Consider the following 57,105-nt stretch of genomic DNA (forward strand, 5'->3'; position numbering starts at 1 on the left):
GGCTTCACTATCATGTGTGGCCTTTTTGTTTATAATGTTCTGAGAAGCGAGAAGCGAGAAGCGAGAAGCGAGAAGCGAGAAGCGAGAAGCGAGAAGCGAGAAGCAAGGAGAGTTTTTTGAGTTTTAAGCGGGCGTGTATTGGGTTACTAGGTATCGTGCTAAGCATGGTGCTGTTGGCGTATCTGTTCAGGTTACCACTGACATCGTGGTATTTAACACCTATGCTCAGTAAAAATGGCGCTGAGCTTCACTGCATTGATTGGTCATTAACTCGCAAGCTTGATTTGAATATCGAGAAATTATGCTTAACCTACCAAGGGCAGCAAATTGAGTTAGCTGGCATTATTGCGAATAAGCAACAGGTTAGTATTTCTCGAGCCAATCTTATAATTAGCAATCAGAGTAATAATCAACAACCTGACACTTCACAAACTGAATTTAAAAAGCTTGCTTTGGTATTACCCGAGCAAAGACCGCTAATTCGCATTGAGCAGCTTGATGTAGTCTCACCGTTTACCCAAAATCCTGTTAGGTTGGCGATACAAGAAAAACGCCTAAATCATTTTACGATTTCACGGGATCTCAATGCTGACGTTGTAATATCTAATTATGAAGTCAAAGCCAACATCACCTTTGATGAGCAAGTGGCTGAGCGGTTCGTAACATTGCCAACAAGCAGCCATTTTACCACTCAATCACAGATTAAGTTTGATGGAATTACAGTTGCAATTGAAAGCTCAATCAATGCAAGTTATCAGCATGCTGTAGGGGAGTGTGACCTAGGTTTTGCTAGTGAAGGGCAATTGAGTGCTAAGTATCAATTAAATCAACAGCATTTATACGCGGATTTATCAGCTTTACAAAATCAACTTAGTGCAAACCGAGACTGCTTAAACACCATCGCAGACCAGCAGCATCAATCATTTGTTGAAGCGCAGTTACCGCTTACTTGGCAGTTACACATTGAAAAACCAGTTAGTGTAGAAAGTAAGTTGCTATCAATCCCAACTGTAAAGCTGCAAGCTATAGAAGGGCAAAGTGAGGTGACAGTCAGTAATACATCCCTTTCTTTACAGGATTCGCAGGCATCACTTAATAGCCAAGTTAACATTGATTTTAATAGTAAAGATATTGATGAGCTTAAGCTAAACGCGCATTTGCATGAAGAGAACGTCAGCGCTGATTTTCAACTGTCGGTGGATTCACTACCTGCATTTTTAGATTTTCAGTCTGATGGCGCTTTGACTGAGGGTTTTGGGGTTGAAGGTATTGGGGCTAAAGGAAAGCTAAATATTGAAGGGTTATTTACTAGCCCTACAGCTAAACTGAATACTAATATCAGTGTTAAAAATGCCCTAATTTCGGGTGCACAGATAGCTGATTTTAGCAGCGCAATTAACGCTGAGTATAATGCCCAGCAGCACCTAGTTGTTAACGCTAATAGCAAGGTTAAATCATTAACTTATGATGATATGAACGCAGCAAAAATTAGCAATGAGCTTACTCTTAGTACAGATCTCAGTGTGGGGGAGTTATTTGCTGATATTGATGCCAAAACCACGGCCGCTAAATTATCAACAGCAGAGCTTAGCTTAAATAAGTTGTCTGTTGTGTCAAAAGCTCTTCAAAGCCGCGCCTTGCAGGCAACACATCATGTATTTGCAGATGGCTTTGAAGCGCTTGTTAGCCATAATATGTCTGAGGTTGCCCATCCATTTGAATTAGTGATACCAGAGCAGGCCGTATCCAAGCTAAACCCGATAATTGCTCAGTTTGAGCCGCTTGCTACCGTCACTGATGGAGTCGTTTCGGGCAATATAAAAGGGGATGTAAATCTTCAACAAGCACAAGGGCGCGTGCAAATAAGTAAATTCACTGCGCTTTATAATGATTATCTAGCGAATGATTTCGCAGTGAATTTGAACGGCACGTTTAATTCAGGGCAGCTTAATATTGCAGCGACTAAATTTACACTCAATGAACTGCGCGCAGGTGCCGTGGTCAAAAATATACAAGGTCAGTTGCAGGTAACAGCTAATCAGCCTTGCGTAGCTAATCTAACTGGTCAGGTTATGGGCGGGGCATTTGTGGTGAATAAGTTCTGCCCACTCAGTGATAGCCAAACCGCGACTGTTAAATTTGAAAATATTGATGCCAGTAAATTGGTCACCCTTGATGCTGAATCAGGAATTAGCTTAAGTGGGCGCTTAGCAGGCACCTTACCCGTTGTAATAAATAAACAGGGCATCGAGGTAAAGCAAGGGCAGTTAGTTAATCAGGGTGATGGTAAATTACTGATCACTAATAATGCGGGCTTTGAAGCGGTAAAGGCGCAGCAACAAGAGCTGAGTACCACGCTGAGTTTACTTGAGAATTTAGATATTAAAAAACTACGCAGCAGTGTTAATCTCAAACCGGATGGTTGGTTACATTTAGGTGTAAATTTAGAGGGTTATAATGAAGCGCAGCAGCAAGCAGTGAACTTTAATTATAATCATGAAGAGAATGTATTTACTTTACTTAGAGCGCTGCGTTTAAGTGATGAAATTACTCAAAGAGTTGAGAAAGAGTATGCAAAAAAAGGAAGCAATGATGGCTAAGTGGTTAGTAATGCTGACGGCAGTAGGCATGCTGAGTGCCTGTACCCACCGTGTTGAAGTGGCAGCAAAAGAGCCGATTACAATCAACTTAAATGTAAAAGTTGACCATGAGATCCGCGTAAAAGTGGATAAAGAACTAGATACCTTATTCAGTGATGACAGCGAATTATTCTAAGGAGCACACATGCGTAAATTACAACTTAAAAAACTAAATGTGATCACCTTGATCAGTGCTGTTTGTTTATCTTTCTCTGCTTGGGCTATCAGCCTTGATGATGCAAAAAGCCAAGGCTTAGTAGGTGAAGACAGCTCAGGCTATTTAGGTTTAGTGGTTAATAACAGCGAAGCAAAAGCGGTCGTTGATGAAATTAATGCAAAGCGTAAAGAGCAATATTTAAAACTTGCGAAAAAGAACAATCTTTCGTTAGCGCAAGTTGAAGCCCTTGCAGCTGCTAAAACTATCGAAAAAACGAAGCCGGGTCACTACATTGAAGTGAACGGTGAGTGGGTAAAAAAATAACTCACTAAATTTAATATCTATAAAAAATAAAAAGCCAGCATTGCTGGCTTTTTATCTATAGAACGCCGGTAAGTGTTAGCGCTTATCGATGCAGTTTTGCAGTAGCTGCTGCCAAAAGTCGATGCCTTTGCGTCTTGCAAGTTTAATGTTGTGCTCTGGAATAGACTCAGGTTCATTGTAGTTGTCTAACGCTTCGCTCATGCTGGCTTCGCGGATCAGATGCAGTGTTGGGTAAGGTGCGCGATTCGTATAGTTTGCAGCATCGCTGTCATCGCTATCAGCAAATACATAGTCAGGATGAAAGTTGGCTATTTGATACTTACCTTCATAGCCTTGCGCAGCTAAAAGCGCATTGGCTAAATCGACTAAATCTAAGAACTCTTCAAAATCCTTAAAGCCTTGCTCAAACATCAACAAAGTAGTTTCGCGCTCAGCTTGTTGGTCTAACGCGCTACACTGCTCAAGCATATCCATTACTGCATCATCAAGCGTAATAGACTGACTGATTTGATAATGAATGCAATTGCTTTCAACTTCTTTACGGGCAAACGGGCAGAAATTGTATTTTACGATTACGCTTGATACCCATTCGCGCATTTGTATTTCTGGGCGATTCATCGCTTGCTTTGAAGTCACATTATTTCTCTATTCTATTTTACTTTTCTATCTTACTTTTCTAAGTAATGCTCAATTAAATTAACCGTTTTACTGATGGCGCCTTGATTGTTAGTAACGCATTTCTGAGCTTGCTGACCGAGCTTAATCGTCTTTTGTACATCACTACTCAAAGCGATAAGTGTGTCAGCAAGGTGATTTTCATCGGTAACGGTTTTAGCTCCCTGAGCACTAATCAGCTCAGGATAAATATGGTCAAAGTTATAGGTATGAGGGCCTGCTAATACGCCAACAGAAAACGCTGCTGACTCTAACGGATTATGGCCGCCTCGCTCGATTAAACTACCGCCAACATAGCTGATGTTTGCCACACCATATAAGCATTGTAATTCACCTAACGTGTCAGCTAACACAACTTGTTGCTTGTTATAGTCATCTTCACTGCGACGACTAAAGCTCAAATTTGAACTTTTTAATATCTCTACGACTTTATCAAATTGCTCTGGGTGACGTGGAGCAATAATCAAAAGAGCGTTGGGTAACGCTTTTAACAGCTTCTTATGAGCAGTTAAAATAAGCTCGTGTTCAATAGGGTGAGTAGAGCCTGCAACCCAGATAAATCGCTCGTTGTTATATTGGTTTTTAAGTGCTGCGACTTTATTTAATTGCTCATCTGTAGGCATGATATCAAATTTAATTGAGCCAAATACGCGTGCCTTTTCAGGCTTTAAACCAAGTTCAATAAAGCGTTTTGCATCATCTTGATTATGACTGGCCAGATCGCTAATAGAGTGCATGATCACCTTAGTTAAAGGCATTACCTTTTGGTAGCCTTGCTGTGATTTAGCTGAAAGCCGGGCATTTAAAACAAGTACCTTTGTGCCGTTATTGTTGCTTTGCGCCATAAGGTTTGGCCAAAGCTCAGTTTCTAAAATACACAGTACCTTTGGCTGGATACGTTTTAAAAATCGCTTCGTAGCGAAGAAAAAATCAATCGGTAAATAACAGCAGCTAACCGCATCTTTAAAGTTATTTTTTATTTGTTCGCGACCCGTTGGGGTATTGCAGGTTACTAAAATAGTAAGTGTTGGGTTTTCTGATTGAACAGCCTTTATAAGCGGCGTTGCTGCTAACACTTCCCCTACAGAGGCACAATGAAAAACAACATCGTGATGAGATAAGTTCGAAAAGCCAAAGCGCTCAGCAAAATGCTCACGGTAACCCTTATTCTTTTTGCCGCGTAAAACATACAGGTAAAAAACAACCAGTGGGCTTAGTAGGTATAAAAGTAAAGAGTATAAAATGCGCGCCATTGCTTAGCCTAAACGGGTAAAACGTTATGATAGCGTGGAACCTTTGGGATCTAAATATAAAATGTTAAAAAGGGTTATTAAAGAAAGTTTTAAAGTGTTTACTGTTAGCTAATTTGGTAATATTTCGGTTACTTAATAAATCAACGAAGCAGTTATGAAATTTAAAATGATAAAAGCCTCGGTAATTGGTGCTTTTCTAAGTTGTTCAATGCCTTTATTTGCAGCACCTACCGCCTACTTACCGATTGGCATGGATGCACAGCTTGATCATCAATTAGATACTTTGTTTGCCTTAACCACAGGCGCGCCTATGGTTAAACCTTATCGTTTATCGGAAGTAGAAAGTGCGCTTCTTGAGCTTGAAAAAAAAGAGCCAGGACTAGTCGCAGCTATCCGTTATAAAATAAAGCCTTATCAAAGTGATGATGCAGTAACACGTGCAGGTGTTAAATTACAAGTTGATACAGACAACAGTAAAAAAATAGCAAATCAACGCGGACTTAGCTCTGATGAATGGGGACAAGGCTTTTTTGAAGGTATTTGGCGTGCCAATGATTACACGCTAGTACAGGTTGGAGTTGATTACCGAGCCAAGGCAAATAAGTTTGTAAATTACAATTCGTTTATTAGTTTTGCTGGTGAAGATTTACAGTTAAACCTTGGGTATAAAGAACATTGGTTCTCGCCGTTTAAGCATTCTGCACAAATCATTTCAACCAACGCAAAAACAGCCCCGTCAATTTCGATTGGTATGGTAAAGCCTGCTCATAATTGGTGGAATTTTGATTTTGAATTGTATTATTCAGAGTTAGAACATGTTGAGAATGGTATTTTATATCAAGGTGAACTTCATAGTGGTACGCCTAAACTTGCGGGTACTCACTTCAGTATTGAACCTATTAGTGGTTGGAAAATTGGCCTTAACCGAATGATGCAGTTTGGCGGTGGGCCTCGTAAAGTAGATGCTGGAGATGTATTTGACGCTTTTTTTGATCCTGCCGGAAATGATAATGTTGCATTAGTAGGTAGCTCTGATGCGGAGCTGGGCGATCAGTTCGCTTCAATTACAAATGTAATTAACTTTAATTGGGGATTGCCAACAGAGCTTTATTTTGAATACGGTGGTGAAGATACTAAAGAGCACAAAAACTATCAGTTTGGTAATGTCGCTTATAGTTTAGGGGCTTTTTTCCCAAAATTAACAGACTCAATAAGTTTTAGATTTGAACATACCAATATGCACAGCTTTTGGTATAAAAACTATATTTATCCTACTAAGGGTAATACGGTAGATGGATTTGTTGTTGGACATTTTGCTGCAGATCAGCGTTACTTTGGTGACGGCGTACCGTCTGAAGTAAATGTTTTAGAAGTGACTTATTCTGAATCTTTTCAGTCTCTATGGCGTGCTAAAGTTTCAACCATTTCGAATAAAAGTAACTACGAGTATGATATAGGTGGATTTAGTCGAGAATACGATGATGCAATTGAACTTCAACTAAGTAACACGCGTCAATTAAACGAGCATACATTAGAGACAACTCTTACCTATGGTGAAGATGTTTTTGGCGATAACTATACTTGGTTATCTGTAGCCTATTTTTGGTAAGCAAAGCCGTTAATACTTTTTAAGGAATATTTATGTCAAATCTTGATTCTGTAGCGGCAAGCTACCTAGAAAGTTTAAATCGTCATCAAATGTTGTTTGAGACGATGGAAACCTACCACCCTGAAGTAATGCAACTACTAGAAGCTTGTCACAGTGCTTTACAAGCAGGTGGTAAGGTTATTTGGTTTGGTAATGGTGGTAGCGCGGCTGATGCACAGCATTTAGCTGCTGAGTTTGTTGTGCGTTATAAATTGGAGCGCGGTCCGCTGGCTTCTATCGCATTGACAACAGATACCTCAATTTTAACCGCTCACAGTAACGACTATCATTTTGATACTGTATTTGAGCGCCAAGTGCAGGCGTTATGTAAGCCTGAAGATTTGGTGATTGGCTTAACCACATCTGGCACTAGCCCTAACATCAATCTTGCACTGGCAGCGGCAAATGAAATCGGCGCCTTTACTGTGGCATTAACAGGTCGAGATGGTGGTAAGGTAAAAGATATCGCTAAGCTACCTATTATTATTAAAAATGATGAAACCGCGCGTATCCAAGAGGCGCACATGTTTATCGGGCATTGGTTATGCGAAGCCATCGATATGGTTGTAGCGGAGCAAAAGTAATGGATTTAGCGTTACTAAAAAACCTTTCAAAGGCGCGTATTTTAGTCGTTGGTGATGTCATGCTAGATAGATACTGGCATGGCGACTCAGGGCGTATTTCGCCTGAAGCCCCTGTACCTGTTGTAAAAGTCAGTAAGTTTGAAGACAAAGCCGGTGGTGCAGCAAACGTCGCAAAAAATATTGCCCGTTTAGATGGTAAAGTCGGCTTATTAGGCTTGGTTGGTGAAGATGAAAGCGGGCAAATCCTCGAAACAATTTTAAGTTCAGAGAAAATTGATTCGCAATTAGTGAGTGTTTGCGATTTACCGACTATTTCTAAAATGCGAGTAATCAGCCGCCATCAACAAGTTGTGCGTCTTGATCTTGAAGAGACCTTTACTGAGCAACACAGTCAACTGTTATTAAACCGTTTAGAGCTGGTTTTAAATGACTACGATTTTGTGTTGTTTTCTGATTACAACAAAGGCTCACTGAGCTTAATTCAACAAATGGTTCAGGTTGCAAAGAAAGCGGGTAAAACGGTTCTTATTGATCCTAAATCATCTGATTTAAGCTTATACCGAGGTGCTGATTATATAACACCTAACTTAAACGAATTTAAACTTGCTGGTGGTAAAACTGATTCTGAGCAAAGCTTAACCCAAAGCGCTCGTGATCTAATCAATGAGGCTGGTATTGCAGCGATGCTATTAACGCGCTCAGAGCAGGGCATGTCGTTAATTAGCCAAGCAGAAAAACATGATTTTGCAGCCCAACAACTTGAAGTCAGCGATGTTACTGGCGCAGGCGATACCGTAATCGCGACATTAGCTGTGATGCTTGGTGCGGGAATGGCTGCAAAAGATGCAGTTGAAATTGCCAACCTTGCAGCAGGTATTGCGGTGAGTAAACTGGGTGCCGCAACCGTGTCGCCAGAAGAGTTGAGCCGTAAACTTGGTCAATATTTACAGCAAACCGGCGAGCATTACCAAACGCCGTTTGAAGATGTGCTTCAGCATATTGAGTTTGCTAAGCAAAATGGTGAAAAAATAGTTTTCACTAATGGTTGTTTTGACATTCTTCACGCAGGTCATGTGCGCTACCTTGCTCAGGCTAAAGCACGAGGTGATAGGCTGGTTGTTGGCTTAAATAATGATGAGTCAATCACTCGCTTAAAAGGCCCAGAAAGACCAATTAATCCATTGGATGAGCGTGCTATGGTATTAAGTGCGCTTGCGTCAGTTGATTGGGTTATTCCATTTGGCAGCATTGAAGAAAATGACACGCCAGCTAAGCTGATTGAGCAAATTAGCCCTGATGTGCTAGTAAAAGGCGGCGATTACACCGTTGACCAAATTGCTGGTGCCGATCATGTTTTACGCCATGGCGGAAAAGTCGAAGTACTTGAGTTTCTTAATGGCTGCTCAACATCAAACGTAATTAGCAAAATTAAGTCTTAAGCAATGCTTGGTAGTCACACACCAGTGACTGCCAATCACTTTGCTGCCAATGCATCACTTCATTACGGCCTTGCTCTTTTGCAAACGAACGGGCAAGGCGTTTGATATTCTCTGTTTGCCAGCTAGCGTGCGGTTGTTTGATTTCACCGCGGTCAAAGTCAATGATAAACACCTTACCTGTATCATCGAACAGTATGTTATTGATGTTTAAATCTGCGTGATAGATGCCGTGATTGTGAAACTCGCTGAGAGTCACTGCTATCGCTTTTAGCTCAGACTGGCTAAGTGGGCGCGTGATTAAAATATCTAACACGCTTTTTGCGCCAGTTACTGCTTCGGTGATGATATCGCCGCGATAGATTAAGCCACGGGTGGTCACTTTTGCCGCAATGGGTGTCGGCACATTTAGGCCAAGCTCAAGCAAACGCATCATCAGTGTAAATTCTTTATAGACACGAGTTTGCTTCAAACCAACATATAGGTACTGATCGCTCAGTAACTTACCAATTAAACCACCACGCCAATAGTGACGAAGAACGCCTGTAAGCTGTTGATGTTTAAAAAACCACGCTGTTGCGCGACCTTTTTTTGCACCAACGATTTTATCTTGTTGTTGCCAATAATTGGCATCGAACCACTGTTGCGTGAGCTCATCTTTATAAGCTGGGTGACACAAAAGGGTGGTGTTCTGCAGATGCTGAGTTTCAAACATAACAACTTCAAGATTAAATAAAATTAGCGCTATCTTACCGTATTTTTAGCTTTTCGCATAAGTGCTTGCATTAGCATCAAGTTAATTTAAGATCGCATATTATTTGCTGTAGCTAAGGGCGCACGTGACTCAATCAACCTCCTATTCAGATATTTGTATTTTAAGGCTTTCGGCTATTGGTGATGTATGTCATGCCGTATCAGCAGTGCAAGCAATTCAAAAGGCACATCCGAAGGCAAAAATTACCTGGGTGATTGGTAAAATTGAGGCCATGTTACTGGCCGATTTACCAGGTGTTGAGTTTGTTGTGTTCGATAAAAAGCAGGGCAAACAGGCTTATCAGCAACTTAAAGACACGTTCAAGGGGCGTAAATTTGATGTGCTATTACATATGCAAGTCGCACTCAGAGCGAATTTAGCAGCCCGTTGTATTCCTGCAAAGATCAAAGTGGGGTTTGATTGGGCACGCTCAAAAGAGTTGCATAGTTTGTTTATTAATAAGCGTATTGCCCCGCAATCAGAGGCGCATGTATTAGAAGGCTTTAAAGGCTTCGCTCAAGCAATTGGGTCGCCTGATTACAAACCTCAATGGCAAATGCCAATTACTGAGCAGCACCAACAAGCAGCCGATGCGCTATTAGGCGAGGAGCGTTTAGCCGGGCGTATTTTTGTTATCTCGCCTGCGGCAAGTAAAAAAGAGCGAAATTGGTTACCTGAGAGTTATGCTGCACTTGCTGAACATGCTCATCAACAAGGCTTTTCGGTGGTTATTACTGGCGGCCCAACCCCTTTAGAGATTGAACTTGCCGAGCAAATTATCGCGCAGAGTTCGGCACCTGTGCTTAACTTAGTAGGGAAAACTCAACTAAAAGAACTGTTATGTGTTTTGAAACGTGCTGCGTTAGTGTTAGCGCCTGATACTGGGCCTGCGCATATGGCTGTAACGGTAGGAACACCTGTTATTGGTTTGTATGCCCACTCAAACCCAAAACGCACAGGACCTTATTTGTATCAAGAGTATGTTGTTGAGGTTTATCACCAAAATTTACGTGAACAAACAGGCAAAACAGCGCAACAGCTACCTTGGGGAACACGCGTGAAAGGGGCTGATTTAATGGCGCAAATAAGTGTAGAAAAGGTGATTTCGATGTTTGACCACGTGGTAGAAAAAGAGCAATTGTAATGAGCAAAGTTTTATTTTTAGACCGTGATGGTGTGGTCAATATTGATCATGGCTATGTGTACAAACCAGAAGAGTTTGAATTTGTACCCGGTGTATTCGAGGCGTGCAAAGCTTTTGCTGATGCTGGTTATAAAATTGTGGTGGTAACTAACCAGTCGGGTATTGGCCGTGGTTATTATTCAGAACAAGATTTTTCCAACCTCACAGAGTGGATGAAGGGCGAGTTTTTAAGTAACGGCGTTACTATTCTTGATGTCTATTTTTGTCCGCATCATCCAAGCAAAGCAGAGCCTTCCTATTTGCAAGAATGTAATTGTCGCAAGCCTGCCCCAGGTATGCTTTTACAAGCCATTGATGAGCATCAAATCGACCCATCACAAAGTATTATGGTCGGTGATAAGCTTGGCGACCTTATTGCTGCTGAAAGAGCTAACATCGCTACCCGTGTTTTAGTTCGCTCAGGGCAAAGTTATGCTGAGTCAACAGAACAACATGCCGATATTGTTTGTGAATCTTTAGCTGATTTACCCAATTTATATTTATAATTTATGAGGTAAGACCAGTTTAAGTTCACAAACCCACACCAGTTGAGGGTTTGCGACGAACTGCAAACAGTGCAATTGTTCGTCTAAGCTTTTACAATAGGTGCAAAATTTAAATTCATGCTAATCATTTCTGATTAGGTACAAGAATATGTGGAGATTACAGATGAGAGCATCTGCGTTTTTTAATCAGTTGCAGCAGCAAATTGATGAAGTGAAAGCTGAGGGATTATACAAAAGCGAACGTGTTATCACGTCGCAGCAACAGGCTCAAATTGAAGTTGCCTCTGGCGATAAGGTTATTAACTTTTGTGCTAATAACTACCTTGGCTTAGCAAATAGCCCAGCGTTAATTAAAGCAGCTCAACAAGGCCTTGATGAGCACGGTTTTGGTGTTGCATCTGTACGCTTTATTTGTGGTACTCAAGATATTCATAAAACTTTAGAACAAAAGATCTCTGAGTTCTTAGAAACAGAAGACACCATTCTTTACTCATCATGCTTTGATGCAAACGCAGGTTTATTCGAAACAATTCTAGGTCCAGATGATGCGATTATCTCTGATGCACTAAACCATGCTTCGATCATTGATGGTGTACGTCTTTGTAAAGCAAAGCGTTTCCGCTATGCAAATAACGACATGAGTGACCTTGAAAAGCAACTTATTGCTGCTGATGAAGCGGGCGCTAAAACTAAGTTAATCGCTACTGACGGCGTTTTCTCAATGGACGGCGTTATTTGTAACCTTGAAGCGGTTTGTGATCTTGCCGATAAATATGATGCATTAGTGATGGTTGATGACTCTCACGCTGTTGGTTTTGTTGGTGAAAATGGTAAAGGTACGCCGGAGTACTGCGGTGTACTAGACCGTGTTGATATCATCACGGGTACCCTTGGTAAAGCACTTGGTGGCGCATCAGGCGGTTACACATCAGGCAAAAAAGAAATTGTTGAGTGGTTACGCCAGCGTTCTCGTCCTTATCTTTTCTCAAACTCACTTGCACCATCAATTGTTACTGCATCAATTAAAGTACTTGAGATGCTAAGCAATGGCGGCGAGTTACGCGCTAAACTTTGGGATAACGCAAAGTATTTCCGTGAACAAATGGAAGCTGCAGGGTTTACCTGTGCAGGTAAAGACCACGCGATTATCCCTGTCATGTTAGGCGATGCTAAAGTTGCCTCAGCCATGGCTGACAAATTACTTGCTGAAGGTATTTACGTAACAGGTTTCTCATTCCCAGTAGTACCTAAAGGCCAAGCACGTATCCGTACGCAAATTTCTGCGGCGCATACAAAAGAGCAATTAGATACCGCTATTGCTGCCTTTACCCGTATTGGTAAAGAAATGGGTGTTATCTAATTTTATTTCCTAAACCGAAGCTTTTGCTTCGGTTTTGTTTAATTGAGTATAAATCATGAAAGCATTATCTAAATTAAAAGCAGAACCAGGGATCTGGATGACTGATGCGCCAAAACCTGAAGTTGGCCATAACGATCTGCTTATTAAAATCCGCAAAACAGCAATTTGTGGAACAGATGTCCATATTTATAAATGGGATGAGTGGGCACAAAATACAATTCCTACGCCAATGGTTGTTGGTCACGAATATGTAGGTGAAGTGGTTGATATGGGTCAGGAAGTACGTGGTTTCCAAGTTGGCGACCGTGTTTCTGGCGAAGGCCATATTACCTGTGGTCACTGTCGTAACTGTCGCGCCGGTCGAGTGCACTTATGCCGTAATACAACAGGTGTTGGTGTAAACCGTGAAGGTGCATTTGCTGAATACCTTGTGATCCCAGCTTTCAACGCATTTAAAATTCCAGATAACATTCCTGATGAACTAGCATCAATCTTTGACCCATTCGGTAATGCAGTACACACAGCGTTGTCGTTTGACTTAGTCGGTGAAGACGTATTAATCACAGGTGCTGGCCCAATTGGTATCATGGCAGCTGCTGTTGCCAAACACGTGGGTGCACGTCATGTGGTTATCACCGATGTGAACGAATACCGTCTAGATTTAGCGCGTAAAATGGGCGCGACTCGTGCTGTAAACGTAGCAACTGAAAAGCTTGAAGATGTAATGAAAGAGCTTGGCATGACTGAAGGCTTTGATATTGGTCTTGAAATGTCAGGTGTGCCAGTAGCATTTAACAGCATGCTAAACAACATGAATCACGGTGGTAAAATTGCCATGTTAGGTATTCCACCTTCAGATATGGCGGTTGATTGGAACCAGGTTATTTTCAAAGGTCTAATCATTAAAGGGATTTATGGCCGTGAAATGTTTGAAACTTGGTACAAGATGGCAAGTCTAATTCAGTCAGGCCTTGATCTGAAACCAATTATCACTCACCAGTTCTCTGTGGATGACTTCCAAGCAGGCTTTGATACAATGATTTCAGGCCAATCAGGTAAAGTAATCCTCAACTGGGATTAACACCGAATAATTTTATAAGGCGGCTTTGGCCGCCTTTTTAGTTTAGAGAGTACTATGTCGTATAAACATATTTCAGTGAGCGAAACATTTGCGCTGTTAGATAAAGAAGAGGTTGTGATTGCTGATATTCGCGATCCTAACTCATTTCAAACGGGTCATATCCCAGGTGCTGAGCATTTATCAAATGCTAACATCAGCGATTTTATGATGCATAAAGAGTTTGATCAACCAATCATCATCGTTTGTTATCATGGTGTGAGTTCTCAAGGTGCTGCGAGCTATTTAGTAGAGCAGGGGTTTGAAGACGTATACAGCATGGATGGTGGCTTTACAGCTTGGCAAGCACAACTTCCGGAGCACATTGAACGATGATTGAGTTGGGTAGCATAAATAATCCTCGCGCCGCACAAGGCTTTATAGATTACATAAAAAGTAAGGGCTTACATGGAGAGTTGCGCTCGCAAGATGGACAAACAGTGATTATTTGTGTTGCTCCAGAGCACTTTCATCAAGCCCAATCTCTTTGGCAGGAGTTTGCGGCTAACCCTCATGACGAAAAATACCAACAAGCTTCATGGCAGGTGGGCAGTACACAATCGCCTCTGTCATATCAAGGCCAATCACTTAATTTAAAAGCCCGTTTTAAGGCATTAAGCTGGCTAAACCGTACAGTTACTCTAGTCTCGATAGCTATATTTGTGGCCTTCTTATTGGGTGGTTTTGAAACTATTTACAGTATGCTGCAGTTTAATCCTGCACAGCCTCTAACTTGGTTTACACCTGCCATTGTGCACTTTAGCGCTGTCCATCTTATTTTTAATCTGATCTGGTGGATGACGCTGGGTAACGATATAGAAAAACGCAGCGGTAAATTAACCTTAGTGGGTTTATTTTTAGTGACGGCATTCATTAGTAACTGGGCACAGTTTTTAGTTGTTGGGCCTAACTTTGGTGGTTTAAGCGGCGTTGTGTATGGCTTACTTGGTTTTTGTTGGATCTACAGCGTAATGAGGCCAACAGAGCCGCCACTAGTAAGTAATAGCATCGTTGGTTTTATGTTGGTTTGGCTTATTCTAGGCTTTGTAGATATGTTGCCTGTGAGTATGGCGAACTGGGCACATTTAGCGGGGTTATTGGCTGGTATGGCTTATGCTGTGTCAGACAAGCTGCTTTCACGCAAATAATCGCGTAAATAAAAATGGCGGCTAATGCCGCCATCTTACAATTAATGATATAAATACTTAGTAAATAACACTTCTCGGACAATCTCTTGTCCTGTTTCTTGTTTTAGTAGTGCTTTTAGCTTTTCGGTACAGCGCTTTCTGATTTCTTCGCGGCCGGTCAGCGATTTAATGTTTTCTTCTGGCTCTTTCGAGAGTATTTCAACAATCGCATCACGCAATAGTGGAGTGTGGTGTTCTACGATTGCGATATCAGATAGATCATTGAGCATGAGATCCACTGTAATACGAACATAGCCAAGTTTTTTATTACCTTGACCTATGTAGTTAGTGATGATGTCAGGCTCAAAACCAAAGTAGCCAACATTTGATTCAGCGCGAACAGACCAACTTGTTGCAGTAACAAGTAGCATGCTTATCAAGTAAATTGATAACAATGATTTTTTCATAGTTAAGAATATTCCACCCTTTCAATGATTTTTAGTCTATACCCAAATTCACTTAAGATACAGGCTGTTCTGCGTTTTTTAACCCAGCTTGAGATTAAATCATGACTTTTGCCAAACGTGCAGCAGTGATATCATTTGCACGGTTTTTAAAAATAATGAGTCGTTGTGATCACATTCCCAGTTTCATTAGCTGCAAATTGGCAGCCTGCTTCAGCATTTCCAGATTTGACGCAACAACAGCAAAGTTGGTTGCTTGAAGCTGGGTCATTAACAGCTAAGCTTAAAAGTCACTGTCAGGTCTTTTCAGTTAAAGTTTTAAACGAAGCACCTTTTGACTTAACCCGCGAGCAACAAGCATTACTCAATACCTCTTTAAGTCAGGCATTAAATCGCGAAGTGTTACTACTATGCGATGGTAAACCAATGGTTTATGCACAAAGCTGGTTGCCGGCAGATGATACATTAAAAAAGCAGCAGTTACTAAGTATGGGGACAAGGCCGCTGGGCGATGTTATTTTTCAAGACCCAAACTTATCGCGCACTGAAATAGAAGTTGCTGAGTTTTCACAGCAGCACGCTATTCAAGCTTTAACAGCTGAAATAGGCTACTCTTCACAACCATTGTGGGGAAGGCGCAGTGTATTTAGCTTATCTAATGCTCATTTTCTCGTGGCTGAAGTATTCTTACCTGGAGCGTATATTTACCTATGAAGCTAGCTGCACTTAAGGTCGCACATATAGCTTACTATAAGCAATTAATGCGTACCGATAAGCCAATAGGCACTTTATTATTATTGTGGCCTACTTACTGGGCGCTATGGCTTGCCGAGCTTGGCACGCCGAGCTTATTAAATTTTGTGGTATTTAGTTTGGGTGTCTTTGTGATGCGCAGTGCCGGCTGTGTAATTAATGACTTTGCCGATCGTAAAATTGATGGCTCAGTTAAGCGCACAGCCCAGCGACCGCTAGCAGCAGGTTTGGTATCAAGTGGTGAGGCTCTGAGCTTATTTGTACTGCTCATTGTGGTGGCGTTTGGCTTAGTGTTAACACTTGGATGGTCAACGATTTTACTATCGTTTGGTGCTTTAGCACTGGCGTTCTGTTATCCATTTATGAAGCGCTACACCCAGCTGCCGCAAGTTGTACTTGGCGCGGCATTCAGTTGGGCTATTCCAATGGCCTATATGGCATCAATTGGCTCAGTACCATTAGAAGCCTGGCTCCTATTTATCGCGAATCTTGTTTGGACTGTGGCTTATGACACCATGTATGCCATGGTTGATAGAGATGATGACTTAAAGATTGGCGTTAAATCGACAGCAATCTTGTTTGCCAGCTATGACAGACATATCATCTTTTTACTCAATGCCTTATTTATTGCGATTCTTGCTTACATAGGTATGAGTCATCAGCTTGGCTTGCCATATTGGCTGGGCTTAGCTGCAGCGGTTGGTTTTTTACTTTATCAACAAACGCTTATTCATAAACGAGAGCGAGATCCTTGTTTCAAAGCATTTTTGAATAATCACTATGTGGGGTTAGTGATTTTTATCGGTTTAGCAGCATCCTTGCCACTGCCATTTTAATTATCTTGGTGGGTCGATAATACCGCTGATTGAGGCATTTTTTCTGAACCAACCCGCAATAGAGTAGCGTACATCGTTTGCGGGTAATACTTCATGCATAAAGCGTTCGCTTTCAAACATCACCAATAAGCCCGCTTGAGGTTTAATGACTATTTCAATCTCTTTACTCTTTGGTTTGTAGATCACCAATTCACCGCCAGATTCTGGCGTATTTAAGTAACAAACCGTTGTAAAAATGCGATTAGAACGGCCTTTGAAGGCATCATAGTGCTTTTTATAAAAGTCACCTTGTTGATACTTTGCATAATGGCATTCATAGTCAAATAAGCCTAAATAAAAGCCACGGTTTAACTGTGTCTTTATTGCTTCCATGGTCGCCAGATAAGTAATTTGTGCTTGGCTTGAGCTATCAAACCAAAAGGTTTTATCTTTACGCACAGTTTTATCTATTTGTTGGTCGTTTAATCGGCCAATACCTGCGGTATGAAAATGCGGATTAATGCGATAGCAATCGGCAATTAAATCAGCAATTAAGCTTTCATTAATCGCGTTTTCAACAACAGCATAACCAGTACGTTCAATAGCATCTAAGTATGTGTCGGTAATAAGCGGTGCGGTCATTCATGTGAACAATCAAAAAAAGGTGCGTAAGTGTATATGAAAAATTGTGTGATGCACGCTTTTTATGCAGTAAAAATGAAGAAATAAAAAAGATTGGCTAGCCTGATTAATTACAGGCTAGCAGTAGATTAAATAGCTTCTAACCTTGGCTTGAAAGGGCCGTTTTTTCAATGAGATCGAGTAAGTGGCTAACGTGAGAATTCTCATTGATTTGTTGGTTTGTTTGGATTATTAGCTGGTCGTGTGCGATACCTTTATTAGTTTTTAATAATAGTAACTCCGGATCAGATGACACACTATTAGCATGCTCAATGCTGGCAATCGCGATATGGTTTGATTTTTTCAGACCATCCATAACTTGTTCGATACTGCCTACTTTGATGCTTGATGTTTTATCAAAAGAATCAATTGCATCGTTTAGCATAGATTGCACTTGTTTTGACTGTGAAAAACAGCTGTACATAGGGTAGTCAGCTAAGTCGCGTTTACTAATGTCACTTTTATTTGCAAGCGGGTGATTTTTAGCCACGAAAATGATTAGTTGATCAGGTAAATGTATATCGCTGCCAATGCTGTTCATCGCTTGCGAACATACACTGATATCAATTTCACCTAATTGCAGTTTACGTACTAGTTCACTTTGCTCTTGTAACTGCATCTCGATTTTCACATGAGGGTACTGCGCTAAAAACTGACCGCAAGAAACAGGCACAACCGTGCTCGCTTTGTTGGTGTAGCCAATAATCAGTTTTTCACTTGCGCAGCCGTTTAATGATTCAAATAAATGCTTCTTGGTTTCTTCAAGATTGTCGAGAGTTTGTTTTGCATACTCTAGGAAAAGCTCACCTTCTTTGGTTAACTTTACTGAGCGAGTAGAGCGAGTAACTAGCTCATAACCAATTTCATCTTCAAGTGTTTGAATACTTCTAGTTAATGCAGAAGTGCTTATTTGAGTTTTCTCTGCAGCTTGGCGGAAATGCCTTAGCACGCCTAATGCTACGAATTGTTCAAGTTGTTCAAATCTCACTTTAATAGTCCCTTGTTATAAGTAAGCCCTACATCCAGGCGGTACAATTTTACATCACGAGAGGCATAGTAAAGTATTGTACCCGTATTGGGAAGTACTTGTTTTACAGAAAAGTTACATCAATCAGGATAACGTTCCTTAATTTCTAAGAAAAGCGCTAAATTTTCAAGTAGCTGATCGACTAAAATTGGATCAAAATGTTTCCCACGTTGCTCTTTTATCAATGAGAGAGCATCATCGAGTGGCCATGCTTTTTTGTAGCATCGGTCACTGCAAAGTGCGTCAAATACATCTGCAATTGCAGTAATTCGACCAACAATATCGATATTATCACCAATTAGTCCTTGCGGATAACCAGTTCCATCCCATTTTTCATGGTGTTGGTAGGAAATTAAGGCCCCACAGTTTAATATTTCGTTTGTTGAGTTTTTTAGTATTTCATAGCCAGTTTCGGCATGAGTTTTCATTATTTCCCATTCTTCATCAGTGAGTTTACCAGGCTTATTTAGAATCTTGTCTGGAATACTAATTTTACCAATATCATGTAATGGTGAAGCCAGTTTAATGATTTCACAGCGGAACGAATCCAAGCCATATAATTTTGCGAGTAACTCACTGTACAAAGCGACACGTTTAACATGTGAGCCAGTTTCCTTTGAGCGCTTTTCGACTGCTTCGCCAAGAATATACGACAACTCTTTTTGTGACTCTTTGACCATTTCTCTAAGCTTTAAGTTGTCATAAGCAAGTGCGATATTATTGGCGTAAAATTCTAGCAGTTGATAGTCTGTATTTTGCAGTTTTGAACCTTTATTGACATACAACATAGTTTCAAGGCCTGCTTTTGTTGGAAAGTAGCCAATGTAATCTGTGCTGTTTTTTAAAGACGATTTTCTTTCATGTGCATCAATAAATAAGTTTTTTACATCCTCAGGAATTTTATTTTTACATGGAGTTGGCTCAACACCTGAAGCGGCAAGTAATTGAAAGTCATTAGCTGGCGATGATTGCAGGTTAACCGCAGCGGCACAATATATTTCTCTGTCACTTATCCCCATTACGTTAGTAACATGGTTTAAAATTGTGGAGGCAAACTCTTGCACACTATCACATTTTAGGAAATTGGCTGAGGCATTGATAATTTGTTCGAGGCCATGTTTATGATGATCAATAATCTGAATATCACGATGTGAACGTAGCGCTGAATAGAGCAAAGTTTTCATTTTTATCGCGGTGAGCTCAGTTTTATTTTTGTAATCATTGATATCGTAATCACGAATGATGGCTTCTTCAGGGGCTTCCCCAGGCTGACCTGTACGCAGTATTAAACGTATATCATGGTTTTCTATTTCATCGCGGATGTATTGAATGAGATCGAGGCCTGCGTGGTTTGTTTCCATTACCACATCAACAAGTGCCACTGAAAATGGAGTTCCTTTACCTAAAAGCTCTCTCGCTTCAGCAGCAGAATAGGCATGATAAAAGCGAAGCGCTTTATTTTCAAAAGTGAACCCAGCTAATACTAGTTTCGTAACTTGATGAATATCTTCTTCATCATCAACAACAAGAATATGCCAGTATTCAGCCTCTTCCGTACCTACATTATTTTCTTCTAAGGATTCTTCAGAAAATAAAAAATCATCCACAAAAGCACCACTTATTGTTGTATCTCATACAATAAGTATAGAGGGTGAATTTTACTCTGCCTTATCTGAAAGAGGTTTTTTTTCGATATTTTTCAATTCAATCTCGATTGCATCGCAAGAAATGTGGATCTCATACAAAGAGGTGAGAAGCGACAAGGCTAAGCACGCGAGGCTGATGCCAAATAAAATGATTCCAGTAGTATTAAATTCTATAAATAATGCAAACATTGATAAGGTACACATTAAAAAAGAGGCAACACCATAAACTTGCATTACGCGAATTAATTTAATGCGTTTTCTTAAATTGGTAATCTGTGCAACAACTAATGGGCGGATACTTTCTCCTTCACGTGCATTGAGCTCTCGAATAAGCTGAGCAAGCACCAAAAAACGGTTGGTGTAAGCAAGTAACAGTAAAGAAATTGCTGGGAATAACAATCCCGGTGTTGTTAAAGTCATGTGGCTACCTTGAAATAAGCATTGCAGCGAAGTTAGTTGCTAGCGTAGTTTAGGATTTAAAGATAGAAAAGTAAAAGGGAAGTGATTTGCAAAACAGTAATTTAAATCAACCTGCGAAGCAGGACCCATTCACTTGGGTAAAAGTGTTTCAGGCTGAAAATGGCTTAGAGGCAAACATTATTAAAGGGCTTTTAAAAAGTAAAGGGATCGAATCGCAACTGCAAGGTGAGCTTTTACAAGGGGCGCTTGGGGAGATCCCATTTGAACAAACAGGGGTCGATATACTTGTTTACGCATTAAAAGAGCGCCAGGCGCAAGAAATATTGCTAAACTACCGGCAATTAAAACAATCGGCTCCTGACTGGGTATGCCCAAAATGTCATGAGCTTAACGGAGCAACATTTGAAATATGTTGGTCTTGTGGGACTGTAAAGAATGACGAAAGCGAATAATTTTCAACGTATTAGAGAATTAAACTATTTGCAAAAAGCGGTATTAGGTGGTGCATTACTTGAGCGTATGCTGCCTAATTACAGCTTATTTAGTGAAGCAACAGGGTTCGGTGATGCCGCGGTTTTTCGTAGCGCATTGAGTGTTTGCTGGGAAAAAATCTTACTGCCAAAAAGTAAAATCAGCCTTGAAAAGCAAATTGAAAAAATAGAACCAAACGTGCCAGAGCTTACTGACTTTGACATGTTTGGCACCTATCCCGCAATCGATACAGCGACAGCTTTGCTTGGCATGCTGCACGGTTTGATAGCCAAAGATGAACAAGAGTTTTTAAATATTAGTAAAATTTCACAGGCCTCGGTGGCTCGTTTCATTGAATATCAACTAACAGTGGATGGTGAAATTGCTGATAACAAAGCTGTTCGTGAACACCCTTTAATGCAGTATGAAATTGATGTGCTTGCAGAGCTTATTGATTTTGTAGAGCAAATGGGCCGAATTACCTCAGAGAACGTAAAAGAGCTTAAGCAACTTGCGGTATCTGACGGTCAAACCAATATTGGTATTGCAATTTAATATTCAGTAATGCGTATTTTCACTGTAAAATACGCATTTGTTTTTCTTGGCGGAGTAATTGATGCGAATTTTAGGTATTGAATCATCATGTGATGAAACGGGTATTGCCATTTATGATGATGAACAAGGCTTATTAGCACATCAACTGTATAGCCAAGTAAAAGTACATGCTGATTATGGCGGTGTGGTTCCTGAGCTTGCTTCACGCGATCACGTACGTAAAACCTTACCTTTGATTGATGCTGCCTTTGCACAAGCGGGTTGTGGTCCTGAAGACTTAGATGGCATTGCATACACCGCAGGCCCTGGACTTGTTGGTGCGCTTCTGGTGGGAACCTCAATTGGTCGCTCACTGGCTTATGGTTGGAATATTCCAGCGGTTGCTGTACATCATATGGAAGGTCACCTACTTGCGCCAATGCTTGAAGAGGACAAACCGGAATTTCCGTTTATCGCACTACTGGTGTCTGGCGGCCATACTATGATGGTAAAAGTATCTGGCATTGGTGAATACGAAGTGCTGGGAGAGTCAGTTGATGACGCGGCCGGTGAAGCATTCGATAAAACCGCGAAGTTATTAGGTCTTGATTACCCTGGTGGCCCGCGTTTAGCAAAACTTGCGGAGCAGGGTACGCCTAAGCGTTTTGTATTTCCACGTCCGATGACTGATAAACCAGGCTTAGATTTTAGTTTTAGTGGTTTAAAAACGGCGGCATCGCTTGCTATTCGTGATAGCGATGATGACGAGCAAACCAAAGCTGATATAGCTCATGCATTCCAAACAGCGGTAATAGATACCCTAATCATTAAATGTAAGCGTGCATTAAAGCAAACCGGTATCAAACGTTTAGTGATTGCCGGTGGTGTGAGTGCAAACGTGCAATTGCGTGCGCAACTTGAACGAGTAATGCAAGGCATGAAAGGGCGTGTGTATTACCCGCGCACAGAGTTTTGTACAGATAACGGTGCAATGATTGCTTACGCTGGTATGCAGCGCTTAAAAGCAGGGCAGTTTGCTAGCCTTGATATGAAAACTAAGCCGCGCTGGCCTATTGATTCACTCGAAGCGCTTTAATTTACATCACTATTCCTGCTCTGGGGCTTTCTTCTTAGCCCCTACTTTAGGTTCTTCCCCAGCCATCAAGCGAGTAATGTTCGCTCTGTGGCGGAAAATTATCAGTACGGTTAAAAAGGTAACTGGCAGAGTATACAAAGGTTTTATCCACCAAGTATAAATAGGCGCTAATGAAACCGTAACCAGTGCCGCGAGAGATGAGTAACGCGTGATAGCAACAATTAAAAGCCAAGTTGCAATCAACATCCCCCCTAGCGATAAACCAATGGGTAATAACGTGCCAAAAGCGGTCGCGACGGCTTTACCACCTTTAAAGCTAAAAAACAGTGGATACATATGACCCAAACAAGCAGCTACACCAATTAAACCTAACATTAGTGGCTCTATCTTTAAAAAGTAAGCACCCCAAACAGGAATGGTTCCTTTTAAAATATCAAAGACAAGAACTAAAACAGCGGGGACTTTACCACCAAGGCGATAAACATTTGTAGCACCCGGGTTATTCGATCCATGACTGCGTGGGTCTGGTAGTTTAAACAGCCGAGATACAAGGATAGCGGAAGAGACCGAACCTAGTATGTAAGCCAAAACTAACATTAAAACTTCTAACACGCGCTTCCTTATTTTTTAATCTGCACTTTTGGGCTATCATTGGCGGCAAAACCATTTGCCACTCTCGTCGAGTCGGATGTAAGCACCCTATGCAATGCATCTATTCGTTATTGTAGGGGTAATTTTTACATATTAAAACAGTATGACAGCTTATATAGCGCATTATTAAAATTAATAAGCGTTAAGGCTGAGTATTGTTTTTAATATTTATGTCGCTTGGAGTATCAATGGACAAGGTATATATATCACAACTGCACGTAGACACCATCATTGGCGTGTATGATTTTGAAAAAGAAAGTAAACAAAGCCTGTATTTTGATATCGAAATGTTATGTGATATTTCTGCCGCAGCGGCGACAGATGATATAAATTTGGCTCTTGATTATGCCAAAGTGAGTGAGCGAGTGATTGAGCACACAACGGCAAAACCTGTTGAGTTACTAGAAACTTTAGTTGAGCAATTAGCTGCCATTATTTTAGCTGAGTTTGCGACCAGCCAAGTCACTATTCGCGTGAGTAAACCAGCCGCAGTGCCACAAGCGCAAACTGTTGGAGTTGAGATCACCCGATGTAAGGCAAATTAGAGATGGCGCAAATTTTTATAAGCCTAGGTTCTAATGTCAATAAAGAGCACTATCTTCGACAGGCGCTTATCGCGCTGAAAGCTTACTTTCCTGATTTTATTCATTCATCAGTATACGAAAGTGAAGCGGTGGGGTTTGCAGGTAGTAATTTTTATAATTCAGTTGTTGCAGCAAAAACAGATATGCCATTAGCTGAACTATGTAAATTACTGAAAAAAATTGAACTTGATAATGGCCGCACCCGTGAAGATAAAAAGTTTAGCCCGCGGACATTAGATCTCGATTTATTGTTTTATGATGACATTATCTGTGAAACACCTGCGCAATTACCGCGGGATGAAATAACCAAAAATGCGTTTGTATTACAGCCTCTTGCTGAAATAGCGCCTGATTTTTATCACCCCGTAGCTAAGCTAACTTTGGCTGAGTTATGGAAGAATTATAACAACCCCCAACAAAAACTATGGAAGGTGGAGTTTTCTAACCCATGAGTATTATTGAGATAATTGTTTTAGCCCTGATCCAAGGATTGACTGAGTTTTTACCTATTTCGAGCTCAGCGCATTTAATTTTACCCTCACAAGTTTTAGGTTGGCACGATCAAGGCTTAGCATTTGATGTGGCTGTTCACGTTGGAACCTTAGGTGCAGTTGTATTGTACTTTAGAAAAGAAGTGGTCGATATTCTTGGTGCTTGGTTTAAGTCGTTTGGTGCACAAGGTGCAACCGATGATAGTCGTTTAGGCTGGTGGATTATAGTTGCGACTATTCCTGCATTATTAATTGGTTACTTATTCAAAGATTTTGTAGAGAGCTACTCGCGTAATGCATGGGTTATTGCCACCTCAACCATCGTATTTGGTTTGCTACTTTGGTATGCCGATGCTAAAGCAAAGCAAGTTAAAAATATTTACCAAGTAAACTTTTTTAGTGCGCTATTGCTGGGCTTTTCACAAGTGCTTGCTATGGTATTCCCTGGTACATCCCGTTCAGGTATTACTATTACAGTGGGTTTAATGCTGGGCCTAAACAAACAAAGTGCTGCGCGTTTTTCATTTTTAATGTCAATTCCAGTTATTGCTGCAGCAGGTTCATATTATGTGTATCAGTTGGCTACTGCAGGTGAGGCGATTGATTGGCATGCAATTTTACTAGGCGCTGGCTTATCTTTTATATCTGCGTATGCGTGTATTTTCTTTTTCTTAAAAGTGATTGAGCGCATGGGCATGATGCCATTTGTTATCTATCGCTTACTATTAGGTGTTGGTTTGTTTGCATTCTTAATGTTGTAAAATAGGCTTTAAACTTAATCCAAAAACACCTCACGTTGAGGTGTTTTTTTATGTTGGCTATTTGGCAAAAGTCTAATGCCGTGTAGTAATGGTAAGTAAAGCTTATATTTGGCATTATAGCGCCTTACTTATCTCTTATTCATTTTGCTCAGGACAGTAGATGCATATTCATATTCTTGGAATTTGTGGCACCTTTATGGGTGGTATTGCCGCAATCGCTAAATCGTTAGGTCACACAGTGACAGGCTCTGATCAAAATGTGTACCCGCCGATGAGCACACAATTAGAAGAGCTAGGTATAAAGCTCACTCAAGGATATGACGTTGCCCAACTAGAACCTGCGCCAGATATGGTGGTAATTGGTAATGCTATGAGTCGGGGCAATCCTTGCGTTGAGTACGTACTTGATAAAGGCTTACCTTATACATCTGGCCCAGAATGGTTAAAGCATAATTTACTGCAAAATTCGTGGGTGTTGGCTGTAGCAGGCACACACGGCAAAACAACCACAGCTAGTATGCTAGCATGGTTACTTGAATACGCTGGAATGACACCGGGCTTTTTGATTGGTGGTATCGTGCAAAACTTTGGTGTGTCTGCTCGTGTTGGCGAAACACCATTTTTTGTTATTGAAGCCGACGAATACGACACGGCGTTTTTCGATAAACGCAGTAAATTTGTACACTACTTACCGCGTACCTTAATTCTGAATAATCTTGAATTTGATCATGCTGATATTTTTGAAGATTTAAACGCGATAAAGAAACAATTTCATCATTTGATGCGTACATTACCCTGTAGTGGCAAAGTAATTTGGCCAAGCCAAGACGAAGCACTACAAGATGTGATTGAACGTGGCCTTTGGAGCGAAAGCGAAACACTGTTAGGTGATTGGGATTACCGCTTACTTAAAGCTGATGGTAGTGAATTTGAAGTGCTACTAGATTCACAAGTAAAAGGTGTTGTCAGCTGGCAAGCCATGGGCGAGCACAATGTCAAAAATGCCATAATGGCCATTGCAGCAGCCAGACACGTAGGCATCGCGGTATCAGTCAGTATTGCAGGCTTAGCTGAGTTTATCTCTCCTAAGCGTCGTATGGAGCTGAAAGCCGACATTAACTCAATAAAAGTGTATGACGACTTTGCCCATCATCCAACGGCAATTAAAACGACCTTAGCAGGGCTACGTGCAAAAGTAGGCACTGATAAGATAGTTGCTATTTTAGAGCCTCGTTCAAACACTATGAAAATGGGCGTGCATCAACAAACCTTAATTGATTCACTCGATGCAGCAGATGATGTGTATTTATTTGAGCCAGAAAATTTAAGCTGGTCGCTGAAAGAATATGCAGACAAAGCAGGTATGCATTGCATGAAAAGCACTGAGGAAATCATTACTCAGGTTGTTGGCAACAGTGCGCCGTCACAACATATTTTAATTATGAGTAATGGTGGTTTTGAAGGTATTCATCAGCGTTTAATCACTGCTCTTGAACAAAACTAACCAGTATACGGAGCTTAACTGTATGCAATTTAAAGATAAAATAACGTTAGCTTTTAGTGGTGCCTCTGGGGCTCCTTATGGCTTAAGGTTATTAGAAGTATTACTTGAACAGCAGTTTCAGGTGTATGTATTGATTTCAAGTGCGGCAAGAGTGGTCTTTGATACAGAATCGAATATCAAACTTTCGGGTAATGAAGACAAAGCGACAGAGCAACTGAGTACACTTTTTAATGCCGCTCCTGAGCAACTTAAAGTATTTGGTAAAGACAACTGGTTTAGCCCTGTTGCATCTGGCTCTGCTGCGCCGAAAAAAATGGTGGTATGCCCGTGTAGTGCAGGTTCAGTATCTGCAATTGCGGTCGGGGCATCAGATAACTTACTCGAGCGCGCCGCTGACGTGGTCATTAAAGAGCGTGGGCAGCTGATTTTAGTCCCGCGTGAAACGCCATTTAGCGAAATCCACCTTGAAAACATGCTGAAGCTAGCACGACTAGGCGTAACTATTATGCCTGCGGCACCGGGCTTTTATCATCAACCAGAGCAGATTTCCGATTTGGTTGATTTTATGGTGGCGCGAATTTTAGATCATTTAAACATTGAACATACTTTGACGAAACGTTGGGGTTATGGAGAGGGCAAACAGTGAGCGAAAAAACGATCGCATTAAATATTGAAGGCCTAAAAAAGGTTTATAAAAATGGTGTTGAAGCCGTAAAAGGCATTGATTTACAAGTTCAGCAAGGCGACTTCTTTGCCTTACTTGGACCAAACGGGGCAGGTAAATCAACCACTATTGGTGTTATCTCATCGTTAGTGAATAAAAGTGCCGGTCGAGTACAGGTATTTGGTCACGACATTGATACAGACCTTGAAGCAGCTAAGTCAGAACTTGGCTTAGTACCGCAAGAATTTAATTTCAGTCAGTTTGAAACACTAAATCAAATTTTGGTGAACCAAGCGGGCTATTACGGTGTACCAAGAAAGCTGGCGCATGAGCGCGCTGAAAAATACTTAAAGCAGCTTGGTTTATTTGAGAAAAAAGATAAACAAGCGCGCACCCTTTCAGGTGGTATGAAACGCCGCTTAATGATTGCTCGTGCACTGATGCATGAACCTAAATTACTCATTTTAGATGAACCAACAGCGGGTGTTGATATTGAGTTGCGCCGCTCTATGTGGGATTTTCTTCGCGAGATAAATAAGCAAGGTGTGACCATCATCTTGACTACCCATTACCTTGAAGAGGCTGAGCTGTTATGTAAAAACATCGCGATTATCGACAGCGGTGTGATTGTTGAAAACACCACGATTAAAGCGTTACTTGCCAAGCTTGATAAAGAAACCTTTGTACTGGATTTAAAGCAACCTGTGCAGCCAATTAGCATCGACGGTTACAAATACACACTGACTGACGACCACACTTTAGAAGTTGAAGTGGCGAAGTCTCAGGGCTTAAACCAAGTATTTAGTGCGCTGACTGAACAAGGTAATACTGTGCTGAGTATGCGAAATAAAGCAAACCGATTAGAAGAGTTGTTTGTAGGCTTATTAGAACAAGGGCGAGGCGAATAATGTTTAGATATGGAGTAGCGCTAAAAAGTATTTGGATCAAAGAGTGTATTCGCTTTTTACGTATTTGGGTGCAAACCTTAGTTCCGCCGGCAATCACGATGAGCCTGTATTTTGTGATTTTTGGTAATCTGATTGGTTCTCGTATCGGTGATATGGGTGGCTTTAGTTATATGGAGTTTATTGTCCCAGGTCTGATTATGATGTCGGTGATCACCAACTCTTACTCGAATGTTGCCTCGAGTTTTTATTCGACTAAATTTCAAAAAAGCATTGAAGAGCTCTTAGTTGCACCAGTGCCAAACTACATCATTGTACTTGGCTACATGGGCGGTGGTATGACACGAGGCATGCTGGTTGGTTTAATTGTTACCTGTGTCTCTTTGCTATTTGTTGATATTCAAATTCATAATATTTTTGTGATTATGGCTACGGTTATTTTAACGTCGGCTGTGTTTGCATTAGGCGGACTTATCAATGCTATTTATGCTAATAGCTTTGATGATATTAGTATTATCCCAACCTTTATTTTAACGCCGCTAACTTATCTCGGTGGAGTGTTTTACTCTATCACCTTGTTGCCAGAATTTTGGCAAGGCGTATCGCAAGTAAACCCAATTATTTATATGGTGAATGCATTTAGATATGGCTTCTTAGGTGTGTCTGATGTCGACTTATCGGTAGCATTTGGTGTACTTGGTTTATTTATTGTGGGGTTATTTATCTTAGCATTAACCCTTATTAAACGTGGTGTGGGGCTTAGACACTAATGACGGATGCAAATTCGAGAAGTATTGTATCGAATCAACCTGGCTTACATGAAAAGCTAGACGAAATTGTTTTAAAGCACTTAAGTGCTGAATTTAAAAAGCCGATTGCAGAGCATACGCAAGCGGCTTTTGATCAGGTAAACGAAAAGGTGCAAGCGTTTGCAGGGCCTATTATTCTTGATTCCTGTTGTGGTGTGGGTGAAAGCACCGCAAACTTAGCAAAGCGCCACCCAGATGCGTTAGTGATTGGCATTGATAAATCATCACATCGTCTAGATAAGCATGATATTGAATACAAGCAAACAGATGCGGGGCAGTACATTTTAGTGCAAGCTGATTTAAACGATTTCTGGCGCTTGGCGGTGGCTGCAAACTGGCAACCAAGCCATCACTATCTGCTGTATCCAAATCCTTGGCCAAAAGCCAAGCACTTGCAAAGACGATGGCATGGCGCTGCTATATTTCCGTTTATCGTTAAATTAGGCGGTCGCTTAGAGCTCAGAAGCAATTGGGATATATACGTTAAGGAATTTGCCCGCTCATTAGAGCTTGCTGGGCATGAGTGCGATGTTGAGCTGTATGAGAGTGATATTGCCATTACCCCATTCGAACGAAAGTACTGGGCCAGTGGTCAACAAAGCCACCGCTTGGTGATCAACCTTTAATGAATATAGGGAGTTGGCGGTGCAAAATGACTCCCTTGCATTAAAGTAACACCTGCACGAGCAAGCGCGTCTGCTATTTGTTCGTTATCAACTTGCTCAGCGATTACATCTAATTTGAGTTGCTGAGCGTATTTCACCAAGTTTTCAATAAACAGATAGTTATCTTTATTAGTATGAATTTGGCTTACCAACCCTTTATCTAATTTCAAGCCATCGATCTCAAGCTTCCTAATGTGAGGCAAGTTTGAAAAGCCTGCGCCAAATTCATTAATAAAAACCTGAGCACCTTTATTCTTTAAAGTGCTAATAAAGGTTTTTATTTCACCAAAGTAAGCAATCGCATCGCGTTCATGGAATTGAAAGATAATATTATGGGGTTGCGGATAACGCCTTAGCTGTAATTCAAAAAACTCGCTCAAGCTTGGGTCAAGGATATCCTGTGCGGTAATGTTGATACTCCAGCGTACATTGGTTTTCCTAAATTGCTCAATACAACGAGTAAATATAGTACGTCTCAAGGGGCCATCCATGCGTGAGCGCTTTAGTACCATCATAAAGTAATCAGGTGCGTGAATACGACCAGTTGAACTTACCATTCTGGCAAGGCATTGATAATGATCTACGGCCTTACTTTGGTTGTTATAAATTGCTTGAAAATAAGGCACTATGCGATTGTTATCGAAGGCTTCTTTGACTTCTTTAGCAAGGAAAACGTTACTTTTAAATTGTTCTTCAACTTGTTTAAAAACATTTTCATAGCGTATTAAACGCTGGTTGTTTAGTTTGGCCTGCTGAAGTGCTATGTGGGCGTTTTCTATCAGTAATAATTTATTACCTGTAGCGACACCTGCGGATAAGCTGACATAAATAAACGGTTCTTTCAGTGCTGGGATCGCATTGTTAAAAGCGTTTATTACTTCGTCGATATTATGCTCATCAGTATGAGTACGTAATAATGCGATTTTATTGGTTGTTAAGCGGTAAATACCGCCATCACGAGGTATACGTGATTGAAAATACCTAAGTATGTTAGCCATCACTTTATCACTCACTTCACTGCCATAAAAACTGCTGATGTCTTCAAGCTCGTTGATGATGATAATCGCCAATTCCATACGGTGTTTGGTCGTTTTCTTTATGTGATATTCAAGGGCAACATGATTAGCGAAGCCAGTGCGGGCATCTGTTGAGAGGGAGCGTTTAAGCTGTAAGAAATATAATCCTGCTATAAGTAATGCAATAAAGAAGAAAAAGCTACTGGTAACCATCGCCCTTGTAACGCTTTGCTGAAGCTGCTGGTTTAAGTCACTTATAGTAATGTCTGCGCCAGTTATATAAGTTTGGCCATTATCATCGACAAAAGTAACAAAGATACTTTTAAAATACCCCCATTGATCCTGCGATATTTCAAAAACGGGTTCGGTCGAATAAAAGGCTTCTTTGTTAAGTTCTGTCGCTTCGGGGTAGGCATCTAAAAACTGTGTGACACGACCAGTGTTTTGATCTTTTTGAGTGTAACTTGAGGCGCTAAAGTAGACTTTGTCATCGCGAAGGACCATTGCATACACATAAGCAAGTTGCATTTGCTTTGCGTACTCTGAAAGGGCAAGACTCTTTTCTTTGTAGGTAGAGCTGGAAATAGGTAGACCAGCATTGACTGTATTATGGTAGTCATCACCTAGGATATGCTTGACACTGACCGCGGCATTTAGCAATTTGCTATCGATATTTGCCATGATCTCACTACGTGTGGTTTCATAGGTATAATAGATATAGCCAAATAAACTAATAAAAAAAACGGCGAAACCATATAGCAGCCAGCTAGTTTTTTGCATTCCTTTGGGCATAAACGTTCCCTTTGCGGTTATCGTTTGATTATACTTAAAAAATACTTCTCTGATAGTATAAATTGACCGCAAATTTCATCAATAAATCATTTTTTTGTCATCGAAATTATGCCTTTTTAGCTTTATGCGAGACATTTTCGTGATATTCCAGTAAAGTTAGCCAATTTCGTAGCAACAGTGCCGCAAAAGTGTTCACCAAGATGTCCCATCATCAGGTGCATTTTTAGCTGCTAATTATGGGTATTAGGATGGATCAAAAGCGTTGTGCCGTCGCCTCTAAAGAAAGCTTGATTCGTATTTTTACGGTGCCAGAAGCACCAGACTCGACATTAAGTAAAATCGAATCTGAAATTTCTAGCAACTTAGCTGGGTTCTTAAATGAGAATATAGCTGCAATTGAAAAGCCTTTGCACGAAATTGAAAAAGACTTTCAAACGGCCACTATCCCAGAAGAGCCAACCTTTGTTTCTGATTATGCTCAAGATATTATGGAGCAGTTGGTTGCTCATTCAGTGCACACTGCTGCACCAAGCTTTATTGGTCACATGACCTCAGCGTTACCGCATTTTGTGTTACCGCTTTCTAAATTAATGGTCGGTCTAAACCAAAACCTAGTAAAAATTGAAACTTCAAAAGCATTCACACCACTTGAAAGACAAGTTTTGGGCATGATGCATCACCTTGCTTATGGTGAAGACGACAGCTTTTATAGTAAATGGATGCACAGTGCGAAAACGTCATTAGGCGCATTTTGTTCAGGTGGCACTGTCGCTAACATTACTGCGCTATGGATTGCCCGCAACCGTTTATTAAAAGCCGATGGTGACTATAAAGGCATTGCTGCACAGGGATTAATCGCTGGAATGCTGCACTATGGTTACAAAGGCTTAGCTGTGCTTGTTTCTGAGCGAGGCCATTACTCATTAGGTAAAACCGTTGATCTACTAGGTATTGGTCGCGATAACATTGTCGCAATTGCAACCGGCGAAAATAATAAAGTCGATGTCGATGCGATGCGTAAAAAGGCTCATGAGCTTGAAGCGGCTGGCATTAAGGTAATGGCACTTGTGGGTGTTGCAGGGACGACTGAAACAGGTAGTATCGATCCACTAAATGAAATGGCTGATTTGAGCGAAGAACTTGGCTGTCATTTTCATGTCGACGCTGCATGGGGCGGTGCAACCTTACTTTCTTCAAATTACCGCCACCTTTTAAGCGGTATCGAACGCGCTGATTCAATTACCATTGATGCTCACAAACAAATGTATGTGCCAATGGGAGCGGGTCTGGTGTTATTTAAAGACCCTGCAGCGACGGATGCTATTGAGCATCATGCGGAATATATTCTTCGTAAAGGCTCAAAAGATTTAGGCAGTCATACCCTTGAGGGCAGCCGCCCAGGTATGGCAATGTTAGTGCATGCTTGCTTACGTGTTATTGGCCGTAAAGGCTACGAGATGCTAATTGATCGCAGTATCGTGAAAGCGCGCACTTTTGCCGACATGATCAAGCAGGATGAAGACTTTGAGTTAATCTCAGAGCCTGAGCTTTGCCTATTAACCTATCGTTACGTACCAAAAGAAATCCAAGCGAAACTGAAAGATGCAGACAAAGAAACGAAATTAGATATTTACGCTTCGTTGAATCGCTTTACTGCAAGCATGCAAAAGCGTCAGCGTGAAGCGGGTCGCTCTTTTGTATCGCGTACACGTTTAACACCTGCAAAATATGACCATCAGCCCACCGTGGTTTTTCGTGTTGTATTAGCCAACCCGTTAACCTCTAAAGCAATTCTAAAAGATATTTTAGCGGAGCAAAAAGAGCTGGCGAAAACCGACCCGGTATTTAAAAAATATTTAAGTAAGTATATGGATTAACAAAGGGAGCGTGATGCTCCTTATTCACTAAAGCAGCTTGCTTTAATCATGTCACTGATAATCGCTTGCGAAGGTTTAATTTTTTCCATCGCCAAAAACTCATCTGGCTGGTGGGCTTGGTTAATTGAGCCCGGTCCCATGACAATGGTTTCGCAGCCAAGCTGTTGAATGAAAGGGGCTTCTGTACAATAGTTTACAGCGACAGCAGGTTGACCCGAGACTTTTTCGGCCAGCTTTACTAATGCTGTATCCGTGCTGCCGCTAAACGCAGGGATAGGTTCATGCATGTCGATAACACTTACAGCATTTGGGTATTGGGCATTAATCTCTTCTGCGGCTGTTAGCAAAATCGCTTGTAGTTCTTGCACACTTAAACCAGGTAAAGGCCGCATATCAATGTGCATTTCACAACAACCACAAATGCGGTTGGCATTATCGCCACCATGAATATGACCAAGGTTCAAAGTAGGGTACGGAATTTCAAAGTGCTCAACTGAATATTTATTCTTTAATTCTTCTTTGATGATTAACAATTTTGTAATCATTTTATGCATGACTTCGATGGCGTTTAAACCACGTTCAGGATCGGAACTATGGCCTGAGCGACCAATTACTCTAATGGCTGTACTCATATGGCCTTTATGAGTAAATACCGGTGTCATATCAGTTGGCTCACCAATGATGCAGCGCGCTGGTTTTAAGTCTGGGTGGCGGCAAATTTGTTGTGCCCCCGCCATTGTGGTTTCTTCATCGGCTGTGGCTAGGATTAAAAGTGGCTCTGTTTGCTTAGTTTCATCAAGCTCGCTGATAGCCTGTAGTACAAAGGCAAAAAAGCCTTTCATATCAATACTACCTAAGCCATAAAGTTTATTGTCATGCTCGCTGAGTTTAAATGGATCGTAGTTCCAGCGGCTATCATCAAATGGCACAGTATCAGTATGACCTGCAAGCATTAAACCGCCATCTCCTTTACCGCGTTTCGCTAATAAGTTGTAACGGCCTTTGCCGTTTTCAAGCTCTGTGATTTCACATGTAAAACCCAGGCTTTCGCACCAGTCTGCGAGCAAGGTAATTACTCCTTTATTGCTCATGCATAAAGAATCTTCAATCGCACTAATTGAAGGGGCAGCAATTAGCTGCTGATACATAGATATAAAAGAGGGTAGCGACATAAAAAAATCCAAAAATAATTATTCAATCTAATTGCATAACAATATAAAAGTATTTATGATGAATATCAATTCACTTTTTGAGCATAAATATTAGTAAAGCTGTACGATGAACACGAAACGACGATAACCTGATTTGATTACTTTAGACAGTGTTTTTATTCGCAATTGAGCGAGTAATTTTAGGCGTATCGATAAACAGATTTAATAGGTAAAAGTAAGCAATGAATGTAGTGATTATTGGCGCAAGTGGTTATAGCGGCGCAGAGCTAGCAAGTTTAGTTGCTAAGCACCCCAAACTGACCCTACAAGCATGTTATGTGTCTGAAGGGAGTTTAGATAAAGGCAAATTATTAAGCGATTTATACCCTGAGCACCTTGGATTGTTAGAGTATCCACTACAACCTCTAACAGCTGAGGCTTTCCAAGATATCGAAAGCAATGCTGACTATGTATGCCTGTGTACTGATCACAAGGTCAGTGTTGATCTTGCTCCCCAATTTTTAGCCATGGGTAAAAAAGTATTCGACTTATCTGGTGGTTTCCGTTTAGCTGGGAATGAGGATTACCTGACTTATTACGGTTTCGCACATGAACACCCTGCGCTTTTAGAGCAAGCAGCGTATGGTTTAGCCGAATGGAATAGCGATGCGATTAGTAAAGCGAGCCTTGTAGCTGTAGCGGGTTGTTACCCAACAGCGGCTCTTAATTCTTTAAAACCACTTAAAGAAGCAGGGCTATTAGCTGATCAAGCCATTATTGTTAATGCGGTGTCAGGTGTTACAGGCGCTGGCAGAAAAGCCAGTGTTAACACGCACTTTTGCGAAGTGTCACTTGCTCCTTATGGCTTGTTTAACCACAGACACACACCTGAGATTGAGCAGCACCTTGGTCACCCTGTGTTATTCACCCCACATTTAGGTAATTTCCCTCGCGGAATCTTAGAAACTATTTATGTGCAATTAAAACCAGGCGTAACAGTAGAGCAAGTGAGCGCGGCGTATCAAGTGTTAGCTAACGAGCCGTTAATTCGTTTACTTGGCAATAAAATTCCAAGCATTAAAGGCGTCGCTAAACAACCATTTGTTGATATTGCATGGCAGCAAAAAGGTGAGCAACTCATCGTTATGTCAGCGATTGATAACCTTCTAAAAGGCGCAGCAGGGCAAGCATTACAGTGTATTAATTTAGCCATGGGTGAACCTCACCACACTGGTTTGGTAGGAGCGCTGTAATGAAAACTTGGATCATTAAAGTCGGTGGTGCTGTGTTAAATAGCGCAGATGCCGCAAAAGCGCTTTTTGATGTTTTAGCCTCTGAACAAGATAACTTTGTTATTGTTCATGGTGGTGGTGCCTTGGTTGATGCTTGGCTTAAAGACGCCGGCTTTGTAACTGCAAAACATCAAGGTTTACGTATCAGCCCAAATGAGCAAATGCCATATATTGTTGGTGCTCTTGCCGGTTGTGCCAATAAACAATTGATGAGCCAAGCAATCAGCGCTGGCCACAAACCTGTTGGTTTAAGCCTTTATGAAGCGGGTGTACTGGTATCTGAAAAACTTAAAGTATTGGCGCAAGTAGGTCAGTGCTCAGGTAGTTGTGACAGCGTGCTACCTAGCATGCTTGAACAAGGTCGTTTACCTCTAGTGAGCTCTATTGGTTTTGGGGAAGATGGCCAATGGTACAACGTCAATGCAGATGAAGCTGCAGCGGCTATCGCTAAAGAGCTTAATGCAGAACTTATTTTTATGACAGATGTAGAGGCTGTGCTTGATGCCAATAAGCAGCCACTACATCAACTTAATACGCAGCAAATCGAAACACTTATCCTTGAAGGAGTTATTCAGGGCGGGATGGAGGTCAAAGTAAAGACCAGCCTTCTTGCTGCCCAACATTTACGACGTGGTGTGTATATCTCAAGCTGGCTGAAGCCAGAGAACTTAGTCGCTTTATTAAAAGGCGAGCATGTAGGAACGAAAATTACACCATAGGTATTTCATGTTAAAAAATTTCTTAAATGGTCTTGAATTAGACCAAAAAGGCGCACTTAAATTACTAAACTTAGCGCAAAAAATTAAAGCAAACCCAACAGACTTCAGCCAAGCATTAGCGGGCAAATCAGTGGTTACCTTGTTTGAAAAGCCAAGTTTACGTACTCGTTTATCATTTGATATTGGTATTAATAAACTGGGTGGTCACGCAGTTTATTTAGATTCACAAAATGGTGCCATGGGCGCTCGTGAATCGGTTAAAGATTTTGCTCTTAATATCTCAACTTGGGCTGATGGCATTGTTGCTCGCGTGAATGCGCACAAAACACTGACCACACTTGCTGAATATTCATCGGTGCCTGTTGTTAATAGCCTATGTGATTTATATCACCCATGCCAAGCACTTGCTGACTTTTTAACGCTGCAAGAAGTGCATGGCGATGTTAGCAAACTAAAGCTTGCTTACTTAGGTGAAGGTAACAACGTCACACACTCTCTAATGTTATTAGCAGCCAATTTAGGCACTGATTTTGTTGCAGTTTGTCCTAAAGGCAGTTCGCCAGATTCGCAAATTCTCAAGCAAGCAGAGCAAATTGCAGCAATGAATGGCGCGTCTGTTATGGTGAGTGACAGAATTGAGGCGGCAGTTGGCGCAAATGCAGTCTATGCTGATACCTGGGTTTCAATGGGTGATAAAACACCGCTTGAGCAGGTAAAAGCTAAATATATGCCTTATCAGCTTAACCAAGCCCTATTAGAGAAAACCGGTGCGCAGACTGTACTTCACTGTCAGCCAGCGCATCGTGAGTTTGAAATTACCTCTGAGGTAATGGATGGTCCAGCATCAAAAATTATTCAACAAGCAGAGAATCGTATGCACGCGCAAAACGCTCTACTTGTCACATTATTAAATCCAAATTTTGTTTAAGGAACACCAATGAGTTCAATTAAAAAAGTCGTATTAGCCTATTCTGGTGGTCTTGATACATCGGCAATCGTGCCATGGTTAAAAGAAAACTACGGCTGTGAAGTAATCGCGTTTGTTGCTGATGTAGGCCAAGGCGCAGAGGAGCTTGAAGGCGTTGAAGAAAAAGCCATTGCTTCAGGTGCGTCGGAATGCCATATCGTAGACTTAAAAGACGAAATGGTCAGTGATTATATTTACCCAACTTTAAAAACGGGTTCTATTTACGAAGGCACTTATTTACTAGGTACGTCTATGGCGCGTCCAATCATTGCTAAAGCGCAGGTTGAAATTGCCCGTAAAGTAGGCGCTGATGCGCTTTCACATGGTTGTACTGGTAAAGGTAACGATCAGGTGCGTTTTGAGTCATGTTTCGCAGCCCTTGCACCTGATCTAAAAGTGATTGCACCGTGGCGTGAGTGGGACTTATCAAGCCGTGAATCATTACTTGATTACTTAGCTGAGCGTAATATTCCGTGTTCTGCGTCAGCTACAAAAATTTATAGCCGTGATGCTAATGCTTGGCACATTTCTCACGAAGGTGGTGAGCTTGAAGATCCATGGTGCCAACCAAGTGATCAAGTATGGACGTGGACTAACTCGCCTGAGCAAGCACCTAATGAAGCAGAATATGTAACATTAAACGTTGTTGAAGGTGAAGTGGTTGCTGTTAACGGTGAGTCATTAAAACCATATGACTGCTTAGTTAAATTAAATGACATTGCTGCGCCGCATGGTGTGGGTCGTGTTGATATCGTAGAAAACCGTTTAGTGGGTATGAAGTCGCGTGGCTGTTATGAAACACCAGGAGGCACTGTGATCATGGCTGCTCTTCAAGCGATTGACGAGTTAGTGCTAGATAAATCAAGCCGTAAATGGAAAGAAGTGCTTGGTGGTGAGTTCTCTCATTTAGTCTATGATGGTCGTTGGTTTACACCATTAAAAGACTCGATTCTTGCAGGTGCTGAATCACTGTCTGAGTTAGCAACGGGTGAAGTAGTGCTTAAGCTTTATAAAGGCCAAGTCACTGCGGTACAGAAAAAATCACCGAATAGCTTATACAGCGAAGATTTCGCAACCTTCGGCGAAGATGATGTATATGACCAATCTCATGCAGAAGGCTTCATTCGTTTATTCTCGCTTTCAAGCAGAATCTCAGCACTAACGAAAAAGTAATTTAATTATTGCCCTGCATTGCAGGGCAATAGCCGAATTTGGAGACAGTTCAATGGCACTATGGGGCGGACGTTTTTCTACGGGTCCAGATGAAGCGTTTAAACAATTCAACGATTCACTTCCTTTTGATTATCAACTTGCAGAGCAAGACATTATTGGTTCAGTTGCATGGGCTGGAGCGTTAAAACAAGTAAACGTTTTAAATCAGCAAGAATACGATGACTTAGTTGCGGCACTTAATAAGCTGTTAGATGAGGTTAAAGCGAACCCACAAGCAGTGGCTGTAGCAGGGCATGAAGATATTCATTCTTATGTTGAATCAGCACTGATTGATAAAGTGGGTGACCTTGCTAAAAAGTTACACACTGGTCGTAGCCGTAATGACCAAGTAGCAACAGATTTCCGTTTATGGTGTCGTGATACAGCTGAGCATATTCTTGAAGCAATCGCAGAGCTGAAAGGTGAGTTTATTGCCTTAGCTGAGCGTGAGCTTGGCACTATTTTACCGGGTTACACACACTTACAGCGTGCACAACCTGTGTTATTTAGTCATTGGTGTATGGCTTATGTTGAAATGCTTGAGCGTGATGAGAGCCGTTTAAGCGATGCCAAAAACCGTATGAACTATTGCCCACTTGGTAGCGGTGCATTAGCCGGTACTGCGTACCCAATTGATAGGCAAATGCTTGCCGAAGGGTTAGGCTTTACCGGTGCCACACGCAATAGCCTTGATGCTGTATCAGATCGTGATTTTGTGGTTGAGCTATTAAGCTGTGCATCGATTTCGATGATCCACTTATCGCGCATGGCTGAAGATTTAATTTTCTATAACTCGGGTGAAGCGGGCTTTATTGAGCTTTCTGATGGGGTAACATCAGGCTCTTCACTAATGCCGCAAAAGAAAAACCCAGACGCACTAGAGTTAATTCGTGGTAAAACGGGCCGCGTTTTTGGCGCATTCAGTGCCATGATGATGACATTAAAAGCCCTGCCGCTTGCTTACAATAAAGATATGCAAGAGGACAAAGAGGGCTTATTTGATGCGATGCCAACTTGGCTGGCATGTATTCATATGGCGCAAGCGTGTATCAAAGGCATTAAAGTTAATGCAGATAAAACATTAGCAGCTGCAAAAGGTGGTCACTCAAATGCGACTGAACTTGCTGATTATTTAGTGGCTAAAGGTATTCCATTTAGGGAAGGTCATCACATTGTTGGTACGCTCGTGCAAATGGCTATTGCACAAGGGAATAACTTAGAAGATTTAAGTTTAGAGCAATTTAAGTCAGTGCATAGCATTTTCGAATCAGATGTATATCCTGTATTAGAAATAGACGCCTGTATTAAAGCAAGACAAGCGCAGGGTGGTACCTCTCTCGAGCAAGTAACAAGTGCCATCAAATACGCAAAAAAAACAGCAAATAGCGGTACGTGACGCAACCTTAAATGATGTTGAGTCTATTGCTAAGCTAATTCAGCATTGGGCTACGGTAGGTGAAAACCTACCACGAGCTAAAAGCGACATGATTCACTCAATTAATGAGTTTGCTGTCACTGAAGTTGAAAACCAAGTTGCAGGCTGTGCCTCGCTTTATATTTACGATACCGGCCTTGCTGAAATTCGCTCGCTCGGGGTGGACCCCGAATCACGAATTGCCGGGCAGGGACGTCAACTTGTTGAACATTTGCTAAAAAAAGCCAAAAGCTTGGCGCTTAGTCGGGTAATTGTTCTGACAAGAGTGCCAGAATTTTTTGCAAGCCAAGGTTTCAGCTTTTGTAGCAAAGACAGTTTGCCAGAAAAAGTGATCAAAGATTGTGAGCTTTGCCTTCGTAAAGATAATTGCGATGAAGTGGCAATGGAATATATTTTAAAGCCAAGTAATAGCGCGGTGATCCCGTGTAAACACGTGGCTTAATTTTCCCTGGATAGGAAAAACGCACGGTTACCCCTGTGCGTTTTTTTATGTCTGAAATTTAGATTTACTGACTTTTATGATCAAAATGATCAACTTTTGTAAAAGTTGGATCGTTAATTGCTTTTATTATCAATGCGGTGGCAACGTCGCGATGAAGTATAAAAAAGCGTCAAAAAAATGAGAGCGCTTAACTCAGCTTACAAGCTATTGTAAGCTACACTGAAAAAACAATTAACTTAAAGGAATTAACTTATGCAAGTTTCAAACAATAGCCAATTGCAAATGCAAGCTTACAGCCAAATGCAACAAACAAAGCCTGCTTTGGAACAAACTACTAGTAATAAAACCCTGCAATCTGATACAGTAACTTTATCAAGTGAAGCGCTGGCTTTATCTGGTGGTGCTGAGATCCAACGCGGTGGTATCATTGTATTAGATCCGGATAAACGCCCAAATTAATTACACTATGAGTAAAAGATGTATTTAACAGAACATTTTGGTTTATCTCTTCCTGCAATGGTTGTATGGGGATTAATGATGGCATTTTTCTTTAATGCCTTTCTCTGGATTGCAAATGCTAAAAGAAATAATGTTCTGTTAATGCTATCGCTCGTGGTTTTTGCATCTTACTTTACAAGTGATCATTTATTCTCTTGGTTCGATAATTCAAGTGTTTACCTAAGTTGGGCTATCTATGATGTAATTACCTTAGCTGTAATTTTTAGTTGTACCTACTTCATTAAGGGTGTTAAGTCACCAGCATTTACCTATGTAATTTTTGTACTTTGCTCAAATACAATTCTTCAATTATTGATGTATTATGATTTACATATTACTGGTAATGTTAACCCTTGGTTTCTATGGGATTTTTACTCTTTCACTGTCTACTTACTCGATTTTACTATGATCATCGCACTCATAGTTGATAGAGATATCTTGGGTCTAAATACCTTAAAGAATCGTTTTTTACGTACAAGTAAGTCAAAACACCTTCAAAAGCAGTTATAGAATTTAAAGATGTATATAGATGCTTTTTTGGGGGACTTATTAGGGGCCTTCATCGAGTGGGGCTTCTTGATGGCCTTTTTATTTAACTTAGCGGTTAATATTAATAAAACAGATAGTAGAGTTCTTGTTTTATCTTTTATTATGATGATTTCATACTTCATCAGTGGCTTCGTTAAGCTCTCTATTTATAGTTATCTGAACTGGTTTTACTTTGACTTACTAACTATAGCAGTGGTCTTATATTGGATGTACTGTGCCAAGGTAGCAAACTTTTTCGGAACAACATACATCCTTTTAGGACTTATTCTCAACTCAATTCTAATGTTATCGATATACATAGATATTTTTATTTACGAAAACAAGTCAGAGTGGTTTCTTTGGACCTTGTACTCATTTGGCGTAAATACCATTGATGTAATTATGATTCTCGTACTGCTTTTTAATAAGGATTTTCTAAAGCTTCATCATTTAGTAGGGAGAATTTTTTCAAACGAAAAGGTTAAGAGCTTTGGCTGAGTTTCACAAGTATGTAAGTGCTTATCTAGCAACATTTATTATGTGGGGCTTTCTGATGGCTTTCCTATATAACATGGTTAGTAAGTCAATCGTGCCCAATGGTGACAAAACTTTAATGTGGATTTCGCTAACAATGTTTTTGTCTTATTTAGCCTCAGATCCACTAACCTCAGCTACTTTTCAGATTGAGTCGATGAGTTATGCAACTGCCTATGTAGTTTGGACAGTTCTAGATCTAACTTGTATTGGTGCAATACTGCTGATAACTAAGGATAAATCGATCTATAGTTACCCTGCAAAACTCTATGTAATATTAGGTTTATTAATTAACTGTTCTCTTTTTATCAGTATGTATATAGATATTAATATACTTGAGAATACAGAAGAGTGGTGGTTATGGGGCTTTTATACGGTTACAGTCAATATTGTGGATGCAATGATGCTCATCGCCCTTTTCAGTAATAAAGATTTTCTAGGGCTTGTGAAGCTATATAGGCAAGTTCGAGGCCAAGCTGAACCAGCTTGACCTCAATTAGTTAAAAGCGGTATTCCCAACTGGTTCTAAGGGCTGTGTTTGTTTCTGACTCATCGCCTATTTCATCTTTTGAAATAAGCCCCGTCACTTTCCACAGACCATTAAAGACAGATTGTTGATAACCGAGTTCTAACTGCAGCTGACTCATATCCGATGCGAGCTCAGCTTGCGCTGCTTCGCTTTCAATCCAACGAAGCTTAGCATGGCCACCATAACCGTTTAGAGTATGGTAATAGGCGCCTAGGATAGCCGATTTACTTTGTTGTGGTGTTGAGCTGCCAATTAAACGTGAGCGTTGTGTATAGCTACCAGAGCCATATACGCAATCACTAATTTGCTCACAAGTTTGCTCTGTATTGGAGTATTCAAAGTAGCTTTTTAATAGACTTTCTTTCGAGCCAAAATAGCTTTCAACACCTAGCGTATAAAATGGCTCGCTCGGTGCTAAGCCACTTTCATTTCGACCCATTACCTCAGCATAAAATGCCACAGGTTGCGCCGCTAAAGTGGTTGAGTACTTAACTTCTAAGCTAGTTAAACGGTGTGTTGATTCATTGCTTTCGAGTGTAACAGGGTCAATTTCTAGGTTAGTTAAATAATCAGAGCCTGCACTGTTAATTGCTATTTCAAGGCCTGTTAATGGCGTACTTGCAAATCGGAGCGCCCAAAAGTCACCGTCATCTGAGCTATTTAGATATGGCTTTTGTTTGGCGTAAATACCCGTTAACTGCCAGTTACCGATAAATGATAACCAACTTGGGCCTACATATTGTGTATTTGCTCTAGTAAAGCGAACGCCTTTCATTGGCGTCGCATTATTTGATAGTAGTAGGGCGTTATCGTTACTTGGCCCCCACCAATGGCTTACTTGCTCTGCACTAAGTGACCAATTACCCAGGAGTATGGCTAAATAGCTATCTTGGTAAGTAACATGCTGCTTATCAAGGGCGTCATCGGCGTAATTTACACTGACTTTAGCGCTAACACGCTTCCCTGTGATTGAACCATAACTATTTACACCGCTTTCTTGCTGGTGGCGTTTACCAAACCCTTGCTGAGACAGTGGCTCGCTGTTGTAGTTTAGGTGAGTACCTGAACTAGTTTTTTGCTTTGCATTATCAAGAGCATGTTTTACATGCTGATACGCAAATAAGCTTTGCTCATCAAGTTGGCTGGTATTGGCAACGTCTAGGTCCCGTGCGATACCTTGCCACATTAATGGGTAGCTATTAATAGGCTGTTTAATAATGCCCTGGTTAAATAGCATTTCGATTGAAGCGCGAAGCAGTGGGTCGTCGCTTTCTATCCATGGCCCAGCAACACTTGGCGCAGAGATCATTAGTAATGCAGTTAAGCTAATGAACTTTTTTAATTTCATCCGTGAATTTTATCCTGTAAGGCTTTGGCTACAATAGGGTCAACAAACTCGCTCACATCGCCATTGTGGCGTGCAACTTCTTTAACTAGAGTTGATGATATAAACGAATTCTTTTCTGCTGGTGTTAAAAATACACTTTCTAGATCAGGGTTTAGACGACGATTCATATTAGCTAACTGAAATTCATAGTCAAAGTCAGACACAGCACGAATACCGCGAATAAGTACTTCGGCTTTATGGTCGCGAGCTAAATCAGCCAATAAGCCAGAAAAACCAATTACACTCACGTTATCAAGGTGCGCCAAAATCTTATTAGCAAGTTCAACACGCTCATCAAGGGTAAAGCAAGGTTGTTTACTTGGATTATGCGCAATGGCAACAATCACTTTATCGAACATTTTTGCCGCGCGATGAATTAAGTCTGTATGGCCATTTGTAAGTGGGTCGAAAGTGCCCGGATAGATTGCAGTAACGTTCATAACATTCAGCGATTTATAAATTTGCTTGCTATATTAACAGTGTTTTCTCGACTATGCAGCTTAGAAAATACGCGTATCGGATTAGGAACCTTCACCTATATAAGGTACTAAGCCGATTGAGGTTAATATTTTTCAAGGTAGTATTTAATTGTCGCGCATTTGTTTATACTGCTCGGCTGGGGACCGTAATAATCATAAAAAACAGAGTAAATAGGCTATGAGCACAAAGGACAAGATCATACACACCAGCATCGAATTATTTAATCGCCACGGTGAGCGTGCCATAACAACTAATCATATTGCTTCGCATATGGGGATAAGCCCAGGTAACTTGTATTATCACTTTAAAAATAAAGAAGATATTATTCGCCACATATTTGCTTTGTATAGCGACCATTTACATACCCACTTTAAGCCACTGACTCCTGACGATGATGCACTAGAAAACCTAGCGGGCTATCTTGATTCGCTATTTGAACTTATGTGGCGTTTTCAGTTTTTCTACGACAACTTAGGCGATATTTTATCTCGTGATGAAGAGCTGAAAAAAGGCTATATTGCGTTTCAAGCTGAGCTTTTAGAGCAAGTCAAAGATGTGCTGTTTGCATTACGTGAAGGTGGTGTTATTTGCATTGAAGACGAAGATGTTACAGAACTTGCGCATATGCTTAAAATGACCGTGAGCTTTTGGACACCTTACATTAAAGCTCGTCGCTTAAGTGGTGAACTTGCCAGAGCTGATATTTATAACGGTATTTTAAAAGTATTACTGCTATTAAAAGCTCATTGCACCGAGCAACACCTAGAGCAAGTTAACCAATTAAGAGCTAAGTATTTAGCCCTTGCTGAAACAGAGCAAAGCGAACAATAATCCCGCAAAGCAGTTTATTTCCTAGACGCTATAATTTTTGTTATAATCGCGCGCCCTTGAGGTTGCTATACCTTGGGGCGTGTGAAATCCACAGTCTAAGAGTGAACTATGCTTAAATTTATCGTCAAATTACACCCTGAAATCGCGATCAAGAGTAAATCTGTTCGTAAGCGTTTTACCAAGTTATTAGAAAATAACATTAAGATCGTTTTGCGTCGTGTTGACGAAAAAGTTCAGGTAAGAAACAACTGGGACAATATCTCTGTTGTTAGCTTGCTAGACTCTGAGCAAGTTCGCTTAGATATTATCGATGGCTTAAAACGCATTCCAGGTATCGTACAGTTTATTGAAGTAACAGAAACAGACTTCGACTCAATCGACGATATTTACCAAAAAGCACTTGAACTAATCGGCCACACGATTGCGGGCAAAACCTTCTGTGTGCGTTGTAAACGTTCTGGTAAGCATGATTTCACATCGAGCGATGTAGAGCGCTACGTAGGTGGTGGTTTAAACCAGCATGTTGAAGGTGCGCGCGTTAAATTATCTCACCCTGAAGTGACTGTTCGCTTAGAAGTACGTGATGATAAAGCATACATTGTTACTCAAACTCACTTAGGTATGGCGGGCTTCCCGTTGCCAACACAAGAAGATGTATTATCGCTTATGTCGGGCGGTTTTGACTCTGGTGTTGCTAGCTATCAAATGATCCGTAAAGGTGCGCGTACTCACTTCTTGTTCTTTAACTTAGGTGGTGCTGCGCACGAAATCGGTGTTAAGCAGGCGAGTTATTATATCTGGAAACAGTTCAGCTCTACTCACAAAGTGAAGTTTGTTACTGTTGATTTTGAACCTGTTGTTGCTGAGATTTTAGAGAATGTTGAAAACAGCCAAATGGGTGTTGTGCTTAAGCGTATGATGATGCGTGCCGGTAGCCAAGTTGCAGAAAAACTAGGTGTACAAGCGCTAGTGACTGGCGAAAGTATTGGTCAGGTATCAAGCCAAACATTGGCTAATCTAAGTGTGATTGACCGTGTGACGGAAACTTTAATCATTCGCCCGTTAATCCAACACGACAAGCAAGATATTATCAATATTGCGCGTCAAATCGGCACAGCAGAGATGGCAGAAAGCATGCCTGAATACTGTGGCGTAATTTCTAAAAAGCCAACGGTTAAAGCTAAAATCAAAACTATTCTTGCCGAAGAAGCTAAGTTTGACTTCGACGTGCTAAATACAGTTGTTGAAAATGCACGTGTGATGGATATTCGCGATATCGACACCGAAGCAAAAGAAGAGGTGAAAGAAGCTGAGTCTGTATCTGATTTACCTGAAGGGGCGGTTGTTGTTGATATTCGCTCACCTGAAGAAGAAGACGCAAACCCACTAGAACTTGAAGGTATTGAAGTTGTACATTTACCTTTCTTCCGCTTAGCAACTAAATTTGGTGACTTACCAAAAGATAAAGAATATTACTTATATTGTGCTAAAGGTGTGATGAGTCAGCTACAAGCGCTGATCTTGCACGAAGAAGGCTTTAGCAACGTAAAAGTGTATCGTCCGTAAGAGATACTGATAAAAGCGCGAAATGTTCGCGCTTTTTTAATACCTGAAATCATTACGAGAACTTTCCCCTTGTAGCTTAACTTTTTATTTTTATCATGCTGAGCATTGCTTGATTATAGGGGGTTTTTATTCCTAACTTAGCGCCTTGCTCGCACACATAACCACAAATTGCATCAATTTCAGATTCTCGATTATGGCTGATGTCTTGTTGCATAGAAGAAAAGTTTTCAGCGGTGGCTGTCATCACAGAGTAGGCTTGATCCAGCGCCTCGCTGAGTTTTACTTTAACCCCTTGTTTATTGGCAACCAAGCAGGCCTCATTGAGTAAATTAATAATGCGTGTGTTAAATTGCGGTGCACGTAGCTGGCCATTTTTTACGTTATGAATTGCTGTTAACGGGTTAATGGCAATATTCACTAACAGTTTTTGCCATCGCAATGAGTGAATATCATCGCTCACAGAAAAATGCGGCAAGTAACTAAACTGCTGCTCAAGCTCGTTGAGCCTTTCGCTTGCAGTTGCATTACATGCGCCTAGCACACTTTCACCATTACCTGTATGGTTTACGCTATAAGGCGTTGTTTTAAAACCAGCTAAACGCGTTGTTAAAAACGCTAATCCTTGCGTATTCAAAAGCTGGGCATTAAGTTCATCAACATTACCCATGCCATTATGAGAAATAACGATTTGGCATGTTCTACTGAGATAAGGTTTTACTTGCTTAAAGGCCGCTTGAACTTGAAATGCTTTTACTGTTATTAACACCAAATCAAAGGGCGCTGTATGACCAAGCTCTTTGTGATTAATGAGATGGGCTTTGATAGGGTGTGATTTGCCATTACTTGCTTGATAAAAACGTGTGGTCAGGGTCGGCTTACGGGTCAGTAATGTGATGTCATGTTGTGCAGATAAAAAATGGCTAAACAATAAGCCAATCGCACCATCGCCAACAATTAAAACATTAGCCATTACGTTGCTTTCTACCTAAATGAAAACCAAGTTTTATAGCAAAATAGCTGATGGCACCAATAAAGTCAGCGATAAAGTCACCAACCGAGGCTTGACGGTAAGGCAGCATATCTTGCATAAACTCAATGGCCGCACCATATCCGGCTAACAGTAAAATTTGCACCATAAGTGGTAATTTAAAGGCTTTATCCATCACCAAAGCCAGTACAAAGAAAATACCAAAATGCGCCACTTTATCTACGTGTGGGAAGAGGTTACTCACCCCTTTAATTTCTTTGGCAAACAAAATCGTAAAGCCAATAATGCTGGCTAAAAAGATAACTTGGTAAACACGCCTTGTCACAATAAACCCTAAAAATGCCGAAATTGAATGGCCAGTATATCAAACAATTTTTGCATCGCACCTGAACAAGCCGGATAAAAATAGAAAGAATCGACAAATAAGCGTTATAATTGCCAACCATAAATGAATTTAAAAAAGACTATGTTAGGAGAACCCTATGCCTTCATTTGATATTGTTTCTGAAGTAGAAATGAACGAAGCGCAGAATGCAGTAGATAATGCAAAGCGTGAACTAGAGACACGCTTTGATTTTCGTGGTGTTGATGCATCAATCGAACTAAGTGATAAAGTAATCAAGTTAAAAGCAGAAGCACCGCAACAAGTAATGCAACTTTTTGACATTCTTGCTGCGAAAATTTCAAAGCGTGGCTTAGATGTATCTAGCCTTGAGCTTAAAGATGAATCGCGTAGCGGTAAATACGTAATGCGTGACGTTGCTCTTAAGCAAGGTATCGAAAAAGACGTAGCGAAGAAAATCGTTAAGTTAATCAAAGATTCAAAAATTAAAGTACAAGCTGCTATTCAAGGTGAAGAGTTACGTGTAACTGGTAAAAAGCGTGATGATTTACAAGAAGCAATGCAAGTTGTTCGTACTGCTGATTTAGGTCAACCATTCCAGTTCAAAAACTTCCGCGATTAATATATAGCTTTAAGTTTTAAGCTATAAGCCTGCAAGTTTCTGAACTTTACAAGGAGCGTATTTTGAGACGAATATTAGGTTACAGAGAAAAAGATATCTTCTAGCTATTTTCAGCTAGAGGATATTTATGTCAGTAAAAAACAAAGCAATAGATCGTAATAAACACGGTAAAATAAACAGAAAATACACAGGCCCACACAGTACTTATTTTTACCAACAAACACCAAGTTGGTGGGTGAAAATGACGATGACCAAGCCAAGAAGACGTTTAAATAAAGCTCTTTGTAAGATTGTACTTAATGGTGCTGACCCAGAAGGAATTGTTTTCCCGTTAGGAAACTCGAAACCCCATGAGTATTTCTGGTAATCATTGTTTTATAAAAGCCAATCAGCCATGCTGATTGGCTTTTTTACTTTAGGCTTACATCTTAGCACTTAACTTGCAGCTTTAGACTTAAAACTTTGGTTTAGAAGTATAGCCGTCCATTGACTTTCCTCCCCAAAATCATCACAATAACGGCCTATTTTCGAGGTGCTTGCTGTATCTTCAGATACGTTTTATTTCAAAGGGTGAAATAGTCGCAAGATAATCGGGAAGTTGGTGCGTTTTCAGGGAGAAAACAATGCCAACACTGCCCCCGCAACGGTAATGTAGATGCCATGCATGTACAGAGTCCGGAGACCGGCCTTGAAGTAACTTACTATTCGCGTGTGCGGTGGGCACAGGCTAGGGGATATCATGCTAAATAAATCTGCGTTAGGCGTAGCGGTTGCTGCTGCGTTGTCTTTTTCTGTATCTGCTGACGAGCAATCAATCGAGCACATCACAGTTTCTGCCAATAAATTCGAACAATCAATTAATGATGTATTAGCCAGTGTTACTGTCATCGACCGCGCTGATATTGAAGCAAGCTATGTTCGTGACTTACCAAGCTTACTAGCCACTCAAGCAGGCTTTCAAATTAATGCCAATGGTGGTTTTGGGCAAAGCTCTGGTGTGTCATTACGTGGTGCAAGTTCTCGTCATACACTTATTTTAATTGATGGTGTACGCACAGGCTCTGCAACACTTGGTTATAAAAGTATTAGCAATATTCCTTTAAACAGTATTGAGCGTGTTGAAGTAATTAAAGGCTCACGTGCAGCTGTATATGGTTCTGATGCGCTAGCTGGTGTGATTAATATCATTACCCGTAAAGCACAAAACACGACCTTAGATGTTACTTTTGGCTCAGACTCTTACCAAGAGTACCAAGTAGCGACAGGTGGTCAGTTTGCAGGTGTTGATGTTGCCGTTAATGCCGGTTATGAAAAAACAGATGGTTTTGATGTTCTGCAAGGCTTAGCGCCAGATGAAGACGGCTACGAGAACAAAAACCTTGGCTTTAATCTTGGTTATCAAAATGAGCAGTTAGGTGAGTTTTTAGCGCAAGCACAATACTCAGAAGGCGAAGCAAAATACGATAGCGCTTATAGCCCTGCAGACAGCACCGTAGAAAAAGGCGAGTTCGAAAATTACCAAGCTTCACTAGGTTGGAAAAAGGCTTTCGAAAAACACAGTCATGCCATTGATATTGCCATATCAAGTGATAGCTCAGATGACTCACGCATTGATTACACTGGCGCAACGGTGGTTGATAAGTTTGAAACTGAGCGTGAGCAAATTGATTACAATGGCCAATACTTTTTCAATCAAGCGCTGACTCTTAGTGGCGGTTTGAATTGGTATAAAGATGAAGTGAACACTAACTCAGGTACTTATTTAAAAGACAGCCGTGAAGTATTCGCTGCGTTTGTTGGCGCTTATTATGACGACGAACACGTGCTGGCAAACCTAACCGTTCGCCAAGATGATGATCAGCAGTTTGGTGATGAAACAACTTACACTGCAGCTGTTGGTTATCACTTAAATGACATCGCGACATTCCGCGTAAGTCAAAGCACTGGCTTTAAATCTCCAACATTTAATGACCTATATTACCCAGGCTCAGGTAACCCAGAGTTAAACCCTGAAACATCAGATAACCAAGAGCTTGGCTTATCACTGAATGTGAATGATATCAGCCTTGATATTGCGATTTTCCGCAGCGAAATCGACAACAAAATCGCTTGGGCACCAAATGCATCAGGGCAGTGGATCCCAACCAATATAAACGAAGCTCGCCACGAAGGTGTTGAGTTTAGCTTTAAAAACCAAGTGTTTGGCTTTGATCACAGCTTTAACTTTACCTACCTTTCAGCGGAAGATACTGAGACAGGTCAGTCTCTAACCTATGTGTCAAACCACAGTGTGAATTGGTCATTAAACAAAGCATGGGGTGATTTTGATGCCGGTATCGATATGCAATACCGTGGTGATCGTGATGGCAAGTTAACGCACTTACCTTCTTATACGTTATGGAACTTAGTTGGTCACTACCAAGCGACTGACAACTTAACTGTGTCACTACGTGTAGAAAACCTATTCGATAAAGAGTACAACGCCGTTGATGCCTATGGTACAGACCTAGATGGTGATTACATCAACGACGAATTTTATTACTACAACACGGCTGAGCGTCGCCTGTTTGTAGGTGCCCGTTATCAGTTCTAATAATAAGGAAAATTATTAGTTCTGCGTCTAAAAGCTCGCTACCTACTTAGCGGGCTTTTTTCATTTTAGTTTATCTGCGTAATACTGTTCGAACTTAGCAAGCTTAGGGGCAATCAGAATACTGCAATAACCTTGATTTGGGTTTTCATTGTAATAGTCTTGATGGTACTGCTCTGCAGGGTAAAAGTTTGTAAGCGGGCTCAGCTCGGTGACTATCGGCTCACGAATTTGCTTTTGTAAAGCATCAATCATGGCTTGAGATTCTGCTTTTTGCATTTCATCATGATAGTAAATAACACTTCGATACTGGGTGCCGACATCATTACCTTGGCGGTTTAACTGTGTGGCATCGTGTAAAGTGAAGAACATTTCAAGCAGGGTGTTATAGCTTACAATACTGCTGTCAAAATCGAGCTGAACCACCTCAGCGTGACCCGTTAAGCCGGTACAAATTTGTTGATAACTAGGGTTTTCAATCTCACCGCCTGCATAGCCTGAGCTGACATTAAGCACGCCTTTTACGCGTCTAAATGCGGCATCAATACACCAAAAGCAGCCGCCGCCAAAAGTGGCTATTTGTATGTTGTTATCCATATTTCACTTCCTTACCGTTTTGCTGACTATAGCCGAAAAAACAAAACGCCGTAAAGACGGCGTTTTGTTAAAGCTCAAGCTCGTTTAAATTTCTTCTAACGGCTTGTCTTTTGCTTGTTGTTCTAACTTGCTCTGTAAATACTCAGGCGACTGGGTATTTCGGGCAAGTGCGCTGTATGCAGCAGGTACGACGAATAAGGTCAGTAAGGTTGCAACAATAACACCAGTAAATACCACCACACCAATTACCATGCGGCTTTCTGCACCTGGGCCACTTGCAAGTACCAGCGGTACTGAACTCATCACGGTGGTCAATGAGGTCATAATAATTGGGCGTAAACGTTGTGTCGCAGCTTGGGTAATCGCTTCGTTAAACTCCACGCCTTTATCACGTAGTTGGTTAGCAAACTCAACAATCAAGATACCGTTTTTCGCACTCAAACCTATCAGCATTACGATACCAATTTGGCTGTAAATATTCAGAGTAAGTCCGGTGTACCACAAACCAAATAATGCACCCACTAAACCAAGAGGCACAGTAAGCATGATCACAAATGGGTGAATAAAGCTTTCAAACTGGGCTGCAAGTACTAAGAAGGTGACTGTCAGTGCCAATATGAATACATAGGTCATTGCCGATGCACCTTCATAGAACAGCTGCGATTCACCCTTGTAGTCAATTGCACCGTCGATGTCGTTTTCTTCCGCTGCAACTTGATTTAAGAAGTTAAGTGCTTCTTCTAGGGTATAACCATCTGCTAAGTTCGCACTTAAAGTAATTGCGCGCATACGGTTATAACGGTTTAAACGCGATGCAGTGGCTTCTTCCTTTAAGCTAATTAAGCTATCTAGCGGTACTAATTCGCCACTACGTGATTTTAAATAGATATTTGAGATATCAGTCGGGTTAGCAAAGTCTTCTTTGGTGCCTTTTAAAATCACATCGTATTCTTCACCGCGGTCGATAAAGGTCGTTACGCGGCGTTGGCCTAACATGGTTTCTAGCGTGCGACCCACATCTGATACAGAAACCCCTAAATCAGCGGCTTTGTTTTTATCAATGTTGATTAAAAACTGCGGGAATGTTTCTTTGTAATCGTGATCGATTCTTACCAAGCCTGGGTTTTTCTCAGCACGCTTAATAATACGGTCTCGCCAATCGGCTAGCTGGTCGTAATCGTTACCTTGCAGTACAAATTCAATCGGACGAGATGAACCGCCGCCACCAATACCACGACGCATAATGGCAAACGCACGCACATCAGTCACTTCAGTCATTTTACCGCTGATTTCGTCCATTACTTCCCAGGTTGAGCGTTTACGCTTATCCCAGTCAGCCATACCAATGATAGCAACACCACCTTGACCACCCCAGCCCGGCACACGAACAAGCACTCGGCTCAATTCACCAGACTCAGAGTAGGGCATTAAACGTTCTTCAATTTTAGCCATGTTTGCAGCGTTATTTTCATAACTCGCGCCCTCAGGGCCACTCATCATGATAAAGAAAGTACCGCGGTCTTCTTTTGGCGTAAGCTCTGATGGCACTTTTTGGAATAGCATAAAGCTAGCAACACCGGCCAAAATCATAGTCAGTAGTAAGCTCCACTTACGGCTCATATTTGAGGTGAGTGAGTTACGGTAGGCATTTTCGATTTTGTTAAAGCTTCTATCCATCCACTGGCTAAACTTGCTTTCTTTTTCTGATGACTTCAAAACCTTTGAACAAAGCGCTGGAGAAAGCGTTAACGCAGTAATACTAGAGAAGAACACCGCGGCGCTTACCGCCATCGCAAATTCGGTAAAGAGGGCACCGATTCGGCCATCCATAAACACCAGAGGTACGAATACCGCAATCAATACGAGGGTTGTTGCTATAATCGCAAAGCCAACTTCACGGGCACCACGAAATGCAGCAAGTAGTGGTGGTTCGCCTAATTCGATACGGCGGTGAATGTTCTCGAGCATAACAATCGCATCATCCACCACTAAACCAATTGCCAGCACGAGGGCTAGAAGAGTCAGTAAGTTGATTGAATAACCCATAGCTAGCAAGAACATAAAGCTACCCACTAACGCCACAGGTACAGTTACAGCAGGCACTAGCGTTGCGCGGATATTGCCTAAGAATAAGTAAATAACTAAGACAACCAGCGCCATTGAAATAACGAGTGTGCGATAAACTTCATCAATCGATTCTTTGATGAAAATTGATGAGTCATAGCTGTCTTGAATGGTGGTGCCTTCTGGCAGGTTACGCTTAATTTTTTCAAGCTCTGCGCGGGCATTATCAACCACGGTTAGGGTATTAGCTTTGGCTTGTTTGACGATACCCAAACCAATCATGTTACGGCCATTACCACGGAATAAGCTTTCGTCGTCCGCGGCTTCTAAGTGCACATCAGCCACTTCACCTAAACGCACTAAATAGCCGTCTTCACCCCGTTTGATCACTAGGTTTCTAAAGTCTTGTTGATCTTTATAACTTCGTGCAGTACGTACAGTAAAATCACGGTCGATAGATTCGATTTCGCCGGCAGGTAATTCAACGTTTTCAGTTCGTAAAGTGGTTTCAATATCACTACTGGTAATACCGCGCGCAGCCATTGCTTTACGGTTTAACCAGATTTTCATTGCGTATTTACGCTCGCCACCCACGCGTACGTTTGAGACACCATCAACAACGGCTAATCGGTCAACAATAAAGCGCTGTGCGTAATCAGATAACTGCAATGAATCCATGGTGGTACTGTTTAGTACGAACCAAGCAATTGGGCTTTCATCACTGTTTGATTTAGACACCTCTGGCGGGCGAACCTGCTCAGGTAAGCTATCAAGGGCACGGGCTACACGCTCACGTACATCGTTTGATGCGGCATCAATATCGCGGCTAATATTAAATTCAATGGTGATATTTGAGCGGCCATTTCGGCTCGATGAGTTAATACTTTTAATGCCTTCGATACCCGAAATACGGTTTTCGAGGACTTGGGTTATTTTGGTTTCAATGATCTCTGCGCTAGCACCTGTGTATTCAGTGCTAACACTAACAATCGGCGTTTCAATATCTGGGTACTCGCGCAGTGGCAGCATAGAAAATGCCACCAAGCCAAAGGTGAGTAATAATAGGTTTATTACGATCGCGAAGACCGGGCGCTTAACGCTAGTATCAGTAATTTTCATGGTTTAGCCCTTGATACTTACTTTGCTGCCAGTACGGATCTTAATGATGCCTTCAGTCACAACTTGTTGGCCATTTTCAAGGCCTTTATCAATGGCTACCCAGCCATTGTGACGACCAGCCACATGCACTTCGACTTTGTTTGCAACGCCATCTTCAATTTGGAACACATAGTGTTTGTCTTGTTGCGGGATCACGGCTTTCTCAGGCACCATAAGTGCTTGGCTTGAGCTTAACTCTAAGGCGGTGTTTAACAGCATACCAGGGCGTAATAAACCGCTTTTATTGATAAAGCTGGCAGTCACTTCAACGCTACGGGTAATTGAGTCTATGCGCGAGCTAATGTGAGTAACTTTACCGGTAAAGGTTTTTTCTGGGTACGCATCATTTTGCGTCATCACTTTCATACCGAGTTGCAGTTGCGCTAAGTATTTTTCTGGCACTTTAAAATCAACTTTGATGATGCTGATATCATCCAGTGTGGTAATGTTAGTTGTGCTATTTACATAGGTACCAATTGAAATTTCACGCTTACCAAGCAAACCTGAAAAAGGCGCTTTAATCGTCATTTCTGCCAGTTTTGTTTTGGCGCTCTCTAGTTGTGCCTCAGTTGCGTCAACGCGAGATAACTGCTCTTCTAGTAACGATTTAGCGGTAGCCTGTGAGCGAGATAGTTCAGTAAGGCGTTCAAGTTGACGGCGTTCTTCACGTAAATTAATGCTTAGCTCTTTAACAGCTAACTCTTCTTCTTGAGATTGCAATTGAACCAGTTTTTGACCTTTACTAACTAAGTCGCCATCATTGAAAAATATATCTGTAACATAATCGTTTTGCGCACTGCGAATATAGATCGCTTGGTTAGCACGAGCACTACCTATTGCTTCTATGAGCACAGCATTTTCTTCAGATGTGACAGTGTGAGCTGTTACTTGAGTTGCAGCGCCTGAGAAGTTGCTCTGCTCACCTTGGCTCGAAGGAAGGTATAAGTAAATGCATAACCCTAGAAAAAGGGTAATAATAAAAGGGAATAGTGCCTTACCAGATTGTGTAGAGTACATCGTCGTGTTACCAGAAATTTAGTTGAGTGTAGTGTACAAAATTAGTACGTGCCACGTATGTCAGGTATCTCATAAATTTGTGCATTTAGCGTAAAAGTGAAAAGTTATGCTAATTTGTTCCTTTATTGTGACAAATTAAGAAAGGTTTAGAATGAGTAAAGCACCAAAGTGTAATTATTGTTTAACGCTCAGAAAAATAATATTGGTCACAATTGTGATGTTTATTTTTTACTTCTCTGTTTATGGATAAAAATCTTCCTGCACTAAAAGTGCGTGCTCAATCATCTCGCCATGGCAGTGAGTTTTTAATTGTTGGCGGAATTGGGTTAATCATTATTATGCTGGTTAATTTATTGAGACCCGGTGAAATTAGCATTGTTGAGATTTTTTTAGCCACAACCTGCATAGCGGCAATTTTTATTGGCTTTTTAAAAACTCAAGAACCATACTTTAGCTTAACTTTTACTCAGAATTTGCTTATTTATCATCATAAGATTGGGAATTGGCAGTTAAATCGTGCTAATTTTCATCATAGTGGTATACCAAAAGTGGAACAGGGCTTAGAATACCTTGAGTTAAATGCAGTTGGTATTAAACTCAATAACATAGATGAATTTTTAACACAGATTCACCCAAGAATTGCCGGACGATTACTTATCGAGCAACGTCATTTATTTATGCAAGTCATTCAAAAGTATTGCAAAAATGGTGATTGCCCATCAGAATGGTTAATAGAAGAGACGGACTACACGGCCCCTAGTGGTCA

The 57,105-nt window shown here is 41.1% G+C and carries 57 protein-coding genes, 1 pseudogene and 1 riboswitch (1 of these 59 only partly in view); of the genes and pseudogenes, 40 read left to right on the top strand and 18 right to left on the bottom strand.

What is annotated here, in order from left to right; all coding sequences use genetic code 11:
- The first annotated feature begins 116 nt into the window (after positions 1 to 116).
- The 3 genes from CWB80_RS06240 to CWB80_RS06250 are packed head-to-tail and all read left to right on the top strand — an operon-like array spanning position 117 to position 3,120.
- Positions 117 to 2,600, top strand: a complete 2,484-nt coding sequence (locus CWB80_RS06240) for an intermembrane phospholipid transport YdbH family protein (RefSeq protein WP_138599646.1) — start codon at positions 117 to 119, stop codon at positions 2,598 to 2,600.
- Complete coding sequence (locus CWB80_RS06245) at positions 2,593 to 2,775, top strand: YnbE family lipoprotein (protein WP_054551055.1); 183 nt, start codon at positions 2,593 to 2,595, stop codon at positions 2,773 to 2,775. Before CWB80_RS06240 ends, CWB80_RS06245 begins: the two co-directional genes overlap by 8 nt.
- 9 nt (positions 2,776 to 2,784) lie before the next feature.
- Positions 2,785 to 3,120, top strand: a complete 336-nt coding sequence (locus CWB80_RS06250) for a YdbL family probable chaperone protein (RefSeq protein ID WP_054551056.1) — start codon at positions 2,785 to 2,787, stop codon at positions 3,118 to 3,120.
- Between the two features lie 75 nt (positions 3,121 to 3,195).
- Here CWB80_RS06250 and CWB80_RS06255 read toward each other — a convergent pair whose 3' ends face one another.
- On the bottom strand, positions 3,196 to 3,738 hold the full coding sequence (locus tag CWB80_RS06255) for a DUF1415 domain-containing protein (RefSeq protein ID WP_138599689.1): 543 nt from the start codon (positions 3,736 to 3,738) through the stop codon (positions 3,196 to 3,198).
- A gap of 50 nt (positions 3,739 to 3,788) precedes the next feature.
- Entirely contained in the window at positions 3,789 to 5,048 is a 1,260-nt protein-coding gene (waaA, locus tag CWB80_RS06260) for a lipid IV(A) 3-deoxy-D-manno-octulosonic acid transferase (RefSeq protein WP_138599647.1), read from the bottom strand.
- A gap of 154 nt (positions 5,049 to 5,202) precedes the next feature.
- Between waaA and CWB80_RS06265 the strand changes: the two genes are divergently transcribed.
- Genes CWB80_RS06265 through hldE form a run of 3 tightly spaced genes read left to right on the top strand, consistent with a single transcriptional unit; the run spans position 5,203 to position 8,719 of the window.
- A complete protein-coding gene (locus tag CWB80_RS06265; RefSeq protein WP_138599648.1) occupies positions 5,203 to 6,657 on the top strand; it encodes a capsule assembly Wzi family protein in 1,455 nt (484 codons plus the stop codon).
- 32 nt (positions 6,658 to 6,689) lie between these two features.
- Positions 6,690 to 7,280, top strand: coding sequence for a D-sedoheptulose-7-phosphate isomerase (locus CWB80_RS06270; protein WP_054560969.1), 591 nt, complete (start codon positions 6,690 to 6,692; stop codon positions 7,278 to 7,280).
- Positions 7,280 to 8,719, top strand: a complete 1,440-nt coding sequence (hldE, locus tag CWB80_RS06275) for a bifunctional D-glycero-beta-D-manno-heptose-7-phosphate kinase/D-glycero-beta-D-manno-heptose 1-phosphate adenylyltransferase HldE (RefSeq protein WP_138599690.1) — start codon at positions 7,280 to 7,282, stop codon at positions 8,717 to 8,719. The genes CWB80_RS06270 and hldE overlap by 1 nt, the downstream gene beginning before the upstream one ends.
- Here hldE and CWB80_RS06280 read toward each other — a convergent pair.
- On the bottom strand, positions 8,709 to 9,431 hold the full coding sequence (locus CWB80_RS06280) for a 3-deoxy-D-manno-octulosonic acid kinase (RefSeq protein WP_138599649.1): 723 nt from the start codon (positions 9,429 to 9,431) through the stop codon (positions 8,709 to 8,711). The two genes, hldE and CWB80_RS06280, sit on opposite strands and share 11 nt — an antisense overlap.
- Before the next feature lie 124 nt (positions 9,432 to 9,555).
- On the opposite strand from CWB80_RS06280, the gene CWB80_RS06285 reads away from it, so the two are divergent.
- The 6 genes from CWB80_RS06285 (at position 9,556) to glpG (ending at position 14,784) form a co-directional block, all read left to right on the top strand.
- Entirely contained in the window at positions 9,556 to 10,614 is a 1,059-nt protein-coding gene (locus tag CWB80_RS06285) for a glycosyltransferase family 9 protein (RefSeq protein ID WP_138599650.1), read from the top strand.
- On the top strand, positions 10,614 to 11,159 hold the full coding sequence (gene gmhB, locus CWB80_RS06290) for a D-glycero-beta-D-manno-heptose 1,7-bisphosphate 7-phosphatase (RefSeq protein WP_138599651.1): 546 nt from the start codon (positions 10,614 to 10,616) through the stop codon (positions 11,157 to 11,159). Before CWB80_RS06285 ends, gmhB begins: the two co-directional genes overlap by 1 nt.
- Positions 11,160 to 11,322: 163 nt before the next feature.
- Positions 11,323 to 12,519, top strand: coding sequence for a glycine C-acetyltransferase (locus CWB80_RS06295; RefSeq protein WP_138599652.1), 1,197 nt, complete (start codon positions 11,323 to 11,325; stop codon positions 12,517 to 12,519).
- 55 nt (positions 12,520 to 12,574) lie between these two features.
- Complete coding sequence (gene tdh / locus CWB80_RS06300; RefSeq protein WP_054551064.1) at positions 12,575 to 13,600, top strand: L-threonine 3-dehydrogenase; 1,026 nt, start codon at positions 12,575 to 12,577, stop codon at positions 13,598 to 13,600.
- Positions 13,601 to 13,654: 54 nt separating this feature from the next.
- Entirely contained in the window at positions 13,655 to 13,972 is a 318-nt protein-coding gene (gene glpE / locus CWB80_RS06305) for a thiosulfate sulfurtransferase GlpE (protein WP_138599653.1), read from the top strand.
- Positions 13,969 to 14,784: a rhomboid family intramembrane serine protease GlpG gene (gene glpG, locus CWB80_RS06310; protein WP_138599654.1), complete on the top strand. Its 816-nt coding sequence runs from the start codon at positions 13,969 to 13,971 to the stop codon at positions 14,782 to 14,784. Before glpE ends, glpG begins: the two co-directional genes overlap by 4 nt.
- Positions 14,785 to 14,825: 41 nt before the next feature.
- Here glpG and CWB80_RS06315 read toward each other — a convergent pair whose 3' ends face one another.
- Positions 14,826 to 15,194, bottom strand: a complete 369-nt coding sequence (locus CWB80_RS06315) for a flagellar basal body-associated protein FliL (RefSeq protein WP_371351978.1) — start codon at positions 15,192 to 15,194, stop codon at positions 14,826 to 14,828.
- Between the two features lie 201 nt (positions 15,195 to 15,395).
- Here CWB80_RS06315 and CWB80_RS06320 point away from each other — a divergent pair, with 201 nt between their 5' ends.
- The gene (locus CWB80_RS06320; protein WP_138599655.1) at positions 15,396 to 15,941 is read left to right on the top strand and encodes a chorismate--pyruvate lyase family protein; all 546 of its coding nucleotides are present in this window, start codon (positions 15,396 to 15,398) and stop codon (positions 15,939 to 15,941) included.
- On the top strand, positions 15,938 to 16,816 hold the full coding sequence (ubiA, locus tag CWB80_RS06325) for a 4-hydroxybenzoate octaprenyltransferase (protein ID WP_138599656.1): 879 nt from the start codon (positions 15,938 to 15,940) through the stop codon (positions 16,814 to 16,816). The genes CWB80_RS06320 and ubiA overlap by 4 nt, the downstream gene beginning before the upstream one ends.
- On the opposite strand, the gene CWB80_RS06330 is transcribed toward ubiA, so the two are convergent.
- The 4 genes from CWB80_RS06330 to CWB80_RS06345 all read right to left on the bottom strand — a co-directional run bounded on the left by CWB80_RS06330 (position 16,817) and on the right by CWB80_RS06345 (position 20,569).
- On the bottom strand, positions 16,817 to 17,437 hold the full coding sequence (locus CWB80_RS06330) for a 2OG-Fe(II) oxygenase (protein WP_054551070.1): 621 nt from the start codon (positions 17,435 to 17,437) through the stop codon (positions 16,817 to 16,819).
- Between the two features lie 139 nt (positions 17,438 to 17,576).
- A complete protein-coding gene (locus tag CWB80_RS06335) occupies positions 17,577 to 18,464 on the bottom strand; it encodes a LysR family transcriptional regulator (RefSeq protein ID WP_054551071.1) in 888 nt (295 codons plus the stop codon).
- Positions 18,465 to 18,583: 119 nt separating this feature from the next.
- Positions 18,584 to 20,110: a response regulator gene (locus CWB80_RS06340; RefSeq protein ID WP_054551072.1), complete on the bottom strand. Its 1,527-nt coding sequence runs from the start codon at positions 20,108 to 20,110 to the stop codon at positions 18,584 to 18,586.
- Positions 20,111 to 20,161: 51 nt separating this feature from the next.
- Entirely contained in the window at positions 20,162 to 20,569 is a 408-nt protein-coding gene (locus CWB80_RS06345) for a DUF2721 domain-containing protein (protein ID WP_054551073.1), read from the bottom strand.
- Between the two features lie 86 nt (positions 20,570 to 20,655).
- On the opposite strand from CWB80_RS06345, the gene CWB80_RS06350 reads away from it, so the two are divergent.
- From CWB80_RS06350 to tsaD, 3 genes are all read left to right on the top strand, one after another.
- The gene (locus CWB80_RS06350; RefSeq protein ID WP_054551074.1) at positions 20,656 to 21,021 is read left to right on the top strand and encodes a putative signal transducing protein; all 366 of its coding nucleotides are present in this window, start codon (positions 20,656 to 20,658) and stop codon (positions 21,019 to 21,021) included.
- Complete coding sequence (locus CWB80_RS06355; RefSeq protein WP_054551075.1) at positions 21,005 to 21,595, top strand: YjaG family protein; 591 nt, start codon at positions 21,005 to 21,007, stop codon at positions 21,593 to 21,595. Before CWB80_RS06350 ends, CWB80_RS06355 begins: the two co-directional genes overlap by 17 nt.
- A gap of 61 nt (positions 21,596 to 21,656) precedes the next feature.
- Positions 21,657 to 22,670: a tRNA (adenosine(37)-N6)-threonylcarbamoyltransferase complex transferase subunit TsaD gene (gene tsaD / locus CWB80_RS06360; RefSeq protein ID WP_054551076.1), complete on the top strand. Its 1,014-nt coding sequence runs from the start codon at positions 21,657 to 21,659 to the stop codon at positions 22,668 to 22,670.
- A gap of 9 nt (positions 22,671 to 22,679) precedes the next feature.
- Here tsaD and plsY read toward each other — a convergent pair whose 3' ends face one another.
- Positions 22,680 to 23,282, bottom strand: a complete 603-nt coding sequence (gene plsY, locus CWB80_RS06365) for a glycerol-3-phosphate 1-O-acyltransferase PlsY (protein WP_138599657.1) — start codon at positions 23,280 to 23,282, stop codon at positions 22,680 to 22,682.
- 227 nt (positions 23,283 to 23,509) lie between these two features.
- On the opposite strand from plsY, the gene folB reads away from it, so the two are divergent.
- The 8 genes from folB to trmB all read left to right on the top strand — a co-directional run bounded on the left by folB (position 23,510) and on the right by trmB (position 29,665).
- Positions 23,510 to 23,866 (top strand): dihydroneopterin aldolase, encoded by a 357-nt coding sequence (gene folB, locus CWB80_RS06370; RefSeq protein ID WP_138599658.1) that lies wholly within the window; start codon positions 23,510 to 23,512, stop codon positions 23,864 to 23,866.
- A gap of 2 nt (positions 23,867 to 23,868) precedes the next feature.
- Positions 23,869 to 24,357 (top strand): 2-amino-4-hydroxy-6-hydroxymethyldihydropteridine diphosphokinase, encoded by a 489-nt coding sequence (gene folK, locus CWB80_RS06375; protein ID WP_138599659.1) that lies wholly within the window; start codon positions 23,869 to 23,871, stop codon positions 24,355 to 24,357.
- Complete coding sequence (locus CWB80_RS06380) at positions 24,354 to 25,157, top strand: undecaprenyl-diphosphate phosphatase (RefSeq protein WP_054551079.1); 804 nt, start codon at positions 24,354 to 24,356, stop codon at positions 25,155 to 25,157. The genes folK and CWB80_RS06380 overlap by 4 nt, the downstream gene beginning before the upstream one ends.
- A 160-nt stretch (positions 25,158 to 25,317) precedes the next feature.
- On the top strand, positions 25,318 to 26,661 hold the full coding sequence (gene mpl / locus CWB80_RS06385; RefSeq protein ID WP_138599660.1) for a UDP-N-acetylmuramate:L-alanyl-gamma-D-glutamyl-meso-diaminopimelate ligase: 1,344 nt from the start codon (positions 25,318 to 25,320) through the stop codon (positions 26,659 to 26,661).
- 22 nt (positions 26,662 to 26,683) lie between these two features.
- On the top strand, positions 26,684 to 27,307 hold the full coding sequence (locus CWB80_RS06390; RefSeq protein ID WP_054551081.1) for a flavin prenyltransferase UbiX: 624 nt from the start codon (positions 26,684 to 26,686) through the stop codon (positions 27,305 to 27,307).
- Positions 27,304 to 28,233, top strand: a complete 930-nt coding sequence (locus CWB80_RS06395) for an ABC transporter ATP-binding protein (protein ID WP_063703115.1) — start codon at positions 27,304 to 27,306, stop codon at positions 28,231 to 28,233. Before CWB80_RS06390 ends, CWB80_RS06395 begins: the two co-directional genes overlap by 4 nt.
- Entirely contained in the window at positions 28,233 to 29,000 is a 768-nt protein-coding gene (locus tag CWB80_RS06400) for an ABC transporter permease (RefSeq protein ID WP_138599661.1), read from the top strand. Before CWB80_RS06395 ends, CWB80_RS06400 begins: the two co-directional genes overlap by 1 nt.
- The gene (gene trmB, locus CWB80_RS06405; protein WP_138599662.1) at positions 29,000 to 29,665 is read left to right on the top strand and encodes a tRNA (guanine(46)-N(7))-methyltransferase TrmB; all 666 of its coding nucleotides are present in this window, start codon (positions 29,000 to 29,002) and stop codon (positions 29,663 to 29,665) included. The genes CWB80_RS06400 and trmB overlap by 1 nt, the downstream gene beginning before the upstream one ends.
- On the opposite strand, the gene CWB80_RS06410 is transcribed toward trmB, so the two are convergent.
- Positions 29,662 to 31,512: an EAL domain-containing protein gene (locus CWB80_RS06410; RefSeq protein WP_138599663.1), complete on the bottom strand. Its 1,851-nt coding sequence runs from the start codon at positions 31,510 to 31,512 to the stop codon at positions 29,662 to 29,664. The genes trmB and CWB80_RS06410 overlap by 4 nt on opposite strands.
- Before the next feature lie 248 nt (positions 31,513 to 31,760).
- Here CWB80_RS06410 and panP point away from each other — a divergent pair, with 248 nt between their 5' ends.
- Positions 31,761 to 33,389, top strand: coding sequence for a pyridoxal-dependent aspartate 1-decarboxylase PanP (gene panP, locus CWB80_RS06415; protein ID WP_138599664.1), 1,629 nt, complete (start codon positions 31,761 to 31,763; stop codon positions 33,387 to 33,389).
- A 20-nt stretch (positions 33,390 to 33,409) separates the two neighbouring features.
- Here panP and argE read toward each other — a convergent pair whose 3' ends face one another.
- On the bottom strand, positions 33,410 to 34,561 hold the full coding sequence (argE, locus tag CWB80_RS06420; RefSeq protein WP_138599665.1) for an acetylornithine deacetylase: 1,152 nt from the start codon (positions 34,559 to 34,561) through the stop codon (positions 33,410 to 33,412).
- A 221-nt stretch (positions 34,562 to 34,782) separates the two neighbouring features.
- On the opposite strand from argE, the gene argC reads away from it, so the two are divergent.
- From argC to CWB80_RS06465, 8 genes and pseudogenes are all read left to right on the top strand, one after another.
- Positions 34,783 to 35,793, top strand: a complete 1,011-nt coding sequence (argC, locus tag CWB80_RS06425; RefSeq protein ID WP_138599666.1) for an N-acetyl-gamma-glutamyl-phosphate reductase — start codon at positions 34,783 to 34,785, stop codon at positions 35,791 to 35,793.
- Positions 35,793 to 36,551, top strand: coding sequence for an acetylglutamate kinase (gene argB / locus CWB80_RS06430; protein ID WP_138599667.1), 759 nt, complete (start codon positions 35,793 to 35,795; stop codon positions 36,549 to 36,551). The genes argC and argB overlap by 1 nt, the downstream gene beginning before the upstream one ends.
- Positions 36,552 to 36,558: 7 nt before the next feature.
- Positions 36,559 to 37,479 carry an ornithine carbamoyltransferase gene (locus tag CWB80_RS06435; RefSeq protein WP_054551090.1) on the top strand — a complete coding sequence of 307 codons (921 nt, stop codon included), beginning with the start codon at positions 36,559 to 36,561 and terminating at the stop codon, positions 37,477 to 37,479.
- Positions 37,480 to 37,488: 9 nt separating this feature from the next.
- A complete protein-coding gene (locus CWB80_RS06440; protein WP_138599668.1) occupies positions 37,489 to 38,691 on the top strand; it encodes an argininosuccinate synthase in 1,203 nt (400 codons plus the stop codon).
- 52 nt (positions 38,692 to 38,743) lie between these two features.
- Positions 38,744 to 40,607, top strand: a pseudogene (gene argH / locus CWB80_RS06445) (argininosuccinate lyase).
- Between the two features lie 252 nt (positions 40,608 to 40,859).
- Positions 40,860 to 41,066 carry a hypothetical protein gene (locus tag CWB80_RS06450; protein WP_138599669.1) on the top strand — a complete coding sequence of 69 codons (207 nt, stop codon included), beginning with the start codon at positions 40,860 to 40,862 and terminating at the stop codon, positions 41,064 to 41,066.
- Between the two features lie 18 nt (positions 41,067 to 41,084).
- A complete protein-coding gene (locus tag CWB80_RS06455; RefSeq protein ID WP_138599670.1) occupies positions 41,085 to 41,615 on the top strand; it encodes a hypothetical protein in 531 nt (176 codons plus the stop codon).
- A 508-nt stretch (positions 41,616 to 42,123) separates the two neighbouring features.
- Positions 42,124 to 42,657 (top strand): hypothetical protein, encoded by a 534-nt coding sequence (locus tag CWB80_RS06465; protein WP_138599672.1) that lies wholly within the window; start codon positions 42,124 to 42,126, stop codon positions 42,655 to 42,657.
- 10 nt (positions 42,658 to 42,667) lie between these two features.
- On the opposite strand, the gene CWB80_RS06470 is transcribed toward CWB80_RS06465, so the two are convergent.
- Both CWB80_RS06470 and coaD read right to left on the bottom strand, forming a co-directional pair.
- Positions 42,668 to 44,044, bottom strand: coding sequence for a capsule assembly Wzi family protein (locus tag CWB80_RS06470; protein ID WP_138599673.1), 1,377 nt, complete (start codon positions 44,042 to 44,044; stop codon positions 42,668 to 42,670).
- Positions 44,041 to 44,523, bottom strand: coding sequence for a pantetheine-phosphate adenylyltransferase (gene coaD / locus CWB80_RS06475; RefSeq protein ID WP_054551099.1), 483 nt, complete (start codon positions 44,521 to 44,523; stop codon positions 44,041 to 44,043). Before coaD ends, CWB80_RS06470 begins: the two co-directional genes overlap by 4 nt.
- A 217-nt stretch (positions 44,524 to 44,740) precedes the next feature.
- Between coaD and CWB80_RS06480 the strand changes: the two genes are divergently transcribed.
- Both CWB80_RS06480 and thiI read left to right on the top strand, forming a co-directional pair.
- Positions 44,741 to 45,394: a TetR/AcrR family transcriptional regulator gene (locus tag CWB80_RS06480; RefSeq protein WP_054560933.1), complete on the top strand. Its 654-nt coding sequence runs from the start codon at positions 44,741 to 44,743 to the stop codon at positions 45,392 to 45,394.
- A 108-nt stretch (positions 45,395 to 45,502) separates the two neighbouring features.
- Entirely contained in the window at positions 45,503 to 46,960 is a 1,458-nt protein-coding gene (gene thiI / locus CWB80_RS06485) for a tRNA uracil 4-sulfurtransferase ThiI (RefSeq protein WP_054551101.1), read from the top strand.
- A gap of 76 nt (positions 46,961 to 47,036) precedes the next feature.
- On the opposite strand, the gene CWB80_RS06490 is transcribed toward thiI, so the two are convergent.
- A complete protein-coding gene (locus tag CWB80_RS06490; protein ID WP_138599674.1) occupies positions 47,037 to 47,930 on the bottom strand; it encodes a ketopantoate reductase family protein in 894 nt (297 codons plus the stop codon).
- Entirely contained in the window at positions 47,923 to 48,273 is a 351-nt protein-coding gene (locus CWB80_RS06495) for a VanZ family protein (RefSeq protein ID WP_054551103.1), read from the bottom strand. The genes CWB80_RS06490 and CWB80_RS06495 overlap by 8 nt, the downstream gene beginning before the upstream one ends.
- 157 nt (positions 48,274 to 48,430) lie before the next feature.
- On the opposite strand from CWB80_RS06495, the gene CWB80_RS06500 reads away from it, so the two are divergent.
- The 3 genes from CWB80_RS06500 (at position 48,431) to CWB80_RS06510 (ending at position 51,506) form a co-directional block, all read left to right on the top strand.
- Complete coding sequence (locus tag CWB80_RS06500; RefSeq protein ID WP_054551104.1) at positions 48,431 to 48,913, top strand: YajQ family cyclic di-GMP-binding protein; 483 nt, start codon at positions 48,431 to 48,433, stop codon at positions 48,911 to 48,913.
- Positions 48,914 to 49,040: 127 nt separating this feature from the next.
- Positions 49,041 to 49,280 carry a hypothetical protein gene (locus tag CWB80_RS06505; protein WP_138599675.1) on the top strand — a complete coding sequence of 80 codons (240 nt, stop codon included), beginning with the start codon at positions 49,041 to 49,043 and terminating at the stop codon, positions 49,278 to 49,280.
- A 182-nt stretch (positions 49,281 to 49,462) separates the two neighbouring features.
- Positions 49,463 to 49,618, top strand: a riboswitch (cobalamin riboswitch).
- 34 nt (positions 49,619 to 49,652) lie between these two features.
- Positions 49,653 to 51,506, top strand: a complete 1,854-nt coding sequence (locus CWB80_RS06510) for a TonB-dependent receptor domain-containing protein (RefSeq protein ID WP_138599676.1) — start codon at positions 49,653 to 49,655, stop codon at positions 51,504 to 51,506.
- Positions 51,507 to 51,566: 60 nt separating this feature from the next.
- Here CWB80_RS06510 and msrA read toward each other — a convergent pair whose 3' ends face one another.
- From msrA to CWB80_RS06525, 3 genes are all read right to left on the bottom strand, one after another.
- Positions 51,567 to 52,100: a peptide-methionine (S)-S-oxide reductase MsrA gene (gene msrA / locus CWB80_RS06515; protein ID WP_138599677.1), complete on the bottom strand. Its 534-nt coding sequence runs from the start codon at positions 52,098 to 52,100 to the stop codon at positions 51,567 to 51,569.
- Positions 52,101 to 52,184: 84 nt separating this feature from the next.
- Positions 52,185 to 55,283 carry an efflux RND transporter permease subunit gene (locus tag CWB80_RS06520; protein WP_063703184.1) on the bottom strand — a complete coding sequence of 1,033 codons (3,099 nt, stop codon included), beginning with the start codon at positions 55,281 to 55,283 and terminating at the stop codon, positions 52,185 to 52,187.
- Positions 55,284 to 55,286: 3 nt separating this feature from the next.
- The gene (locus CWB80_RS06525; RefSeq protein WP_138599678.1) at positions 55,287 to 56,339 is read right to left on the bottom strand and encodes an efflux RND transporter periplasmic adaptor subunit; all 1,053 of its coding nucleotides are present in this window, start codon (positions 56,337 to 56,339) and stop codon (positions 55,287 to 55,289) included.
- Positions 56,340 to 56,581: 242 nt separating this feature from the next.
- Between CWB80_RS06525 and CWB80_RS06530 the strand changes: the two genes are divergently transcribed.
- Positions 56,582 to 57,105, top strand: the 5' portion of a protein-coding gene (locus CWB80_RS06530; protein WP_138599679.1) for a DUF2982 domain-containing protein. 190 nt of this gene lie beyond the right edge of the window; the window shows 524 of its 714 coding nt (coding positions 1–524); the start codon lies at positions 56,582 to 56,584; the stop codon falls past the right edge of the window.

Origin of the sequence: Pseudoalteromonas sp. S1650, from assembly GCF_005887195.1 — a bacterium.
Classification (GTDB): domain Bacteria; phylum Pseudomonadota; class Gammaproteobacteria; order Enterobacterales; family Alteromonadaceae; genus Pseudoalteromonas; species Pseudoalteromonas simplex.

Coding starts and splice junctions, on each gene's coding strand:
- CWB80_RS06280 (WP_138599649.1), bottom strand. CDS start 9,431: ATGTTTGAAACTCAGCATCTGCAGAACACCACCCTTTTGTGTCACCCA.
- argC (WP_138599666.1), top strand. CDS start 34,783: ATGAATGTAGTGATTATTGGCGCAAGTGGTTATAGCGGCGCAGAGCTA.
- panP (WP_138599664.1), top strand. CDS start 31,761: ATGGATCAAAAGCGTTGTGCCGTCGCCTCTAAAGAAAGCTTGATTCGT.
- CWB80_RS06450 (WP_138599669.1), top strand. CDS start 40,860: ATGCAAGTTTCAAACAATAGCCAATTGCAAATGCAAGCTTACAGCCAA.
- CWB80_RS06500 (WP_054551104.1), top strand. CDS start 48,431: ATGCCTTCATTTGATATTGTTTCTGAAGTAGAAATGAACGAAGCGCAG.
- mpl (WP_138599660.1), top strand. CDS start 25,318: ATGCATATTCATATTCTTGGAATTTGTGGCACCTTTATGGGTGGTATT.
- ubiA (WP_138599656.1), top strand. CDS start 15,938: ATGAAGCTAGCTGCACTTAAGGTCGCACATATAGCTTACTATAAGCAA.
- CWB80_RS06520 (WP_063703184.1), bottom strand. CDS start 55,283: ATGAAAATTACTGATACTAGCGTTAAGCGCCCGGTCTTCGCGATCGTA.
- CWB80_RS06525 (WP_138599678.1), bottom strand. CDS start 56,339: ATGTACTCTACACAATCTGGTAAGGCACTATTCCCTTTTATTATTACC.
- CWB80_RS06265 (WP_138599648.1), top strand. CDS start 5,203: ATGAAATTTAAAATGATAAAAGCCTCGGTAATTGGTGCTTTTCTAAGT.
- msrA (WP_138599677.1), bottom strand. CDS start 52,100: ATGGATAACAACATACAAATAGCCACTTTTGGCGGCGGCTGCTTTTGG.
- CWB80_RS06480 (WP_054560933.1), top strand. CDS start 44,741: ATGAGCACAAAGGACAAGATCATACACACCAGCATCGAATTATTTAAT.
- CWB80_RS06455 (WP_138599670.1), top strand. CDS start 41,085: ATGTATTTAACAGAACATTTTGGTTTATCTCTTCCTGCAATGGTTGTA.
- tsaD (WP_054551076.1), top strand. CDS start 21,657: ATGCGAATTTTAGGTATTGAATCATCATGTGATGAAACGGGTATTGCC.
- waaA (WP_138599647.1), bottom strand. CDS start 5,048: ATGGCGCGCATTTTATACTCTTTACTTTTATACCTACTAAGCCCACTG.
- folB (WP_138599658.1), top strand. CDS start 23,510: ATGGACAAGGTATATATATCACAACTGCACGTAGACACCATCATTGGC.
- thiI (WP_054551101.1), top strand. CDS start 45,503: ATGCTTAAATTTATCGTCAAATTACACCCTGAAATCGCGATCAAGAGT.
- trmB (WP_138599662.1), top strand. CDS start 29,000: ATGACGGATGCAAATTCGAGAAGTATTGTATCGAATCAACCTGGCTTA.
- coaD (WP_054551099.1), bottom strand. CDS start 44,523: ATGAACGTTACTGCAATCTATCCGGGCACTTTCGACCCACTTACAAAT.
- CWB80_RS06440 (WP_138599668.1), top strand. CDS start 37,489: ATGAGTTCAATTAAAAAAGTCGTATTAGCCTATTCTGGTGGTCTTGAT.
- CWB80_RS06505 (WP_138599675.1), top strand. CDS start 49,041: ATGTCAGTAAAAAACAAAGCAATAGATCGTAATAAACACGGTAAAATA.
- CWB80_RS06380 (WP_054551079.1), top strand. CDS start 24,354: ATGAGTATTATTGAGATAATTGTTTTAGCCCTGATCCAAGGATTGACT.
- tdh (WP_054551064.1), top strand. CDS start 12,575: ATGAAAGCATTATCTAAATTAAAAGCAGAACCAGGGATCTGGATGACT.
- CWB80_RS06250 (WP_054551056.1), top strand. CDS start 2,785: ATGCGTAAATTACAACTTAAAAAACTAAATGTGATCACCTTGATCAGT.
- CWB80_RS06330 (WP_054551070.1), bottom strand. CDS start 17,437: ATGACCGCACCGCTTATTACCGACACATACTTAGATGCTATTGAACGT.
- CWB80_RS06400 (WP_138599661.1), top strand. CDS start 28,233: ATGTTTAGATATGGAGTAGCGCTAAAAAGTATTTGGATCAAAGAGTGT.
- argE (WP_138599665.1), bottom strand. CDS start 34,561: ATGTCGCTACCCTCTTTTATATCTATGTATCAGCAGCTAATTGCTGCC.
- gmhB (WP_138599651.1), top strand. CDS start 10,614: ATGAGCAAAGTTTTATTTTTAGACCGTGATGGTGTGGTCAATATTGAT.
- CWB80_RS06490 (WP_138599674.1), bottom strand. CDS start 47,930: ATGGCTAATGTTTTAATTGTTGGCGATGGTGCGATTGGCTTATTGTTT.
- CWB80_RS06245 (WP_054551055.1), top strand. CDS start 2,593: ATGGCTAAGTGGTTAGTAATGCTGACGGCAGTAGGCATGCTGAGTGCC.
- CWB80_RS06255 (WP_138599689.1), bottom strand. CDS start 3,738: ATGAATCGCCCAGAAATACAAATGCGCGAATGGGTATCAAGCGTAATC.
- CWB80_RS06435 (WP_054551090.1), top strand. CDS start 36,559: ATGTTAAAAAATTTCTTAAATGGTCTTGAATTAGACCAAAAAGGCGCA.
- CWB80_RS06470 (WP_138599673.1), bottom strand. CDS start 44,044: ATGAAATTAAAAAAGTTCATTAGCTTAACTGCATTACTAATGATCTCT.
- glpG (WP_138599654.1), top strand. CDS start 13,969: ATGATTGAGTTGGGTAGCATAAATAATCCTCGCGCCGCACAAGGCTTT.
- CWB80_RS06410 (WP_138599663.1), bottom strand. CDS start 31,512: ATGCCCAAAGGAATGCAAAAAACTAGCTGGCTGCTATATGGTTTCGCC.
- CWB80_RS06270 (WP_054560969.1), top strand. CDS start 6,690: ATGTCAAATCTTGATTCTGTAGCGGCAAGCTACCTAGAAAGTTTAAAT.
- CWB80_RS06390 (WP_054551081.1), top strand. CDS start 26,684: ATGCAATTTAAAGATAAAATAACGTTAGCTTTTAGTGGTGCCTCTGGG.
- CWB80_RS06295 (WP_138599652.1), top strand. CDS start 11,323: ATGAGAGCATCTGCGTTTTTTAATCAGTTGCAGCAGCAAATTGATGAA.
- CWB80_RS06355 (WP_054551075.1), top strand. CDS start 21,005: ATGACGAAAGCGAATAATTTTCAACGTATTAGAGAATTAAACTATTTG.
- glpE (WP_138599653.1), top strand. CDS start 13,655: ATGTCGTATAAACATATTTCAGTGAGCGAAACATTTGCGCTGTTAGAT.
- folK (WP_138599659.1), top strand. CDS start 23,869: ATGGCGCAAATTTTTATAAGCCTAGGTTCTAATGTCAATAAAGAGCAC.
- CWB80_RS06315 (WP_371351978.1), bottom strand. CDS start 15,194: ATGCTACTTGTTACTGCAACAAGTTGGTCTGTTCGCGCTGAATCAAAT.
- CWB80_RS06345 (WP_054551073.1), bottom strand. CDS start 20,569: ATGACTTTAACAACACCGGGATTGTTATTCCCAGCAATTTCTTTACTG.
- argB (WP_138599667.1), top strand. CDS start 35,793: ATGAAAACTTGGATCATTAAAGTCGGTGGTGCTGTGTTAAATAGCGCA.
- CWB80_RS06510 (WP_138599676.1), top strand. CDS start 49,653: ATGCTAAATAAATCTGCGTTAGGCGTAGCGGTTGCTGCTGCGTTGTCT.
- hldE (WP_138599690.1), top strand. CDS start 7,280: ATGGATTTAGCGTTACTAAAAAACCTTTCAAAGGCGCGTATTTTAGTC.